The sequence below is a fragment of the Gracilinema caldarium genome, from assembly GCF_029265695.1.
Lineage (GTDB): Bacteria > Spirochaetota > Spirochaetia > Treponematales > Breznakiellaceae > Gracilinema > Gracilinema caldarium_A.
Map to the genome: position 1 here is coordinate 1 of NZ_JAJUHW010000006.1, position 57671 is coordinate 57671.

51 protein-coding genes and 1 tRNA gene (1 of these 52 running past the window's edge) are annotated in these 57671 nt (G+C 44.7%); 38 read left to right on the forward strand and 14 right to left on the reverse strand.

Annotation, left to right across the window (positions count from 1 at the left end):
• Window positions 1-154 precede the first annotated feature (154 nt).
• Both Q7P68_RS03385 and Q7P68_RS03390 read right to left on the reverse strand, forming a co-directional pair.
• Window positions 155-1033: a carbohydrate ABC transporter permease gene (locus Q7P68_RS03385; RefSeq protein WP_304222811.1), complete on the reverse strand. Its 879-nt coding sequence runs from the start codon at window positions 1031-1033 to the stop codon at window positions 155-157.
• Window positions 1034-1127: 94 nt separating this feature from the next.
• The gene (locus Q7P68_RS03390) at window positions 1128-2411 is read right to left on the reverse strand and encodes an ABC transporter substrate-binding protein (RefSeq protein ID WP_304222813.1); all 1284 of its coding nucleotides are present in this window, start codon (window positions 2409-2411) and stop codon (window positions 1128-1130) included.
• A 119-nt stretch (window positions 2412-2530) separates the two neighbouring features.
• Between Q7P68_RS03390 and Q7P68_RS03395 the strand changes: the two genes are divergently transcribed.
• Genes Q7P68_RS03395 through Q7P68_RS03420 form a run of 6 tightly spaced genes read left to right on the forward strand, consistent with a single transcriptional unit; the run spans window position 2531 to window position 11623 of the window.
• Window positions 2531-3376 carry a MurR/RpiR family transcriptional regulator gene (locus Q7P68_RS03395; protein ID WP_304222815.1) on the forward strand — a complete coding sequence of 282 codons (846 nt, stop codon included), beginning with the start codon at window positions 2531-2533 and terminating at the stop codon, window positions 3374-3376.
• Window positions 3377-3393: 17 nt separating this feature from the next.
• Complete coding sequence (locus tag Q7P68_RS03400; RefSeq protein ID WP_304222817.1) at window positions 3394-4425, forward strand: galactitol-1-phosphate 5-dehydrogenase; 1032 nt, start codon at window positions 3394-3396, stop codon at window positions 4423-4425.
• 1 nt (window position 4426) lies between these two features.
• Window positions 4427-5515, forward strand: coding sequence for a Gfo/Idh/MocA family protein (locus Q7P68_RS03405; RefSeq protein ID WP_304222819.1), 1089 nt, complete (start codon window positions 4427-4429; stop codon window positions 5513-5515).
• Between the two features lie 34 nt (window positions 5516-5549).
• Window positions 5550-6506, forward strand: a complete 957-nt coding sequence (locus Q7P68_RS03410) for an AAA family ATPase (protein WP_304222820.1) — start codon at window positions 5550-5552, stop codon at window positions 6504-6506.
• Window positions 6466-7707, forward strand: a complete 1242-nt coding sequence (locus Q7P68_RS03415; RefSeq protein WP_304222822.1) for a DUF58 domain-containing protein — start codon at window positions 6466-6468, stop codon at window positions 7705-7707. Before Q7P68_RS03410 ends, Q7P68_RS03415 begins: the two co-directional genes overlap by 41 nt.
• Entirely contained in the window at window positions 7664-11623 is a 3960-nt protein-coding gene (locus Q7P68_RS03420; protein ID WP_304222824.1) for a transglutaminase domain-containing protein, read from the forward strand. Before Q7P68_RS03415 ends, Q7P68_RS03420 begins: the two co-directional genes overlap by 44 nt.
• Here the strand turns inward: Q7P68_RS03420 and Q7P68_RS03425 are convergent.
• Together Q7P68_RS03425 and Q7P68_RS03430 are read right to left on the reverse strand one after the other, a co-directional pair.
• A complete protein-coding gene (locus Q7P68_RS03425; protein ID WP_304222826.1) occupies window positions 11577-11966 on the reverse strand; it encodes a YkvA family protein in 390 nt (129 codons plus the stop codon). The two genes, Q7P68_RS03420 and Q7P68_RS03425, sit on opposite strands and share 47 nt — an antisense overlap.
• A gap of 101 nt (window positions 11967-12067) precedes the next feature.
• Window positions 12068-12889, reverse strand: a complete 822-nt coding sequence (locus Q7P68_RS03430; RefSeq protein WP_304222828.1) for an FMN-binding protein — start codon at window positions 12887-12889, stop codon at window positions 12068-12070.
• 178 nt (window positions 12890-13067) lie between these two features.
• On the opposite strand from Q7P68_RS03430, the gene Q7P68_RS03435 reads away from it, so the two are divergent.
• The 4 genes from Q7P68_RS03435 to Q7P68_RS03450 are packed head-to-tail and all read left to right on the forward strand — an operon-like array spanning window position 13068 to window position 17723.
• Window positions 13068-14993 carry an AMP-dependent synthetase/ligase gene (locus Q7P68_RS03435; RefSeq protein WP_304222829.1) on the forward strand — a complete coding sequence of 642 codons (1926 nt, stop codon included), beginning with the start codon at window positions 13068-13070 and terminating at the stop codon, window positions 14991-14993.
• An 11-nt stretch (window positions 14994-15004) separates the two neighbouring features.
• Window positions 15005-16177, forward strand: coding sequence for a methionine adenosyltransferase (metK, locus tag Q7P68_RS03440; protein WP_304222830.1), 1173 nt, complete (start codon window positions 15005-15007; stop codon window positions 16175-16177).
• Window position 16178: 1 nt separating this feature from the next.
• Complete coding sequence (gene arfB, locus Q7P68_RS03445; protein WP_304222832.1) at window positions 16179-16598, forward strand: alternative ribosome rescue aminoacyl-tRNA hydrolase ArfB; 420 nt, start codon at window positions 16179-16181, stop codon at window positions 16596-16598.
• Between the two features lie 9 nt (window positions 16599-16607).
• Window positions 16608-17723 carry an aminopeptidase gene (locus Q7P68_RS03450; RefSeq protein ID WP_304222833.1) on the forward strand — a complete coding sequence of 372 codons (1116 nt, stop codon included), beginning with the start codon at window positions 16608-16610 and terminating at the stop codon, window positions 17721-17723.
• A gap of 213 nt (window positions 17724-17936) precedes the next feature.
• Here the strand turns inward: Q7P68_RS03450 and Q7P68_RS03455 are convergent, their stop codons facing one another.
• Window positions 17937-18554, reverse strand: a complete 618-nt coding sequence (locus Q7P68_RS03455) for a hypothetical protein (protein ID WP_304222836.1) — start codon at window positions 18552-18554, stop codon at window positions 17937-17939.
• 829 nt (window positions 18555-19383) lie between these two features.
• On the opposite strand from Q7P68_RS03455, the gene Q7P68_RS03460 reads away from it, so the two are divergent.
• Complete coding sequence (locus tag Q7P68_RS03460) at window positions 19384-19749, forward strand: iron chaperone (protein ID WP_304222838.1); 366 nt, start codon at window positions 19384-19386, stop codon at window positions 19747-19749.
• Between the two features lie 12 nt (window positions 19750-19761).
• Here the strand turns inward: Q7P68_RS03460 and gyrA are convergent, their stop codons facing one another.
• Window positions 19762-22260: a DNA topoisomerase (ATP-hydrolyzing) subunit A gene (gene gyrA, locus Q7P68_RS03465; protein ID WP_304222840.1), complete on the reverse strand. Its 2499-nt coding sequence runs from the start codon at window positions 22258-22260 to the stop codon at window positions 19762-19764.
• An 11-nt stretch (window positions 22261-22271) separates the two neighbouring features.
• Entirely contained in the window at window positions 22272-24179 is a 1908-nt protein-coding gene (gyrB, locus tag Q7P68_RS03470; RefSeq protein WP_304222842.1) for a DNA topoisomerase (ATP-hydrolyzing) subunit B, read from the reverse strand.
• Between the two features lie 409 nt (window positions 24180-24588).
• Here gyrB and dnaA point away from each other — a divergent pair, with 409 nt between their 5' ends.
• The 10 genes from dnaA to Q7P68_RS03520 all read left to right on the forward strand — a co-directional run bounded on the left by dnaA (window position 24589) and on the right by Q7P68_RS03520 (window position 33096).
• Window positions 24589-26010, forward strand: a complete 1422-nt coding sequence (dnaA, locus tag Q7P68_RS03475) for a chromosomal replication initiator protein DnaA (RefSeq protein ID WP_304222845.1) — start codon at window positions 24589-24591, stop codon at window positions 26008-26010.
• A 198-nt stretch (window positions 26011-26208) separates the two neighbouring features.
• Window positions 26209-27312: a DNA polymerase III subunit beta gene (gene dnaN / locus Q7P68_RS03480; RefSeq protein ID WP_304222849.1), complete on the forward strand. Its 1104-nt coding sequence runs from the start codon at window positions 26209-26211 to the stop codon at window positions 27310-27312.
• Between the two features lie 3 nt (window positions 27313-27315).
• Entirely contained in the window at window positions 27316-28383 is a 1068-nt protein-coding gene (recF, locus tag Q7P68_RS03485; RefSeq protein ID WP_304222852.1) for a DNA replication/repair protein RecF, read from the forward strand.
• Window positions 28380-28847, forward strand: coding sequence for a DciA family protein (locus Q7P68_RS03490; RefSeq protein ID WP_304222854.1), 468 nt, complete (start codon window positions 28380-28382; stop codon window positions 28845-28847). The genes recF and Q7P68_RS03490 overlap by 4 nt, the downstream gene beginning before the upstream one ends.
• Window positions 28848-28912: 65 nt before the next feature.
• Complete coding sequence (gene rpmH / locus Q7P68_RS03495; RefSeq protein ID WP_013967490.1) at window positions 28913-29068, forward strand: 50S ribosomal protein L34; 156 nt, start codon at window positions 28913-28915, stop codon at window positions 29066-29068.
• Window positions 29069-29081: 13 nt separating this feature from the next.
• On the forward strand, window positions 29082-29432 hold the full coding sequence (gene rnpA / locus Q7P68_RS03500; protein ID WP_369695313.1) for a ribonuclease P protein component: 351 nt from the start codon (window positions 29082-29084) through the stop codon (window positions 29430-29432).
• A 20-nt stretch (window positions 29433-29452) separates the two neighbouring features.
• Window positions 29453-29650: a membrane protein insertion efficiency factor YidD gene (gene yidD / locus Q7P68_RS03505; RefSeq protein ID WP_304223023.1), complete on the forward strand. Its 198-nt coding sequence runs from the start codon at window positions 29453-29455 to the stop codon at window positions 29648-29650.
• Window positions 29651-29670: 20 nt separating this feature from the next.
• Entirely contained in the window at window positions 29671-31494 is a 1824-nt protein-coding gene (gene yidC / locus Q7P68_RS03510; protein WP_304222858.1) for a membrane protein insertase YidC, read from the forward strand.
• Between the two features lie 31 nt (window positions 31495-31525).
• The gene (gene jag, locus Q7P68_RS03515; RefSeq protein ID WP_304222860.1) at window positions 31526-32212 is read left to right on the forward strand and encodes an RNA-binding cell elongation regulator Jag/EloR; all 687 of its coding nucleotides are present in this window, start codon (window positions 31526-31528) and stop codon (window positions 32210-32212) included.
• 92 nt (window positions 32213-32304) lie between these two features.
• On the forward strand, window positions 32305-33096 hold the full coding sequence (locus Q7P68_RS03520) for a DUF6675 family protein (protein WP_304222864.1): 792 nt from the start codon (window positions 32305-32307) through the stop codon (window positions 33094-33096).
• Between the two features lie 62 nt (window positions 33097-33158).
• Here the strand turns inward: Q7P68_RS03520 and Q7P68_RS03525 are convergent, their stop codons facing one another.
• On the reverse strand, window positions 33159-34019 hold the full coding sequence (locus Q7P68_RS03525; protein ID WP_304222866.1) for a flagellin N-terminal helical domain-containing protein: 861 nt from the start codon (window positions 34017-34019) through the stop codon (window positions 33159-33161).
• Window positions 34020-34263: 244 nt separating this feature from the next.
• Window positions 34264-34683 carry a hypothetical protein gene (locus Q7P68_RS03530; protein WP_304222868.1) on the reverse strand — a complete coding sequence of 140 codons (420 nt, stop codon included), beginning with the start codon at window positions 34681-34683 and terminating at the stop codon, window positions 34264-34266.
• Between the two features lie 125 nt (window positions 34684-34808).
• Here Q7P68_RS03530 and rsmI point away from each other — a divergent pair, with 125 nt between their 5' ends.
• From rsmI to Q7P68_RS03550, 4 genes are read left to right on the forward strand one after another with little or no spacing between them, the layout of a single operon-like run.
• Window positions 34809-35501 (forward strand): 16S rRNA (cytidine(1402)-2'-O)-methyltransferase, encoded by a 693-nt coding sequence (gene rsmI / locus Q7P68_RS03535; RefSeq protein ID WP_304222871.1) that lies wholly within the window; start codon window positions 34809-34811, stop codon window positions 35499-35501.
• A gap of 42 nt (window positions 35502-35543) precedes the next feature.
• Complete coding sequence (locus tag Q7P68_RS03540) at window positions 35544-35828, forward strand: flagellar biosynthesis anti-sigma factor FlgM (protein ID WP_304222874.1); 285 nt, start codon at window positions 35544-35546, stop codon at window positions 35826-35828.
• Window positions 35829-35831: 3 nt separating this feature from the next.
• Window positions 35832-36977 carry an iron-containing alcohol dehydrogenase gene (locus Q7P68_RS03545; RefSeq protein WP_304222877.1) on the forward strand — a complete coding sequence of 382 codons (1146 nt, stop codon included), beginning with the start codon at window positions 35832-35834 and terminating at the stop codon, window positions 36975-36977.
• A gap of 6 nt (window positions 36978-36983) precedes the next feature.
• Window positions 36984-37799 (forward strand): TrmH family RNA methyltransferase, encoded by an 816-nt coding sequence (locus Q7P68_RS03550; protein ID WP_304222880.1) that lies wholly within the window; start codon window positions 36984-36986, stop codon window positions 37797-37799.
• On the opposite strand, the gene Q7P68_RS03555 is transcribed toward Q7P68_RS03550, so the two are convergent.
• Entirely contained in the window at window positions 37768-39273 is a 1506-nt protein-coding gene (locus Q7P68_RS03555; protein WP_304222883.1) for an HDOD domain-containing protein, read from the reverse strand. The genes Q7P68_RS03550 and Q7P68_RS03555 overlap by 32 nt on opposite strands.
• Before the next feature lie 77 nt (window positions 39274-39350).
• Window positions 39351-41747 carry an ATP-binding protein gene (locus Q7P68_RS03560; protein ID WP_304222885.1) on the reverse strand — a complete coding sequence of 799 codons (2397 nt, stop codon included), beginning with the start codon at window positions 41745-41747 and terminating at the stop codon, window positions 39351-39353.
• A gap of 74 nt (window positions 41748-41821) precedes the next feature.
• Here Q7P68_RS03560 and Q7P68_RS03565 point away from each other — a divergent pair, with 74 nt between their 5' ends.
• From Q7P68_RS03565 to Q7P68_RS03590, 6 genes are read left to right on the forward strand one after another with little or no spacing between them, the layout of a single operon-like run.
• The gene (locus Q7P68_RS03565; RefSeq protein WP_304222888.1) at window positions 41822-42595 is read left to right on the forward strand and encodes an oxygen-binding di-iron domain-containing protein; all 774 of its coding nucleotides are present in this window, start codon (window positions 41822-41824) and stop codon (window positions 42593-42595) included.
• 14 nt (window positions 42596-42609) lie between these two features.
• Window positions 42610-43473 carry a methyl-accepting chemotaxis protein gene (locus Q7P68_RS03570; protein ID WP_304222891.1) on the forward strand — a complete coding sequence of 288 codons (864 nt, stop codon included), beginning with the start codon at window positions 42610-42612 and terminating at the stop codon, window positions 43471-43473.
• The gene (locus Q7P68_RS03575; RefSeq protein ID WP_304222893.1) at window positions 43473-44852 is read left to right on the forward strand and encodes a hypothetical protein; all 1380 of its coding nucleotides are present in this window, start codon (window positions 43473-43475) and stop codon (window positions 44850-44852) included. Before Q7P68_RS03570 ends, Q7P68_RS03575 begins: the two co-directional genes overlap by 1 nt.
• Window positions 44849-45610, forward strand: coding sequence for a Nif3-like dinuclear metal center hexameric protein (locus Q7P68_RS03580; RefSeq protein WP_304222896.1), 762 nt, complete (start codon window positions 44849-44851; stop codon window positions 45608-45610). The genes Q7P68_RS03575 and Q7P68_RS03580 overlap by 4 nt, the downstream gene beginning before the upstream one ends.
• Window positions 45611-45625: 15 nt before the next feature.
• On the forward strand, window positions 45626-46156 hold the full coding sequence (lspA, locus tag Q7P68_RS03585) for a signal peptidase II (RefSeq protein ID WP_304222898.1): 531 nt from the start codon (window positions 45626-45628) through the stop codon (window positions 46154-46156).
• Complete coding sequence (locus Q7P68_RS03590; protein ID WP_304222900.1) at window positions 46153-46440, forward strand: leader peptide processing enzyme; 288 nt, start codon at window positions 46153-46155, stop codon at window positions 46438-46440. Before lspA ends, Q7P68_RS03590 begins: the two co-directional genes overlap by 4 nt.
• Here Q7P68_RS03590 and Q7P68_RS03595 read toward each other — a convergent pair.
• Both Q7P68_RS03595 and Q7P68_RS03600 read right to left on the reverse strand, forming a co-directional pair.
• Complete coding sequence (locus tag Q7P68_RS03595) at window positions 46437-48083, reverse strand: hypothetical protein (RefSeq protein WP_304222903.1); 1647 nt, start codon at window positions 48081-48083, stop codon at window positions 46437-46439. The two genes, Q7P68_RS03590 and Q7P68_RS03595, sit on opposite strands and share 4 nt — an antisense overlap.
• 26 nt (window positions 48084-48109) lie before the next feature.
• Window positions 48110-48183 (reverse strand) — tRNA-Ala (locus Q7P68_RS03600).
• A gap of 138 nt (window positions 48184-48321) precedes the next feature.
• On the opposite strand from Q7P68_RS03600, the gene Q7P68_RS03605 reads away from it, so the two are divergent.
• The 4 genes from Q7P68_RS03605 to hcp all read left to right on the forward strand — a co-directional run bounded on the left by Q7P68_RS03605 (window position 48322) and on the right by hcp (window position 54867).
• Window positions 48322-49140, forward strand: coding sequence for a DUF1848 domain-containing protein (locus tag Q7P68_RS03605; RefSeq protein ID WP_304222905.1), 819 nt, complete (start codon window positions 48322-48324; stop codon window positions 49138-49140).
• Between the two features lie 23 nt (window positions 49141-49163).
• On the forward strand, window positions 49164-50048 hold the full coding sequence (locus Q7P68_RS03610) for an alpha/beta fold hydrolase (RefSeq protein ID WP_304222908.1): 885 nt from the start codon (window positions 49164-49166) through the stop codon (window positions 50046-50048).
• A gap of 98 nt (window positions 50049-50146) precedes the next feature.
• Window positions 50147-53131 carry a Glu/Leu/Phe/Val family dehydrogenase gene (locus Q7P68_RS03615; RefSeq protein WP_304222910.1) on the forward strand — a complete coding sequence of 995 codons (2985 nt, stop codon included), beginning with the start codon at window positions 50147-50149 and terminating at the stop codon, window positions 53129-53131.
• Window positions 53132-53205: 74 nt separating this feature from the next.
• Window positions 53206-54867 (forward strand): hydroxylamine reductase, encoded by a 1662-nt coding sequence (gene hcp / locus Q7P68_RS03620; protein WP_304222933.1) that lies wholly within the window; start codon window positions 53206-53208, stop codon window positions 54865-54867.
• A gap of 10 nt (window positions 54868-54877) precedes the next feature.
• On the opposite strand, the gene Q7P68_RS03625 is transcribed toward hcp, so the two are convergent.
• On the reverse strand, window positions 54878-55276 hold the full coding sequence (locus tag Q7P68_RS03625) for an acyl-CoA thioesterase (RefSeq protein WP_304222936.1): 399 nt from the start codon (window positions 55274-55276) through the stop codon (window positions 54878-54880).
• A 46-nt stretch (window positions 55277-55322) separates the two neighbouring features.
• On the opposite strand from Q7P68_RS03625, the gene Q7P68_RS03630 reads away from it, so the two are divergent.
• The 3 genes in view from Q7P68_RS03630 to Q7P68_RS03640 are tightly spaced (at most 20 nt apart) and all read left to right on the forward strand, a layout consistent with a single transcriptional unit that may run on beyond the window.
• Window positions 55323-55865, forward strand: coding sequence for an NUDIX hydrolase (locus Q7P68_RS03630; RefSeq protein WP_304222939.1), 543 nt, complete (start codon window positions 55323-55325; stop codon window positions 55863-55865).
• Window positions 55866-55885: 20 nt separating this feature from the next.
• Complete coding sequence (locus tag Q7P68_RS03635; RefSeq protein WP_304222942.1) at window positions 55886-56839, forward strand: sugar ABC transporter substrate-binding protein; 954 nt, start codon at window positions 55886-55888, stop codon at window positions 56837-56839.
• Window positions 56836-57671, forward strand: partial view of a sensor histidine kinase gene (locus Q7P68_RS03640; protein ID WP_304222944.1) — the 5' portion only. 655 nt of this gene lie beyond the right edge of the window; the window shows 836 of its 1491 coding nt (coding positions 1-836); it begins with the start codon at window positions 56836-56838; its stop codon lies off the right edge, out of view. Before Q7P68_RS03635 ends, Q7P68_RS03640 begins: the two co-directional genes overlap by 4 nt.

The following is a 57671-nucleotide window of genomic DNA, read 5'->3' on the forward strand; positions in this document are numbered from 1 at the left end:
TAAATATCCATTTCGGCGGATAGGCCGTAATATCAACCTGAGTCTTAAGCGAAGATATAACAATCCATACAAGGGGAAACACGACCGGTACTACAATAAACAACACAAGGAAATAAAAAAACAAACGGGATATTTTGAATCTATGCATATTCTTTCACGCCTCCAGTTTTTGCCTTAGTTTTGCCACGAGATAGCTTAATATCATGACCACCATAAATAAGAAAAACAGTACAACCGAGGCATGACCAAGCCTGAAATAGTTAAAAGACAAATTATAGGCGTATATATTCAAGGTCTCGGAGGCAAAACCGGGACCACCATTGGTCATCGCATATATGATGTCATAAGTTTTTAGGGCATCGATAGAACGAAGTACGACGGCGGTTAAAATAACCGGAGATACCATGGGTAGAGTAATCCGCCAAAATATTTGCCAGGCATTAGCCCCATCAACCCGGGCTGATTCGTAGGGTTCGACTGAAAGACCCGCAAGGCCAGCAAGCATAATGAGGGTCATCATGGGGGTCCATTGCCAGATATCAACTATTACTAGAGAAGGAATGACAAGCTGTTTATCGGCAATCCATTTGAGGGGAGCAAGTCCTGCGGATCTAAGCACCCAGTTTGCAAGCCCTATGGTAGGTTCATAAAAAAGAGTCCAAGCAATACCAATGGCAACCGGAGTAGACACCATGGGGAGCAATAAGCTCATTTTAACCAGGTTTTTCCCCACAAATTCCCTGTTTAAAATGAGTGCCCATATCATACCGAGCACTGTCTCGATGCTGACCGCAAGTAGTGTAAAATAAAAGGTTCTGCCCAGGGCTGCCCAAAAACGTGGTTCCTGTAAAATGGAAAGGTAGGTTTTCAATCCTACAAAGCGGGGCGGTAAACCGGAAGTCAGATTCCAATTGGAAAAACTAATTGTAAAAGTATAGAACACAGGAAAAACCATCATAAGGGCAACAAAGAGTACCGCCGGAAGCGGAAAAAGTACTTTTATATGTCTGTCAACAAAGGAACTCTCAAGCATTGTATCTCCTAGTAAAAAACAGGGCCGATCCACTGGATAAACCTATGGAACAGCCCATTCATAATTATTGTTCTTAATGGTGCAATGGCTTCGCCTACTTGCCCAATTCGCCTGCTGCATCAAGCAATTCGTTTACCTTCTTTGCAGCGGCCTTTGCAGCACCTGCGATATCACCGGTTCCTCCGGTATCAATTGCCAGTACAATAACATCTCCAATGGCATCGCGGGCTTCACCAACCGCCGTCATCAGGGGCCGATCATAGGGCGTACCGATGGGTCCCATTTTAACCGCCGTTGTTGCAAGCTGCTGGTCAAACTTGGCAAGGATATTCGCATCAGTCCAGACCGAATTCCGAGCCATGGTAATGCCCTTATCGATCATCGCTTTAATTGCCAGATCCTTGCTGGTTGCCCACATGAGGAAATCGTAGGCCTGATCCTTGTTTTTCGATTGCCTTGAAACTGCCATACCCCAGGATACGACAATATAAGGCCGATTTCCCTTGGGGCCTGCCGGCATGAGCGCCACACCGACCTTGTCCGCTACCTGGGACTTGGTGGGATCTTTAAGATTGCCCAGGAAAACGCTTGCATCGGTCCACATAGCTACCTGTCCTGCCTGGAACAAAGCTTGCCCCTGGGCCCAGCTCATGTTGGTAACTCCCGGAGGACCGTATTCTTTAAGCATCTTTCCGTAGAATTTAAAGGCCTCTATAGCTTCAGGGGTATCCACCACAGCCTTTCCGTCTTTTAGGAAATCTCCGCCATAATTGTATAGATAGGTGGAGAATTGGGTAACTGCAGCCCCCCGCTGTCCACGGGACACAATTCCGTACACATTTTTATCGGGATTATGAAGTTTTTTTGCCGCCGCTAGCAATTCATCAAAGGTCGTTGGGGGATTTAAACCAGCCTGTTTAAAGAGATCTGTCCGGTAATACAAAACCTGCCATTCCGTAACAAGTGGAATCGTGTATACATTCTTCGCATAGGTTACCGCGTCGACAGAGCTCTTAGAATAGTCGGCGAAGTTATAGTTTGCGGGAGTCTTTTTATTGTTGTTGATATAGGGGGTTAGGTTCTCATACCAGCCATTGCGGTAAAAAAGCTTTCCTTCCTGCAGCGGCCTGGTCATAAATACGTCGACCGTAGAAGATTTTGTGGCAAATTCGGTGGTCAATTTCTGGGTCAGCTGGTTTTCATCATAGCTTTCCACATTTACCTTTACACCGGTTTTCGCTTCATATTCAGCGATGAGGGGTTTGAGGACCTCCGCATAGGGATGGTTCGCCAGCAAGACCCGGATCGATTTGGTCTGAGCTGCGGCACTAAAGACGACTGCAATCGTTAAAAAAGCAACGATAAGTCTTCGTTTCATAAAGCCTCCTTTCAATAGTTAAGCTTCTTTTAATTATTAACCTGTTTTTTTACGCCGTCAATTGTTTTATGAAATATTTTTTTATTGTATGAAATATTTTTTCATGCTATGCTGATAACATGCCAAATACAAGCTGTATGTTAAAAATTCACGAGGTTCGCCATACACTGAGCGCCAAAGAACAAATGATAGCGGACTTTATTTTGCAACACCCCCATTCCTCAGTTCATCCAACCATCGAAGAACTGGCAGAACAGATCGGGGTTTCAGAGGCTACCCTGTTTCGTTTTGTTAAAAAATTAGGTTACGCGGGTTATCAGCAGTTTCGGATTGCCCTGGCAACCGATATTGCAAGCCCCCAACAACGGGTATACGAAACAGCAATAGATAGAGGCCTAGAAACTACGGTCTCCCTTGTTTTCAAGACAAACATCAATGCCATGGAAGAAACCCTGAAACATATCGATCCGGAACTCATACAGCATATTGCCCAACTTTGCATAAAAAGCAGAACCCTTTTTTTCTTTGGCCTTGGCGGTTCATCTATCGTAGCTTTGGATGCCTACCATAAACTGGTCCGAACCGGTCTCTCCTGTTGTGCTCCCATGGATTTTCACATGCAGCTTATGCAGGCTTCCCAGCTATCAGCGGAGGACACGGCCTTTCTTATTTCCCATACCGGAGTAAATCGTGATGCACTTTATTTGGCAGAAACTATTAAACAGCAGGGAGCCAAGCTCATCGTTATTACCGATGCCCGCCGGTCTCCACTTTTAAAGCTAGCCAACCACAGTCTCTTTGCCTACGCACAAGCATCGCCTTTTGTGTCCGAAGCGTTCTCTGCCCGGATAGTACAATTAGCCCTTATAGACTGCCTTTATGTATCTATTATGGAACAGTTGGGACAGTCCGGTTTTGACCACCTTGAACGGATGCGCAGCGTTATTGCCCAACGCAGAATCTGATACCAGAGAGGTAAATCATGAAAGCCCTTATGTTAGATGGGATTAAGCATTTTAGTTATGTTGATGTACCGGTGCCGGTTATTTCTGCCCCCGACCAGGTTTTGATACAGCTCAAGGCCGCCGCTATCTGCGGCAGCGATGTCCACGGTATGGACGGTTCCACGGGAAGACGGATCCCGCCGATAATCATGGGACACGAAGCGGCGGGTGTTATTGCAGCAGTAGGTTCCGCGGTAAAGTATTTTACGCCTGGAGACCGGGTTACCTTTGATTCCACCATTTCCTGCGGCCGGTGTTTTTACTGCCAGCGTGGAGAGGTAAACCTCTGTGACAACCGCAGGGTAGTCGGTGTATCCTGCCAGGAATACAAGCAGGATGGGGCTTTCGCCGAATACATCGTCGTTCCTGAACGGGTCCTCTATAAATTACCAGAACAGGTTGATTTTATTCACGGAGCCCTGGCTGAACCAGTAGCTGTAGCCGCCCATGCCCTCAGCCTTGCCCAGCTTTCTCCCGGAGACTCGGTCCTGATCGTCGGTACCGGGCTTATCGGCCTTATCCTATTGCAGCTTTTACGGCTCCACACTTCCGGTACAATTATAGCGGTCGATATTGATGAAAAGCGTCTCGAACTGGCCAAAGGGCTTGGAGCAGACAGGGTATTGCTTTCCAACAATAACATTGGAGAACAAATAAGATCGCTCACCGGAGGCCGCGGAGCCGACAAGGCATTTGAGGTTGTCGGAACAGAAAAAACAGTGGGGACTGCTATAGAAGGACTCCGAAAAGGCGGCAGACTGACTCTGGTGGGAAACGTAAGCCCCTTTATTAACCTACCCCTCCAGGCAGTAGTAACCCGACAGTTAGATCTCCAAGGCTCCTGCGCGATATCAGGCGAATATCCCCTAGCACTACAGCTTATGGCGGATAAAAAAATCGACCTGTCTCCGATTATCAGTGCCGTGGCACCCCTAAAAGAAGGAGCAGCCTGGTTTGAACGGCTCTATAACCGAGAAGCTGGGCTCCTTAAGGTCGTTCTGGAGATATGATATGAAAAAATTACGATTTGGTATTTTAACCTACGGCAAGGTAGCCCACCTGCATGCACAGGCCCTGCGTTCAGTTCCGGGTATAGAACTCGCCGCAGTATGGGGAAGAAATCCGGAAAAACGTGATCAATTTGCAAAGACCTATGGCATTGAGTCCTATGATGACGTTTCAGCTATGATTCGAGAGGCCCATATAGACGCCGTCGTCGTTGCATCTCCCCACCCCCAGCATACAGAACACAGTTTAGAAGCACTGGAGGCAGGAGCCCATGTCATTATAGAAAAACCAATGGCCCTCCATACAGACGACTGTGACCGGATTATTTATACAGCTACAAAAAACAATAAGAAATTGGGTGTTATCAGCCAGCGCCGCTGGTATCCTGCGGTCAGACGGATCCGGGAGGCTATCGATACAGGAAAACTGGGTAAGCCCATGATTGCCCAGGTAACCATGCTTGGCTGGCGGGACGAGGCTTATTATAAAAGCGATCCTTGGCGGGGAAGCTGGGCAGGTGAAGGGGGCGGAGTTCTCGTAAACCAGGCACCCCATCAGCTGGACCTGCTCCAGTGGTTTATGGGCCCTGTTACAGAAGTCTTCGCCTATTGGGATAACATCAACCATCCCTATATAGAAGTAGAAGATACCGCCCTAGCTCTGCTACGGTTTGCCTCAGGGGGCATGGCAACCATATTGGTAAGCAATTCCCAAAAACCAGGCATTTACGCCAAGGTTCATATACATGGCTCATCCGGTGCATCGGCAGGGGTCCAAACCGACGGAGGGGCCATGTTTGTGGCGGGTATGTCAAAAATTACTGAACCGCCTATTAATGACATATGGACCGTACCAGGCGAAGAGGCATTATGTACCCAATGGGAAGCGGAAGATCGAGCTTTATTTAACCAGATCGATGCGACCACCTATTTTCACGCCCTTCAATTCAAAGACTTTGCCGATGCCATTATCGAAAACAGACAGCCCTTGGTCGATGGGCAAGAGGGCAGAAAAACCATAGCTCTTATTGAAGCTATTTACCAATCAGGGCGGGAGCACCGGCCAATCAATTTAGAAGTACCACAACATTGAAAGTGACCAGCAGTAATGCTATGCTGGTAACATAATGGAAATATCAAAGGTACCCTCAGCACTTCTCGAAGGCGCCGCGAGTGTCATTAAGGGCAAGGAAGAGTTCCTTGAATATCTTATCACGGTTCTGCTCGCCGGGGGCCATGTGCTCCTGGAGGATCTCCCCGGTCTGGGAAAAACCACGGTCGCCAAGACCCTTTCCCATCTTATCGCAGATAACGAAGGCCGCCCCCTTGCCTTTAAACGAATTCAATTTACACCTGACCTTTTACCCTATGACATTACCGGCGTCGACGTGTTTGATCCAGACCTTCGTAACTTTCGTTTTGTCCCGGGGCCAATTTTCGCAAACCTTATCCTGGCAGATGAAATCAATAGAACGACACCTAAAGTGCAGTCGGCACTTTTAGAAGTCATGGCAGAACAACAGGTGACCATAGGTTCCGAAACACGACCTGTTCCCTCGCCTTTTATGGTAATTGCAACCCAAAATCCTGTTGAAAGCGAAGGGACCTTTCCCCTGCCCGCAGCTCAACTCGATCGTTTCATGATGCGGCTTTCCTTAGGCTACCCTCATAAAGAAGCGGAACTGGATATTCTTAATTTTGACCCCTCAGAAAAGATACTCGCAGGGCTCACTCCGGTTGTGACTGCAGCGGACCTATCGGAAGCAAAGGCCGCAGTTGAGCAGGTATACTGTCATCCAGAACTTAAAGAAGCCATTGTAGATCTTGCCCGGGCAAGCCGAAACCACCCGGATATTCGGCTTGGCGCAAGTCCCCGCTCTTCCCTGCACTTGCTCAAGGCGGTACGATCCTATGCCTTTATAAACGGCCGTGATTATGTGGTAGACGAAGATATCATCGCCTTGGGTCCCCTGGTTCTCAGTCACCGGCTCAAATTTGCCGACCCCCGTACCGACGGAGCTCCCCTCGTGAGGAGGCTTGCCATTGAAATCTGCCAAAAACATAAACTCAGCCTCGATCGGTAACAAGACCGTCACCATTATATCCTGGATACTGGCAGTACTCACTTTAGCAGTTGGTCTAGCAACACAGGAAATAATACTCACCCTTGCAGGGTTCATATCAATTTTCTTGTTGATAAGACTTTTTGCTAACATTGTAATTCTTCTGAATTTTTACAAAAAAAAAGCCGGCTTTTTCTCATGCACGATCCATCCCCCAGAGGCAGCTGCTGGAGAATCCTTGCGTTTTGAACTATGGATACAAAATCTGCGGCATATCTTTCCCTTTACTTTTCCTGGAATCCTCACAACCTATGAAGTTCACTTAGTCACCAAGGACCAGAAAAACATCTCTGTATCAATTCCAATACCTCAGAGAAAACTAGTTTCCGCCCCCGATTCAGCATCGCCAGTATCATTACCTTCTATCACCGTTGACACAACAGAGTTTTCACGGGGAGTGTATTACGCTGAAGATGATAACCTTGTTATTGCCGATATGTTTGGATTCCATACCCAAGCAATAAGTCTTCAACATACTTTGACCGAAAGACTTATCATTGGCCCCAAACCGATGGAAAATGGACTCCCTTTCCGTTTTCAGATTGGCGGCTCCTCCAGGCGGGAAGAGCTGGTGTATCAAAAAACCGAAGATCTCACCGAACACCGGCCTTATACTCCCGGAGATGATCCAAGAAGGATAAACTGGAAGCTCTTCGGCCATTCAGGAGACCTGTTCGTCAGACAGGAAGAATTAGAGCCCCCGCCGGTTTCTGAATATACCCTTGTTCTGGACACTTCGGTGGACCACCGTATTTTTTCAGAAGCCGAAGGACGTAAACTAGTTGATATACTTTGCCGCCATGCATTGACCCTTGCGCTTGAATTGATCCATACACATTTTTCTATAAATCTTTGGTTTCCAGGAAGTGAACTAAAATGTCCTGAGGAAACCGCCATTGCGAAAACCTTAGCCTATCCCTACGCGGTAGATATGAGAGATAGTTTTTCTATACCGGACTTTTCACGGGAAATGAGCCTTTTTATCCTTGCCCTACCCCGAACAATTCCATCACCCAATTCGGTCCTTGAAAAAATACTCAATACTGCACCCAATCCCCGGCAGATCTATTTTATCAATCCTGCCATAGTGCTCGCTTCGCAGCTATCTCAAGAAAGCTATGAAAATTGTGTCCGTTATTATGGGAACCACCATGCAACATAGAAGTCCTCCTCTCATGAGCAGTATACTATACAGCATATCAATAGGCATCTTTCTTTTTCATCTACATCTGCTCACCGCTCCTCTTTCGAATATCCAGTTTTTTCTGATAAGTCTTGTGCTCGGTGTTTCTGTTGGATTAGCTGGAGCCAAAGTATATACCTTGAAAAAAAAATGGATGTTGATTGTTCTCTTATCGATTCCATGGATTCTAAAGGTACTGCTGATTTGTACGAGTTTTATTGTACCCCGCCAATCGATTAGCTTCGATCGGTTCCTTCTTTTTTTTGACCGGAATTTTATAATTTCCCTTTTTCCTTTTTACTGGATAGGCTTGAGCACCTTTATGGCAAAGCTTTCTTTTAAAGCCTTGCACTGGAACAGGATCGCAAACGGCATCCTGTTGCTCCTCTTTTTTCTTGTGTTTAAGAGCAAAAACTTTACCTTCTATTTATGGCCTACTCAGATGCTAGCGGTTTTTGCCCTGATTATACTGCTTCAGTTTGCAGCGCTCTTAATAGCCTATCCTTACAAAGTACAGAGCTATCGAAAAAATAAATTCTGGGCCCTTTTTATACTTCTATTAATAGGCCTCTTTTCCATTTTGCTCGTACGAAAACCCGCGGAAGAGCAAGCTGCAGAACAGGGCGGAGGACTCATTAAGCCCGATCTTTTTAGATTCGATTTTTCCCAATTTCTGCGGCTCGAAAGCGAAATATCTCTTAAAGAAGACTTAGTCCTCATTCTTCATAAGGATCCAGAGGACTCCCATATCCTGCTGCGGCGCTACATTCTTTCTGGATACGGCAGCAAAAAGGGCTTTTATCGAGATCCTTCATGGGATGAGGCTGAACATCCCCAGGAACTTCCCCCAGCGGCACTTGTCTTGCAAAGCCCCGCATGGCAAGACCGCAGGGATACTGAACAGGAATACTTTCTCATCAATTTTGATCCTTCGGCCCTTATCGCTCTGAACAGTCCCCGGAGCATCCAGCCCCTCAAAGCATGGGATACCACTTCTTTTTCTTCTGCATACCGGGTCATAAGCGAAACCAGCGAAGCCATGCCGTTCCAGCTGCTGGATTCGGTGCCTGAAAAAGATTATCAAACAGGCAAGCTCGGCCTATCCAGCCAAGAGTACCAATGGTATACCAACTTTGGCGGTGACATCCGTATTAAAACACTGGCAGATTCCATTACCGAAGGATTAGAAACTTACTGGGAAAAAGTACAGGCTATATACGAATACCTTAAATACGGGGATTACCGTTACAGTCTTAAACCGGGAATAGCATCCGACGGAGATCAGCTCGGCCGCTTTCTTTTTGAAACAAAAAAGGGTTACTGTTCCTATTTTGCCTTTTCTATGGCGCTCCTGCTCCGCTCCCAGGGTATACCATCCCGAGTTGCGGTAGGTTTTTTTATTAACCCCGAAACAGGGGCCTTTAATTATTACCCTGTACTTTCCAACATGGCTCATGCATGGGTAGAAGTCTATTATCCTGGTTATGGATGGATAGAATACGATCCAACAAGCACCCAGCTTGCAGAAAATGAACAATTCCGTTTTTCACAAGGAGCTCAGCAAGAAACCTTTGAACGGCTCTTGGGGGAAATTCTTCAGAACCGGAGTAAACTTTCCCCCTTAAACGATGTTATAGATAAAACCAAAACCCAGAACAGAGCCTTAACATTTGAAACAATGCAAAAATGGATCCGTTCTCATTGGATCATACTTGTGGTGGTGTTGTACCTCTTCATCGTAGTTTATTTTGGATATGGTCACTATTGCAGGTATTTGTATCACCTGTTTATTACAAAAAAGAACCGCCCCGCGGCAAAAGCTTTATTTTTATTCAGCATTAAGAAGCTCAGTGTTACCGGAATCTATAAAAAGCCTCAGGGGAACTTACTGTATACCTTACAGGAAGAGATATTTCGGATTGAACATAACTTTTCAGTCAAAATCATCCCCCTCTACAACATGTATCAAAAGGCAATTTTCGCTCCTCCCGCTCAAGATATCTCAGGGGATGAAATCTCTACAGCTTATCGGACATTTGTTGAATCATATAAAAAAGGAATACATCCTATAAAGCGCTTTTTAGCTGTGATTTTTCCCTTTTCTTGTAGTTCTTCCGGAAAACTACTCTCTCTCTTATTTATGGGATCTCTCCTCTTCACCCAGTCAGGACTCCAAGCCCAAAACAATACTTCGAACGTTCAAGATACAGAAATCCAGAACATACTCTTGGAAATTCAACAGCTCCGGCAGGAAGAACGGTGGGAACAGGTTATTACCATTTTACAAAATGCAAAAAAACAGTATCCCGATGATAGCCGTATACTCACCGAATTGGGAGATATATTTGAGAGCCGGGGTCTTTATTCACTTGCCTGGAATGAATATCTGCAGGCAGAAAAACTAGCAGGAGATAATATCCATATCCTGTATCAGTTATCCTCCGTTGCCGGGAGACTCAATAAAAATGATGATTCTATTCGTTACCTGCAAAAAATCCTGCTACTCGATCCGGGCAACAGGGATGCCCTCGCAGACCTGGGTTGGATGTATTTTAAAACCCATCGTCTTGCAGAAGGAGAAAAACTGCTGACCGATGCGCTGGAACGTTATGGCCCCGATCAAGGGCTTGAGATGACATTGGGAACCATATATTCCGATCAATACAGATACACCGATGCAAAACAATATTATCAACGGGCAATAAAACAGGCGGAAAAAAGCGGCTATAAACTGTTCCTTTCAGTAGCCTATTACAATCTTTCCATATTAGAAACCCGTTTTTATCATTTTGCCGATGCCTTTAACTGTACCCACCTTTCTTTGCAATACGCAGAACGGGCATCCGGTCACCTTGCCCGAGGAGAACTGTACCAGCACCGCCTCGATTTTACAAAAGCCTATGCCGAATATAACGCCGCTTATGAGATGGATACATCTCCGCTATCAAAAATAAACCTATCCCAACTGTACCAGCAAACCGGAAATTTGGAAAATGCCCGCTCTTATGCTGAAAACACCCTGAGTCAGAGTGATCTTTCATGGATGGTCAATTACGGGACCGATTATGAGCGCTATAAAATGGACCTCCACACCATTTTGGTAAAAACCTATCAGGGACTCGCAGACTTCCAGCGGTTTACCTATAATGCAACACTTAAACAAGCCTTGGTACATTCTATTAATTGGATTCATTATAAAACACTAGCCCTCTGGCACCAATTATTACTCACCTATTATACTATCCAAACCGCCGATGCATACGGAACAGGAAATCAGCAACTGAATGCACTCATTCATTATTTTCTCGCATTAAAACAGTATCCATGGAGGGCAGAATCGTATCTATTAGAAGCAATGCATTTCGAGACCAGTATTATTGAAGCTTCACGTCCTACCTATCTCTATGAATTGGGAACACTGAAACAGGATCCAGAACTTCTGGAAAATGCCATTGCCCAATTTGATCCGGTCTGGGAACGAGACATGATTGCCGATGCCTATATGGAACTTGCAAAGATCTATAAAAAACAGGGGAGGCAAAAAGAAGCACAGGTCTGCATCGAAGGACTCTATGCATTGAACCGGGGAGCCCTTTTGCAGCAGGGCATCAAACTCCCCATCAACTTAGAAATACAGGGCCAATTACCCGAAGCTGCCACCATCATCAAAGTTCTTAAGCAATCGGGTCTGCAGATTCTCAATAACCCAAGCGGACGCTATACCTTAAAAATTAAGCGTCAAAACAATTCGGTACAGTGGGCCCTCTTTGATAACCATACAGGAGCAACCCGAGCTCAGGATCACCCCATAGAGCTTTCAAACCTGGATAATGCGGATCTTTTACGGTTTAGCCGCCAAATCCAGCGAGTATTGTTTTCAGAATTAACCCAATAATGACTAGCCAAAAGAGAATAATAAATACAGTAGCCCCCCACTGTTTTTTTAAAGATACTGGATGCTCCCGTGCTTCAGCTTCACAAACCTGAAATAGTTTTTGGGGCACCAGCTTTATCGCGAGACCAACTAAAAGGGGCAGAATAACAAGATCATCCAAATACCCAAGAATAGGAATAAAGTCCGGTACGAGATCGATGGGTGAAAGGGCATAAGCAAGCGCTATAATAGCTACAACTTTAGCAAGTTTTGGGGTTTCAGGATGTATCGTCAGATAATAAAGGGTTCCGATAGTTCTTTTTGCCCAAAGGCCCAGAGCTTCAAGGCGTTGTTTTATTTTCATATCTGTATGTCTATTGATAAAAAATGAGGGACCTGAGAATCCTCAGGCCCCTCGCTTACCATTTTAAACCAATTTCATAAATGCCTGGTGCAGCGCGGCAATTACCGTGCAGCATTGAGTGCATTCGCAGCAAGCTGCAGGAAGGGTGCTACTGCAATCGAAACACCGCTAATTGCATCAGTCTTACCGTCCGCTTTAACAGCGATTTTAGCTGGATCCTGGGCGGTAAGCAGCGCAGCTTGAGCTTTTACAGCCTGTTCGTGCCACTCAGCCTGGGCTTTGCCGAATTTTACCATGTTATAGTTTCCGCTTACGGATTCAACAATTTTAGATTTTTTTGCCTTGTCGTTCGATATTCCGTTCCATACAACATCGACGATCCGGCCATTCACCACCGTCAGTAGGACCGTATCTTTCCAGCCAGAATTTTTATCAAAATCCACCTGTTCAGCATAGAACCAGCCATCCTTTGCATAGGAACCCTTTGCGACAGGACCTGCGGCAATTGCCTTCTGGGCCAGATCAAAAAACTCTTTTACATGAATAGAAGCTCCGGAGATTGCATCCGTGCGTCCTTCCGCATCGGTATATTTATTGAACTTATAATCCTGGGTTTTAATAAGATACTGTTCTACCTTTTCTGCCTGTTGGTACCATTCAGCCTGGGCTTTGCCAAATTTTACCATGTTGTAGTTGCCAGCCTTGTCATAAGCCTTCTTGTCCACCGCGCCGGCGATATTGCTCACCCCGTTCCAATTGGCGGCGGTAATTTTACCGCCCTTTACTTCAAGTACTACCTGGCTTTTCCAGCCCGAAGAACCAAAACCGTCTTGCTGGGCAAAATATTTTCCATCCTTTAGCGTCTGGGCACTGAGCCCCATGGCGAACGCGCAGAACATAAGAACTACGCCGATTCGTTTCATAACAACCTCCATAGAATTGTTAATATATAATACAATTCTTATCTATAAATTATAAACCAATTATTACTAACTGTCAATACTGACTATTTTACTCTCCCGTAAGTGCTCAGTCAGACGTGTACAAATATTAAATAAATTGTTATATTGTAAAGCTCATAAATATGTATAAGGAGGCACCATGCGGCAAACCCTGTTTGATATGGTGAATCAAGCCTGTACGCGTTTTGGAGATAAACCATTCACATTTAAAAAGACCGACTCCGGATGGGTATCCAAAACCTTTAATCAGAGTTTTGATGAAAGCCGTCGTTTTGCGTCTTTTCTATTGGAACGGGGATATCAAGCACAAGACCGGGTCGCCATTTACGCCGAAGGCGGACCCAATTGGATAGTCGGCGAATACGGGATAATAATGGCTGGCCTTATCGCTGTCCCTCTTTCATTTAAGCTTTTACCTGAAGAGATATATTACCGCCTCGATCATTCAGAAGCACGTATGATCCTGACCAATGCCAATCATATTGATAAAATTTGCCGGGTCGCCCAGGACATACAGGCTAAAACAGGCCGCACCATTGATATTGTCGCAATCGATGAAGATCAGGATCTTTCATCCTGTACGTATCCGAAAAATCAATTATTCAGAATCGATGAAGCCCTTGCACTGGGCAATGCAGCCCTGGATAAGAACAGGGAAAAGCTCGATACCATTGAAAAGGAATGCAGCGAAGATACGGTAGTAACCATTTCTTATACCTCCGGTACTACCGGCAATCCTAAGGGTATCATGCTGACCCATAAAAACTATTATATCAACAGCCTCGACTCGGTAAACATATTTAAGGTTCCAGAAACAGGCTACCGGAACTTCGTAATTCTTCCGGTTGACCATTCCTTTGCCCAAACCGTTGGTATTCACGCAGCAATTCAGCGGGGCATTGAACTATGGTTCGTTGACTCCCGCGGCGGCGGCATGGCAATTCTGCGGAATATACCAATCAACATGAAAGAAGCTGAACCGGTATTTCTTATGACCGTCCCGGCCCTTTCCAGCAACTTTATGAAAAAAATGCAGGCAGAAATTGACCGGCGGGGCGGCATTGTCAAATTGTTGTTTGATACGGGCATAAAAGCCGGTATTGCCTATTGGGGTGATAACTCCTACCCCCAGCCATCCTTGGCAACCTTTATAAACGGCCTCATCTACTTCCCTCTTAAAAAACTGGTACTGGACAAAGTAAAAACTGAAGTTTTCGGAAAACGGGCTCAGTTTTTTACCGGAGGCGGAGCCAGCTTTGACATTGGACAGCAGCGATTTTATCGAGCCCTCGGCATGCCCCTCTATCAGGGTTACGGCATGACCGAAGCCGCTCCAGTCATTTCCACCAACATAGAAGGACACACCAAACTGGGTACCTCCGGCATACCTTTAGACCATGTAGAAATCCGCATCCTCAAGGATGACGGCACTGTTGCAGCTCCCGGTGAAAAGGGAGAAATCTGTGTCCGCGGCCCCAATGTAATGAAGGGCTATTTTAAAAATCCTGAGGCAACCAAGGAAACCTTGGTGGACGGATGGCTCCATACGGGAGACCTGGGCTGGCTCGATCAGGACGGATATCTTACCGTCGCCGGCCGTGCAAAGGCGCTGCTCATTTCCGCAGACGGAGAAAAATACAGCCCAGAAGGCATCGAAGACGCCATTGTTAACTCAGCAAAGGTGGTAAACCAGGTCATGGTTTGGAACGACCACAAACGTTTTACCTGCGCCCTTATCACATTAGATGACGATCAGGTACGGAAACTTATCAAAGAGCATCATCCTAAAACCAGGGAAGAGCTGCTTGAACTGATCAAAGATTCATTCTATAGCTTCAGATCCGACGCCTCATACCGCAACATGGTTCCCCTCAACTGGACCCCAGCCACTTTCCAGATAGTCCCTGAAACATTTAATGAAAAGGACGGACTTATCAATTCCACCATGAAATTAGTTCGGTACAAGGTTGTCGAAAAATACCAGGAGCTTATCGACTATATTTATAATGAGGGCTCTAGCTACAAGAATGATAAAAACTTGGAAGCCCTGTCAAAATACCTGTAAGGAGCGTATTTATGGAAAATAGACAATACCTGTTTACATCCGAATCGGTCGGAGAGGGGCATCCCGATAAACTCTGCGATCAAATTTCCGACGCCATTCTCGATGCCTGTATTGAAAAAGACCCAGAAAGCCGTGTTGCCTGCGAGACCTTCGCATCCACCGCCATGGTGCTGGTAGGCGGTGAAATCACCACCAACACCTTTGTAGACATCCAGCAAGTTGCTCGAGACGTTGTTAAAGAAGTAGGATACACCAACCCCGCCTATGGACTCGACTTCGAATCGATGGCGGTCCTCGACATGATACACAACCAATCAGAAGATATCAGCCAGGGGGTATCGGGTAAGGGACTCGAAGAATTTAAGGGACAGCAGGGCGCAGGTGACCAGGGCATGATGTTCGGATTTGCCTGCACCGAAACCCCGAACCTGATGCCAGCGCCGATAACCTTAGCTCATCAAATTCTTGAAAAGGCAACCCTCTTGCGAAAAGCCAAAATCATTCCCTGGCTCAGACCGGACGCTAAAAGCCAAGTTACCGTACAATATGAAGGTCACAAACCTATCAGGATTGATACGGTTGTGGTTTCCCACCAGCATGATGACGGAATTGCCTACGAGAACATTAAAGAAGCAATTATCGAAGAAATTGTAAAACCCGTTTTAGCCCCAACGGGACTGCTGGACGCAAAAACCCGGTATTTTATCAATCCCACAGGACGCTTCGTTATTGGCGGCCCCTTTGGCGATACGGGCCTTACGGGAAGAAAAATAATCGTCGATACCTACGGCGGTATGGGCCGCCATGGCGGCGGCGCCTTTTCCGGAAAAGATCCAACCAAGGTAGACCGTTCAGCAGCCTATATGGCCCGCTATGTGGCTAAAAACATCGTTGCCGCAGGTTTTGCAGAACGATGCGAAGTACAGCTCGCCTATGCAATCGGAGTTCCATTCCCGGTCTCCGTCATGGTTGACACCTTCGGCACCAATACGGTGAGCGAACAGGCGATAGAAAAGGCGGTCACCGAAATCTTCGATCTCTCCCCTGCAGGCATTATAGCCACCTTGGACTTAAGAAGACCAATATATAGAAAAACTGCTACATATGGTCATTTTGGCCGGGACGGTTTTACCTGGGAAAAAACCGATAAGGTAGAAGCCCTTCAAAAGGCTATTTCAAAATAACATGGACCTGGTTCGTCTGAGTGCCTCGCTGGCATCTCACGCTACTATGCAGTTCTCCCGCTCAGGCGGACCTGGTGGCCAAAACGTAAACAAAGTCAACAGCCGGGTCGAAATCCGCATCAACCTTGATGAACTCCAAGGGCTCTCAGATGCGGAACGGCAGCGGCTAAAATCTGTTCTTTCCAATAGAATCACTTCCGAAGAGGCCCTGGTTCTCTTTGTCAGCGATGAACGGTCCCAGCTGGATAACAGGGTTCTCGCCTTTAAACGGCTTGAAGGGCTTATTATTCAAGCCGCCCGGTTGCCAAAGGAGCGTAAACCAACCAAGCCGACAAAGGCATCCCGGGAACAGCGGCTATTGCATAAAAAATTGGAAAGCTTAAAAAAATCTCGTCGCAGATTTCATCAACATGAAGACTAAGGAACTATTATGAAAGACCCACGGTTACAAAAATTAGCGGACATCTTGGTAAATTATTCATTAAAATTACAGCCCGGTGAAAAAGTCCTGATACAGGACACTAACTTTGAACTTGATTTTGTAAAAGAATTAGTTAATACCGTTCATGATGCAAGGGCGATTCCCTTTGTGCACCTCAGCGATAAAAATCTTGAACGGACGCTCTATGCACGGGCGACAGAAGAACAATTCAAATGGCAGGCAAAATTTGAACGTGATAGGATGAAAGAAATGGATGCCTTTATAGGCTTTACATCCCCACGGAATGTATATGCCTGGGCTGATATGCCTGCGGACAAACAGGATCTTTACAACCGGTATATAACCAAATTGGTCCATATGGAAGAACGAGTTCCCAATACTCGCTGGGTGGTTTTGCGCTATCCCTCTCCCAGTTTTGCCCAAATGGCATCCATGAGCGAAGACTCCTTTGAGGAATTTTATTTTAACGTCTGCACCCTGGATTACCAAAAAATGTCAAAAGCCATGGATCCCCTGGTTGAACTCATGGAAAAAACAGATCGTGTCCGCATTGTAAGTCCCAGCACGGATCTTAGCTTTTCCATTAAAGGTCTTCCAGCTATTAAATGCGACGGGACCATGAATATTCCCGACGGCGAAGTCTATACAGCCCCCGTAAAGGACTCGGTTAATGGAACCATAGCCTACAACACTCCCAGCGATTATCAAGGTTTTGTCTATGAATCAATAAAATTCGAATTTAAGAATGGTAAAATTGTTTCTGCCTCATCGAACGATACGGATCGGATTAACCGTATTCTAGATATTGATGAAGGGGCCAGGTATGTGGGTGAATTTGCCATTGGTGTAAACCCCTATATCACAAAGCCAATGAAAGAAACCCTTTTTGATGAAAAAATTGCTGGCTCTATTCATTTCACCCCAGGGAATTCCTATGACGATTGCGATAACGGCAACAAATCAGCCTTGCACTGGGATTTGGTACTCATTCAACGGCCTGAATGGGGCGGCGGCGAGATTTGGTTCGATGATCGGCTTATACGCAAAGATGGCCGCTTTGTCATACCAGAGATGGAAGGCCTGAACCCAGAAAATTTATTATAAATGTGCAAAATACAAAAGTCTGTTACTTTCACAATTTGCTTTGCGATTGCTTGCGGTTGCATGCTTTTTGATTAAAACCCGCATGCAACCGTCGCTTCAAATCGCGGATTTCAGGGGAGCTCTTTCAAAACTCTTTGAGTTTTGAAAGAACCTTAATATTGTTGCGCTGCGCTTGATTAACAGGCGCAGCACATTTAACTAAAAATAATGAATCTAATCTTCAGGCCTTTCAGTTATCCTTTCAGATTGGGCATATTGTTTATATTCTGTTTCAGCTGGACTTTCTATAAACAATGGTACCAAGCCGCCACAAACGAGCACCGTTCCTGCTAAAGGGCTGCCCCATAGAAAGTTTCCTACACCGACACCGGTTAATATGCCGGCTGCTAAGAGCCGTCTCATCCGACACGATGCAGCCAAATCTTCGATAGTCTTATCAAGATATTTGTATCGTTCAAATTCACTTTCCGGCTTATACGCTTCTGCAGTCTTTACTTTTTGCTCCTGATATGAAGGAATAAGAAAAATAGGTATTGATAAACCAACTAATACGCCGCCACCAGCCATGAGCCCAATACCAAGCATACGGGCCTCATCAGGATTGGAAGAAGGGCTTAATGCAACAAAAGCCCCAGCGGCCACAGAAATTGCTCCAAGGCCTGCCACAATAGATCCGGTTATGGTTCGATTACTTCGGCTTTTTATTGCGATAGTATCAAAACGCAATAAAAGGGAATTGTTTAATTCCTTATAGTCGACCGTCTCATTTTGAGCATACACCAAGGATGAAGATACAATCAGAACCATAATAAAAGTACCTATTCGTTTCATCGGTATACCCCTTATAGATAGCATAAGCTGGTATCGGTAAAATTTCAAAAGCGGCTTTATGTTTCACGTGAAACAGAACCAGGGAATCGAACCAATTTTAAATTTCGAGCCCAACTCTTCGAGTAAATCGGCCTAGAGATTATAATCACAAAGGCAATTTCAAAAGTTACAGACTTATAATATTTTCTCATTTACTTTGATTTATATATGAGCTTCATTTACAGCTCTTTTTTTACAGTTATCTGCAGCAATGTTTAAATCACAGTTCTAAATAGATATAGCAAGGCTGTTTTTCTTAGCTGAGGATCTTTTAAAAGTCAGAGGTTCTTACAAAACTCTTGAGTTTTGTAAGAACTGCCCTCGTGTATTTAAAAGACCTGGGCTACCTACTATATTTTTAAATTTATTACCGAAAGATAAAAGCATTAATTAGGTCATTTATTACTTAAATGAGCTCTTTTCAATAGGGTTTGTTTCACGTGAAACAGTTGTATCTCCAATAAGGCTCTTTCAAAATCACAGAGTATTGAAAGAGCAGCCTTGGAATCAGAGATTTAGCGCGGCGATTACGAATAGTTACTCTGCAGCAACATGTAAACAAAAGCAATCACAAAGCCAATTTCAAAACTCGCAGCGTAGAAAAAACGTTTAAATTGGAACACTTAAATTGTTTCACGTGAAACAAAATTTTAAATCGTTACACATTGTTTTGACACATAACAATAGAACCAATTTCTTGACTTTAAGCCTTGTGCCTTTTTTAAAATTATTACCTCAAATTTTACAAATTAATGTTTAAATAATATGCTTTATAAAGGAGGACCAAAATATGAAAGCAGTATTTGAAAATATTCAAGACTATATTGCTCAGTTTCCTGCAGATATTCAAAACCGATTACAAACTATTAGAACCCTTGGTCATACAATTATTCCGAACGCTCAAGAAGCCATCAAATATAACATGCCAACCCTGATGGTGAACAATAAAAATGTTTTCCATTTTGCGGCGTTTAAGCATCATATTGGTATTTATCCACTGCCCCATACAATAGAAGTTTTACAAAATGAAATTTCTGGATATGTTCAGGGAAAAGGCTCAATTCAATTTCCCAATGAAAAACCTTTACCTATTGAATTGATTAAAACAATAATTACCGTCCGATTCCAGGAACTAAGTTCCAAGAATCAGACATAGTAACTTTTTCCCTTATACTTCAGATTCGGATTCTTCCGCTTGAGACGGGGAATCGGTCTCGCCTGCGGAAAGGTCCTGCTCATCCTTTTCGCGGGCTATACGGTCTACACCGATGACAAAGTCTGGCCGTTCTATATTAAGGATGCGAACCCCTTGTGCAGACCGGCCCATGACTGAAATTTCCTTTACCGCCACTTTAATGGACTTTCCCTGGCTCGTGATGCACATAATGGAGTCATCATCCCCGACAGAAACACAGCCAACCAGTTCGCCGGTTTTTTCGCTCACTGTATAGATCCGCTGACCACCGGTAGCCCTACCATGGGCTGAAAACTCCACATACTCTACCCGCTTCCCGTAGCCAAACTCGGAGAGGATAAGCATTTTTTCCGTATCGTCTATCCGCAACACGCCGGCAAGTTCATCATCAGAATCGAGCCTGATACCGCATACACCACGGGAAGACCTGCCGCTTGCACGGACCTCTTCCTCGGCGGTCCGCAGAGCCTGACCTTTTCGGGTAATCAGGACAATTTCATCATCACCCTTTGTAAGAAGAGCGCTGACCAAGCTATCCCCTTCATCAAGGTTAATCGCGATAATCCCCCGTGTCTTTGCGTTAACAAATTCATCGGTCTGTACTTTCTTAACGACACCACGGGCGGTTCCCATAAAAATATACTGGTCCGCAGAAAAATCCTTAAAGGCAACTACAGTCGTAATATCTTCGTTAGGAGAAACCGCCAGCAGCGATTTGATATGGGCACCCCGGGAAATCCTGGATCCTTCGGGGATTTCGTGGACCTTCATCCAGTAGGCCTTACCCTTACTGGTAATATACATAATGTAGTCATGGGTCGAAGCCACAAAGAGCTGCTTTACAAAATCGTCTTCGGACAATTTTGCGCTATTCATCCCCTTTCCTCCCCGGCCCTGACTTTTGTAGGAGCTTACGGGTACACGCTTGATATACCCCAGGTTGGAAATAAGGATGACCATTTCTTCTTTTTTTATGAGGTCTTCTATATTGATGGACTCCACTTCGTCGGCCACAATTTCCGTACGCCGCGGATCCCCATACTTTTCCGCGATAAGCTTAATTTCATCCTTAATAACTCCCCTCAGTTTTTGGGGATCGTCAAGGAGGGATTGCAGATAGGCAATGAGGGTCTTAAGCTCCTCCAGTTCCTGTTTGAGTTTCTCCACCTCTAAACTGGTGAGGCGGCCAAGGCGCATATCTACGATTGCCTGGGCTTGGACCTCAGAGAGCACAAAACGGTCCATCAAGTTCTTTTTAGCCAGATCCACATCCCGGGAAGCTTTGATAATGGCGATAACTTCATCGATATGAGCCAGGGCTATTACTAGTCCTTCCAGGATATGGGCCCGTTCCTGGGCTTTACGGAGGTCAAATTTGGTTCGCCGGGTAACCACATCAACCCGGTGTTCCACATAATAATAAATCAGTTCCTTGAGATTGAGGCAGCGAGGACGGCCTTCGACCAGGGCAAGATTGATAACACCAAAGGAAGACTGCAGGGCCGTATGGGAAAAGAGCTGATTCAGCACAACCTTAACAATGGCACCCTTTTTTAGCTCGATGACAATACGCAGCCCGTCCCGATCCGATTCGTCTCTAATTTCAGAAATACCGTCGATTACCTTGTCACGAACAAGCTCTGCAATCTTTACCAAAAGATTCGATTTATTAACAGCATAAGGTATTTCATTGAATATTATAGATTCTTTTCCTGTTTTCGACGTTTCTATAACAAATTTACCCCGGGTAATAATCTTACCCCGGCCGGTTTTATAGGCTTCCCGAATGCCTCGACGGCCAAAAATAATGCCCCCCGTAGGATAATCGGGTCCTTTGATATAGTGCATCAGGTCATCGACTGAGAGATCCGGATTGTCGATGAATGCGCAAATAGCATCACACACTTCTTTGAGGTTATGGGGCGGCATATTGGTCGCCATACCAACGGCAATACCGCTAGAACCATTTATGAGCAGGTTTGGAACTGCCGAGGGGAGCACCACCGGTTCCGTTAAGGATTCATCGTAATTGGGAACAAAATCGACGGTTTCTTTCTTAAGATCCGCCAGCATTTCATCGCCAATCCGGGACAGCTTTGCCTCGGTGTAACGGGATGCGGCTGGTGGATCTCCATCAATAGAACCAAAGTTACCCTGCCCTTGCACAAGCGGATAACGGAGTGAAAAATCCTGGGCCATACGCACCAGGGCATCATAGAGTGACATATCTCCATGGGGATGGTATTTACCCATGGCGTCACCGGTTATACGGGCGCTTTTTTTCGTGGCCGCATTCGGGTGTAAGCCAAGCTCGTCCATGGCATACAGAAGCCGCCGATGTACCGGTTTAAGCCCATCGCGAACATCGGGAAGGGCGCGGCTGACAATGACCGACATGGCATAGTTAAGGTATGCGGTCTTAATTTCATCTTCTATTGCAACTGGTATTATTTTTCCGCCCGATTCAGCCATAGTTTCAACCTTTATACATCAAGATAGGAGACAGCCAGGGCGTTTTCTTCTATGAAAATCCGCCTCGGTTCAACCTGTTCTCCCATAAGGGTGGAGAAAATCCGTTCCGCCTCCACTGCGTCGTCCATATGAACCTGGACAATGTTACGCCGCTCCGGATCCATGGTGGTTTCCCAGAGCTGGTCAGGATTCATTTCGCCCAAACCTTTATAGCGCTGAATAGATACCTTTTCCGGATCTTTACCAGATTCGGCAAGAATCCGGTCCTTCTCAGTATCATCATATGCGTAAAAGACCTTTTTCTCATAGGTAATTTTATAAAGCGGCGGCATGGCAAGGTACACATGGCCCCGCTCAATGAGCTCAGTCATATACCGATAAAAGAAGGTTAATAGCAAGGTTCTGATATGAGAACCGTCTACGTCAGCATCGGCCATAATAATGATTTTATGGTATCTGAGTTTTGAGATATCAAATTCTTCCCCAATACCAGCCCCGATACTGGCAATAATAGGCTGCAGCTTATCGTTCGTAATAACCTTTTCTATTCGAGTCTTTTCTACGTTAAGCATTTTTCCCCACAGGGAAAGAATAGCTTGAAAAGCTCTGTTTCGGCCCATTTTAGCTGACCCCCCAGCAGAGTCACCTTCCACGATAAAAAGCTCGCATTTGGCCGGATCCTTTTCCGAACAGTCCGCCAGTTTCCCCGGCAGGCCCGCGCTTTCCATAAGATTTTTCCGCCGCGTTGCATCCCGGGCCTGCCGGGCTGCAATACGGGCCTTGGCGGCCAGCACGGTCTTTTCCAGAATGGCATTAACAATATCCGGATGCTGGTCAAGGAAGAGTTCAAGCTGTTCATTTACCAGGGACTCTACAATGCCTTTTACTTCCGAATTGCCGAGCTTTCCTTTAGTCTGGCCCTCGAATTGGGGGTTAGGAACCTTTACAGATAATACTGCGGTGAGTCCTTCCCGGACATCGTCTCCGGAAAGACTTTCGTCCATTTTTTTTGCCAGTTTAGATTTTTTAAGATATTCGTTCAACGTCCTTGTCAAAGCGGACTTAAAACCAACCAGGTGGGTCCCCCCTTCCCGGGTATTAATGTCGTTGACAAAGGAGAACATATTTTCGTTAAAACCATCGTTATATTGGATAGCACATTCAACTTCCACATCGTCCCTGTTGCCGGCTATATAAATACATTCCTTATGGAGTACCGTTTTGTTCTGGTTAAGATATTCTACAAAACTGACTACACCGCCTTCGAATACAAACTCATGGCTTTTCGGGGTAGTAAGCCGCTCATCACGGATAGAAATTTTAATGCCCTTATTTAAAAAGGCCAGCTCCCGCAGACGGTTGGAAAGAACATCAAAGTTGTAGGTCGTGGTTTCAAAAATAGTAGCATCAGCTAAAAAGCGTACTATAGTTCCCCGCCTATCGGTGGTTCCAATAACTTTTACAGACTCTTCAGGAACTCCGATATGGTATTTCTGGAAGTATATTTTCCCTTCCCGATGAACATAAACTTCACACCAGGTAGAGAGGGCGTTTACAACCGAGACGCCGACGCCATGCAAACCACCGGATACCTTGTAGGAGTTCTTATCGAATTTACCGCCCGCATGGAGTTTGGTCATCACCAACTCCAGGGCGCTTACCTGTTCCGTCGGGTGTATATCAACAGGAATACCGCGGCCGTTATCTTCTACCCGGACCACGTCATTTTTTTCTAGTACAACTAAAATATCGGTACAATGGCCCTGCATGGCCTCATCGACAGAGTTATCGACGACTTCATAAACAAGATGATGTAACCCATCAATTCCGGTCGATCCGATGTACATGCCGGGACGTTTTCGTACCGCCTCCAGGCCTTTAAGGACCTGAATACTCTGCGCTGAATAGCTTGAATCCATCTTGTTTCCTTGTTATAACTAGCAGGCTGTCGAAAAACCGAAGGCTGAAAGAAAAAAACCTACTTCTTTAACAGCTTACTAGAGAAAAATGACAGTTGAGTATAGCCGTTTACCGATAAAAAGTAAAGGCAAACGCTAGTTCAACAAATATGTGTACAACTTGTGGATAATTTGTTAGAATATTATTATAATTCTTGTAACGATTTAGCTTTGATGTCAAAATTGAATATAATTCTTAATTAAATTGATTTATATCTATGTATTATAAATAATTATTTAAAAACTACTATTCATTTTTATGGTGTTTTTTTATAAAAATGATGGCTATATTACAAAAAATCTATTTGAAAATTCTGAAATAATTGTGGATAATTTGTGAAAAACTTGAAGAAACATTGAGGAAGGCAGTATGGCTGTATGGGATTATGAAATTTTCTGGAAAGAAGCAATGAGCCAGATTAAAGAGGAACTGGAAGAACAGGAATTTGTCATGTGGTTTAATATCCAGTACCTCCGATCGGAAGAAAATACCATCGTCATCGGTGTACCCTCTTCTTTTTACCGCGACCAGGTAAAACTGAGATATCAATCTTTTATAGAAGGAAAATTACACGATTTATCGGGGCAGCAGATATCAATCCAATTTGAAGTGGTTCCTAAGAAACAAAATACAGCTGACACAGATACACGGTCCCAGTCTAACGGAACTACCCCTGAGCGAAGAAGCTCTTCTGAACCTTCGAGCAAAAATCAGAATCAAGCATCCCCTGTCCTTACTCCCCAACAAAAGGATCCCCATCCCCTGCTCCGACGGGATTACACATTCGCCAATTATGTTATCGGAGACAACAATAGTTTTGCCGCTAACGCTGCTCTTGCAATCTCTAAGAATCCTGGAACAGCCTACAATCCCTTCCTTGTTTACGGCGGTGTAGGACTTGGAAAGACCCATCTCATGCAGGCTATTGGAAACTACATCTACGAACATTCCAACGCAAAAATTATCTATATTACTGCTGAAACCTTTACTAACGAGTTTGTACAGGCCGTGCAGGCAAACAAAACTACGGCATTTAAAAATAAATACCGTTTTGTCGATGTTCTTTTGGTTGACGACATTCACTTTTTACAGAACAAGACTGAAACACAAGAAGAGCTCTTTCATACCTTTAACGCCCTCTACGACGCTAATAAGCAAATGATTTTTACCTGCGATCGGCCTGTGTCGGAATTAAAACACCTTTCCGATCGGCTCCGTTCACGCTTTGAACGGGGTCTTACCGTAGATTTACAGCCTCCAGATTATGAAACTCGGCTTGCGATATTAAAGAAGAAAGTAGAGGCCCGAAATGGGTCAATTCCCCAGGAAGTATTGGAATTGGTAAGTAAGAACATTACTTCCAATGTTCGTGACCTAGAAGCGGCGTTGACTAAATTGATCGCCTATACCGAACTTGTTCAAAAACCCATCACTATAGAAATTGCCCAACAGCACTTAAAAGATGTATTTGCCTCCCCAAAACATTCAAATATGTCTATTGAGGTAATTCAGCGGGTTGTGGCCGAATATTTTTCTCTTTCCTATAACGATCTTAAAGGCAAAAAGCGAACTCAAAATATTGTTTTTCCCCGACAGCTGGCAATGTACATAGCACGGGAGATCACTGAATATTCAACAACCGAATTAGGGCTGGAATTTGGAGGCCGGGATCACACTACTGTTATGCATGCTTGTCAGAAAATAGAAGAACGAATTCGTTCCGATCCGACTCTGGAAACGGTAATTCAAAACCTGATTCGTCTTATAAAAGATTATAGAACAAAGAACTGAAAACATGTTATTATTATGAGGAAAGACAGTGGAAAACACTAGTAGTTGTGGGAATGTGGAAAAGGCTGTTCTACTTTTCCCATGATTGTGGATACTATAAATTATTGTTTTATAACGATATATCTACAGTATCCACATATCAATGGCCCCTATTACCACTACTACTAATATTTATATATTAAGAAGGAGATAGGAATTATGAAATTTATTTGCGATCGAAGTATCCTATCAAAAGAAATCGGTATTGCTCAGGAAATCATCTCTAGCAAAAACGCTATTTCCATATTGTCAAATGTATATTTGGAAGCTTCAAATAATACGTTACTTATTAAAGCTACGGATATCAAGGTTAATTTCGAAACCCGTCTTCCGGTAACCGTTCTTGAGGAAGGTTCTACTACTGTTTTCTGCGATAAATTTATGGGTATTCTCAACTCTATTCCTGAGGGAGAAATAGAGTTCGAACAAACGGAAAACAAAATAGTTATCAAACCAAGCTTTAAAAAAATAAAATTTCAGCTTAAAAGTATTACGGCGGACAAATTTCCAGAGTTCCCTGCCGCGGGTACCGCAGAGTCCTTTAACATTCCCATAAAAGATTTAAAGGATATGATAACTCAAACTGTCTTTGCCGTTTCGGATGATGAAACCCGCTATTTTATGAACGGCGTCTTTTTTGAACGGCAGGAAAATGACCTTGTTATGGTCGCCACTGATGGCCGGCGATTGGCTTTTATAAAAAAGCAGATTACGTCTCCGGTGCCTGATTTTAACGGTATCATAATACCGCCAAAAATTCTTAATTTAGTAGTAAAACGGGCGGGTGATGAAGGAATGGCAACAATACGGGTGACAGAAAAGAATATTTTCATCACCTTTGGGGCTTATCAGCTTTCGTCTGTTTTGATCGAAGGTCAATTCCCGAATTATCGCCGGGTTATTCCCGAAAGCCAGAGTCATTCATTCACCATTAACCGGCAGGAAATGCTCGATGCTTTAAAGCGTGTTTCAATTTTGGTTGAACAAAAATCCCGTCGGGTCTATTTGAATGTGAATCCCGGTATGCTTTCGGTTGTTTCCGAAGAAAGCGAAATCGGAGGTGCTAAAGAAGATATTCCCTGCCAATATGCGGGAGACGAAGTATCTATAGCCCTTAATTACCGGTATATCGAAGAGCCCTTTAAAGTAATGAATGAAGAATCGGTCAGCATTTTCTTTACTGAGCCGAACAGAGCTATTACGATTAAACCGGTACCGGAAAAGGACTTTTTCCATATTGTCATGCCTATGCAACATGATTAATCCATGTCTTTTTCTCAATTACGGACTGTCGGTTTCCGCAATCTAGCTGATGCTCTGATTGAATTTCCGTCAAACACGGTTTTTCTTGTTGGCGAAAACGGTCAGGGCAAAACAAATCTGCTGGAAGCCATCTATGTATGCGCCTATGGTTCTTCTTTTAGGGGTGTCCGGGATACTCAGCTGGTAAGAGACGGAAATCGAGAAGCCTCCCTTACTGCTGTTTTATCCGGTGACATTGAGCACCAGGTGCGCATCAAGCTGCAGGGGGCTCAAAAAAGCATACAGATTGATGAAAAGCTGGCAAAAAATCGGAAAGAGCTCATATCTTTAAGTCCCACTATCATTTTTTGTCATGAAGATATGGAATTTGTCTCAGGAAGTCCTGAGCGACGGCGATGGTTTTTTGATCAAACCTTAAGTTTGTATGATAGCCTGTATTTGGAGGATCTTCAGCGTTACCGGCATATACTGAAACTCCGTAATGTGATCCTTAAAGACGGATTTATAGATACCCTTGAAAGCCTCGATTACCAGCTTGCAACGGTCGGTTTAGCTCTTATCGAAAAAAGAAAAATGATTTCTGATCAATTTTCCGCTGTATTTTCCCAGTTATACGAAAAAATAACAGGAATCGATGGTGTTATACTTTGTTATAAGCCTTCCTGGACTTCCGCAGACAGGGACACCATTGTAGAACACCTGGTAAAAACAAGGGAACGGGAATTGATTTTAAAAATGAGCCTTTCGGGGCCTCACCGGGACCGCTACCAATTTGTCCGATATGAACGGGAGTTTGAGACCCAGGCTTCTACTGGGCAGCGGCGTCTTCTCGCACTGCTTCTTCGTGTAGCTCAAGCGATGCTCTATACAAGTATAGCAAAGAGGCTTCCTGTATTGCTGCTGGATGATGTTATGCTTGAACTGGATCCAGAAAAGCGGAAAAAATTCTTTTCAGTTCTTCCTGAAAACGAACAGGCCTTTTTTACTTTTTTGCCTGAAGAGCCCTTTGACCGCTATAAACCTGAAGGCACTCTGGTGTATCATGTTAAAAACGGGGAGCTTAGGTTATGAAAAAAGCAGGTGATATTCTTTCCGCATTTTTTGATGAACGGCTTGTAAAAGAGGGAAAGACCTATTCCGAACTTTTTAAATCATGGTTCCAGATTGCGGGAGAACGGCTCGCTGCCCATAGCCGTATAGTTGAGTTGGAACGGAATATACTATTTGTCGAAGCTGATCATCCTGGTTGGATCATGATACTTCAATCGAAAGAAAAGGATATACTTGATCAGGTTCGCCGCTCCTTTCCACACCTGACTATAAATGGTATCAGCATACGACTTGCAAAGTCAGGGATATCTCTGCCCGATACTAAATCAGAATCTACTGAAGCGGTGCAGCGTGATGAACAAAATCCGCAAATTGAGACCTCTCATGAATTTGATGGAGATCCCGATTATGATAAAATTCAGGATCCTCATCTCAAAGAACTTTTACAGCGTTTGGAGCGGGGAATTAAGGCAAAGCATACATAGGTTGACCAAAAACCGGTCTTTGTTCTATACTTCCTTGCCGTTATATTAATCAAGGAGATTCTCCCATGAAACGTACATATCAGCCCAGTAAAGTAAAGCGCAACCGGAAATTTGGTTTCCGCGCGCGGATGAAAACCCGGGGCGGCCGTCTTGTATTAAAGCGGCGTCGGGCAAAGGGTCGGGCAAAGCTTACTGTTTCCGACGAAAAGAAGCCCTATTAAAAAAGGTATTGAACTGTCTTTCCGGTTTCGATCTGCGGAACGACTTAAGGGAAGGGAAGAAATACGAAGAGCTTTTGCCGATGGGAGAAAATTTTCCTGTAATGGCGCAAAGCTCTTTGTGGTTCAGAACGGCTTGCCGGTGAACAGAATCGCCTTTACCTTTGCGCGGAAATATGGAAATGCGGTTCAGCGAAACCGTTCCCGGCGTTTAAGCCGGGAAGTCTATCGACTGTTAAAAGCCCGGCTTTGTATCGGTTATGATCTGGTGCTTCTGGTGTATCCAGGGGCTGATACTTTTGCAGACCGTTTGGAACAGCTTGAGACTCTTTTTCGGAAAGCCGGCTTATTTTTGGATAAAACGTGAAAGGTATCGTAAAAAATCTGATGCTTTTATTCATCAGATTTTATCAAAAGGCTATCTCTCCCCTCTTTCCTCCCTCATGTCGGTATACACCGACGTGTTCACATTATACCTATGAGGCAATTCAAAAATATGGTCCATTAAAAGGACTTTGGCTGGGAATAAAGAGAATACTCCGGTGTCATCCGTTTCATCCCGGCGGATATGATCCGGTACCCTAATATAACATCGAGGAATTTTGATGGACGAAGAAAAACGAATACTTTTAGCCGTAGTGCTTTCTGTGGTGGTTATTTCCGGAAGTTTTATGCTTCAGAGCTATTTTGCTCCTCCTCCAAAGACACCGGTTACCACGACTGAACAACCCCAAAAGCTTGATTCCCAAGGGAATACCAAAATTGCTGAATCCAGCAACGGAACTAATCTTACCAACAGTACTTCTTCAGATCCTCTGGTTTTTGTTCCTGAAACGGCGGTTTCAAATGTTCCTGTAGCGGAAGAAAAAATCACAATTGAAACAAACCTTGTTCGGGTCGTACTTTCAAATAAGGGTGGGGACATTCTTTCTTATAAGCTGAAGGAGCATAAGGACCAGAATGATTTTGTAGAAATGGTGCTTCCTACAGATGAGGAATCCCATGCCTTTACCCTTGCCTTTGGTGGTATTGATGCTAAACCTAGAACTGAGTTTTTTAATATAAATAGGATTTCTGACACGGTGGTGGAATTCTACCGGGACTATACACTGCCAAAAGGTGAATCAAACGGCGGTTCCGGTGAAAATGCTACGTTCCGGCTCATCAAACGGTACGAATTTAAAAACAACGATTATATGTTTGAGCTTTCCGTCACCTTGGACGGCGGTTACTCTGTGCCGAGCCTAAACTTTTCCGGTGTTGCCTACACAATCGAATTTGGCCCCCAGATTGGTCCGAAATTTGAAAAACTGGACCAGCGGTATGATTACCGACACTACTATACCTATACAAACGGTAAACAAAAGACTGAAAAGGTAGACAAAAAAGCGCCTACCCTCATCAATTCAAGAATATCCTGGGCCGCTATTGCCGGAAAATATTTTACGTTTATAGCCGTTCCTGATGCGACTAATTATACCTATGCCTTTTCTTCCATACCGGTTCAAGGTTTGCAGGATACATCGCGGTTCTACATAATTAGGCCTGCTTTGAATGGTTCTCGGACTACCGATGTGCTCCGTTTTTATCTTGGGCCTAAGACCCAGAAAGCTTTGGCCGCCTATGATGTGAGCGACAAGAATGCATTTAAGCTGAGCGGTATGAACATGACCAGCGTGGCCAATACGAGCGGTATTCTTGGCCCGGTAGAAACAGTGTTGAAATGGTTCCTGCTTATCTTTTATAAAATAATTCCCAACTACGGTGTTTCGATTATTCTTTTAACTATCCTCGTTAAGCTTCTGATGTTCCCCTTAACGAAAAAGGGGTCCGAGTCTACTATTCGCATGCAGGAGCTGTCGCCGAAAATTAAGGAAATTCAGGAGAAGTATAAAGATAATCCGAACAAAATGAATGCGGAAATGGCGGAGCTGTATAAAAAGGAAGGCTATAATCCCATGGCGGGATGTCTGCCCATGTTGCTCCAGATTCCGATATTCTTTGCCATGTATAATCTTTTTAACAATCATTTTGATCTGCGGGGCGCACTCTTTATCCCTGGATGGATCCCTGATTTGTCGTTGCCCGAATCTGTGTTTAGTTTCGCACCATATAAAATTCCGATTTTGAACTGGAGCGATATACGCTTATTGCCCTTTATATATCTTGTTTCCCAGCTCTTGTATGGCAAGGTGACCCAGACTCCGGATCAGCAAAATAACTCACAAATGAAGATTATGCTGTATGCAATGCCGATCATGTTCTTCTTCATTCTCTATGATGTTCCGTCGGGTCTCTTGGTGTACTGGATCATGTCGAACCTGCTTACTTTGGTGCAGCAGATGATTATAAACCAGTATCTTGCGAGGCATAAGGCGTCCCGTGCCGCCCCAGAGCCGGTAATAGCACCGAAGCGGAAAAAACGATAAATGAGCATTATCTCTTGCGAGGAGTATTCGTATGACATATGAATTTGAAGGCCGGACCGAAAAGGAGGCCATTGATCGAGCTGCAGAGGAATTAAGACTAGAAAAGGATCAGTTTGATGTAGAGATCCTAGAAACCCAACGATCTACCCTGTTTAAAAAAGGCTTTGTCCGTATTCGGGTGCATACGGATGAACCGGTAACGCTTTCCAAAGAAACCACTGTTTCAAAACCGGTGTATGGAGATCCGGAGCCTAAAAATGATTTTGAAACCAATTTGGTGAACTTTGTTACGGATCTTATTGAAAAAATGGGTTATCCAGGAAAAGTTTCTATTTTATTCCGGGAAGAAAAGAAAATAGGACTTAAAATTGATTCTGAACATTCTTCTATTCTTATTGGGAAAAAGGGAAAAAACCTTGACGCCCTTCAGCTGCTTGCAAATATATATGCAAGCAAATTGGGTTATGATGATATGCGGGTAATTCTGGATGCTGAAAATTACCGTATTCGTCGTGAAGAGTCCCTTGTTCGTCTTGCCTATTCGGTGGCAGACAAGGTGCGGGAGAGCCGCGGTTCTATTTTGCTTGAACCCATGAACCCCTTTGAACGAAGGCTTATTCACACAACCCTGAATGATATTGCGGATGTGGAAACAAAAAGTGAAGGTGAAGGACTGTATAAACAGGTCCGGGTATTTTATAAAGGTACCCGTCATTAAACGGGTTATACAGTTTTAATGATACCAAGGCCGGTTTCATCATGGTTTTGATGAAGTCGGCCTTATCTTTTTAGGAGAAAGGAAATAAAAAAATGAAAAAGATTTTTATTGTTATGTTCTTAGCACTCTCTTTGTTCGGACAATTAGGCGCGGCTAGTATTTCGGATTTTATTTCAAAAGAAACTTTTGTTTTATTGCAGAAGGATCAAAAAATCGTAAATGTTTCGACTAGCAATATGCAGGCTCTGTATGTGCCAAATAATGGACTCCAAAAAAAACTTGTACAGGAAATAATTGAAACTATTCATCCGACCTTATTGGTAGAAAACTTGTATTTGTACCGAAAACCAGCCTCTAAAATAGGAATGGTGTGGCTTCCTGCAGAACAGCTGCGGCTTTTCAATAATATTCGCTCAATTAGCACCCTGACTGGTATTGAATATTATTCGGCTAGCAGGAAAAAAATGCGCACCTTTTATGAGTTTTCAACGGTGATTGATAATCTGGAAAATAAAAAGACCGTCGCTGATCCTGTTGTAAGTTCGCTTCCGAATGAATCTACCCTTTTCGCCCGTCAGAAAGATTTGACCTTTGGGGATAATGTGTACCGGTATGATTATAAAACCACCGAAAACAGCATTGTATTTATACAGACCAACCTCACAACCCTTTCGTACGGAATTATTCCCCTGGTGCAGAAAGAAAATTTAAAATCCCTCATTGGTATCCTTGATTGTGATGAGGGGCTCCTCCTGTATGCGGCAACCTTTGCAAAGGCAAGCATGATCCCCGGTGTGGAAGGTAAAATACGTGATTCCTTTGCGAACAGGACCGAAGCGGTTTATAAATGGTTTGTAGAGAAGGCCGATTCGGTATTTAAATAAAAAAAAGGAGTTTTTCGGGAACTTGGCCCGAAAAACTCCATCCTTCCTTACCGGTTAAAAACCTACTGGAGCAGCTGCAGTACACCCTGGGATTTCTGGTTAGCCTGGGCAAGCATTGCATTGCCAGCCTGACTCAGGATTCTGTCTTTGGTGAACTTGACCATTTCATTAGCCATGTTGGTATCGCGGATACGGGATTCTGCGGCTTGCATGTTTTCTGCTCCGATATCGATACCGCGAATAGCGTGTTCCAGACGGTTCTGGTAGGCTCCCAAATCGGCCCGCTGTTTGTTGACCTTTTTAAGAGCTTCATCAAGGGTTCCGATGGCACGGTTGGCAGTGTCAGGATCGGCGAGAGAAAGAATAGAATTGTCACCGGCATTGCGGACTCCGAGGCCCTTGGATGTCATGGTGCCAATGTACACTCTTTCGCGCTGATCCATGTTGGCTCCAATATGGAACCACATTGAGGCAGTAACAACATTTTCTCCGGTTGCCCGGGCAAACCGTCCGGTGAGCATATTCATTCCGTTGAACTGTGCATGGGAAGCAATCCGGTCGATTTCGTCTACCAGCTGGGAGACTTCTACCTGGATCTGCATCCGGTCTTCTGCGGTATAAATACCGTTTGAAGCCTGGACTGCCAGTTCACGGAGTCGCTGAATGATGTCCTGGGATTCCTGCAGATATCCTTCTGCGGTTTGAATGAAGGAAATACCGTTCGAAGCGTTGGTGGACGCTTGGTTCAAACCGCGGATCTGGCTCCGCATCTTTTCAGATACGGCTAATCCGGAGGCATCATCACCGGCGCGGTTAATTCGCATGCCGCTGGAAAGTTTCTCCATACTTTTGTCCATACTGGTCTGAGTAACACGGAGAGACCTGTCAGCATACATGGCGCTCAGGTTGTGGTTGATAATCATAGACTTCACTCCTTTGGCGTTTTCGACGCAAACCGCTTAAGGCGGGTTAGGCGCCGCGGCATCCTTGCCGTTGCTCTACGAAAAGCTGAAACGTGCCTGGAACCCTCGACCCGCCCGAAAAGGAAGGGTTGAGGATATTGAGGAGCTATTTTACAAATACAGTGGCCCGACGGGCATATATTTGCCTTAGTCACCTCATTAAAAGTATCGGATTTGCATATTGAGGGCTTTACAGAAAAGTATGTTATTTTGAAATGCCTGTTTTTCGGCAGCGGGAGCATCCGAGTACATGTACATGGGAGCGGCCTGGCTTATCAAACAGACGGGCAACAAGCACCTCTTGCGATGAGAGCGTTGCATTACAAACAGGGCAGATACGTTTCCGGTCCCCTGATAAGCAATAAATACACCCAAAGATGTGCATGAGCCGGTCCGTACCATTTACAGTAGGAAAGGCTGAAGATTTTACCCGTTCTCCCTCAGCAAGCTTTGCTCCACAGACTGGACAGGTGCGCGGATCTCCTGGTGTTCCCTCTAGAGGCCCGTTGTAACGGGGGACTGGGTTTTTTGAATTATGAGAAAAACCAAAAAAGAGTGAATATCCGAAATATAGGAGTACCGTAGCTATTATGATCATCACGAGAATTTGAACTATATCAGCCATGATTTTAATGCTGATTATACAGTATTGTGATACAGAAAGAAATGAGCCAATTTTAAAAGTTCGCTGCTTTTCTCTGGCGAATTGCCTGCTAGCCGACCAAGGGTAATACAGATATACTGTAAATTGTGTCTACTTTATATGTAATAGCTACACCGATCGGTAATTTGGGAGATATAAGCTTTCGGGCTGTTGAAATTCTCAAATCGGTTGATGTGGTAGCCTGCGAAGATACTCGTCAAACTTTAAAATTACTCAACCATCTGGGAATATCCGTGCGGCTTATTTCCTGTAGAGCCCACAATGAAGGTATTGCAGCCGAAAAAGTGATTAACCTTTTAAATGAAGGTTTAACGGTTGCTTATGCAAGCGATGCGGGAACCCCTGGAGTGAGCGATCCTGGAGCTGTTCTGGTTCGATTGGTGGCCGAAGCGGGGCATAATGTTATTCCAATTCCTGGTCCTTCTGCTTTTGCATCCCTTGTGAGTGTGGCTGGAGGTCTCGATAAGACGGTAATTTTTGAGGGTTTTCTTTCTCCAAAGCCAGGACGGCGGAGAGCGAGGCTTCAGGAGCTCTTGAATACAGACTCTGCATTTGTTATTTATGAATCACCATTCAGGATACTTAAGTTTTTGGAGGATCTTGCCGATCTTGATAAGGACCGATATCTCTGTGTGGGCCGTGAAATGACCAAGATGCATGAAGAGTACTTGCGTGGATCCGTAGCGGAAATCTTGGGTATTTTGCAGTCCAGGGAGACGCAAAAAGGCGAATTTTCGGTGTATGTATCTGGCAAGAAAAAGGATAAACTATTAGAATAAAAGGGCCGATGTAATATCTATACGGCAAGGCAGGATGAAGTTATGACAGTTGACAGAATTGGTTCCATTGATCCTATTCAAAACAGCAAAAAGACGGGAAAACCCGAAGCGGTTCACAAAAAAGGTTCCGCCGATTCGGTGTCTTTGTCCAATGAAGCTGTCGAGAAGGGGGACTTATATCAGGCTATCGAACTGGTATCATCAGCCTCAGACGTCCGTATGGATAAAATTGCTGAACTGAAACAGAAAATCAACGATCCATCCTATATAAACGATACGGTTATAAACAAAACTGCCGAAAAGATCATGGATCTGTTCGGTTTATGATCTATGCCGGATATCTCCTTTAAACTGGATCCAAAAATAATTATTGGCCCTGAAACGGTTAATAGGCTTGGCGGTATTTGCTCTGAGTATGGAAGCAGGGTTGTTCTGGTAACAGAACAGGTTCTATACGAAAATAAAATAATTGATCGCGTTGTTCAGGTTCTGGAAGATTCTCAGGTAGAAACAATAGTATTTGATGAAATTCCTCCCCAGGCTACTGCTGAGATTGCAGAACAGGTAGCTGAACTTGCCCGCGGCGGACGTTGCAGCGCCATTATTGGCCTTGGGGGATTAAAAACCCAGGCTATTAGCCGGCTTGCTTCCATGCTTAAAGAAGCTGGCGCTTATTTATTTGATTTACTTGACGGTCTTATGGCTGAATGGAACTGCCTGCCCTATATTGCGGTTCCCACAAGCGGCAGGGACCCTTTTTTATTTTCCGATCGTTTTATCGCCGTAGATCCCCGGGATCGGTCGGTTAAGATCGTGCGGACACCTCCAGGCCTCTGTGTTGCTGCTATTATTGACAGTGGTGTTTCTGAACTCTTGTCCGATAAATTTGCTGCTACCGTAGCTTTTGATGGCCTCTGTGTTGCGATAGAATCATATTGTTCTACAAAAGCTAATTTTCTTTCCGATGCTATTCTTGAACAGGCCATTGCATCATACGGTCATATTTTGGATTCCTTTTCGGAGAACCGAACCTTTGATTTGGTCGGTAATTCATCTCATGCAGGTTTTTTAACTGCCCTTGGTTCTGCGGTCAGCGCCCCTGGTATCGGTACCGCATTAGCGTACGCCTTAAACGGCCGTTTCCCTGTAGCAAAATCGTGGTGTTCTACTGTTTTATTGCCCCATATAATGGAACGTCTTGTTCCTGCTCGGCCTGAAAAATTAGCAAAGATTGCCGAATTGCTCGGAGAACCCGTAACGGGGGTGCCGGTAGCAGAGGCTGCAAGCCTTGCTGTTGATGGGGTACGGCGAAGAATGGGTGTTTTATCTGTTCCAGCTCGGCTTAAGGATTTTAATCTGGTTTTAGATCGGCTCGTTCCGGTGGCAGAAACTGCCCGCAGTCTCGATTTTATTGCCTATTCTCCAAGGCCGATCACCAGCGATGAAGCCTACGATATACTGAAACAGGCATTTTAAGCATCTATGATTACAATTGAAAAATTGCGCAAACTTCCCCGGCATCAGCGCTTGCATAAAATTGAAAAGATATTGACCCAATATGAGTATCAACTCGTGGGGAAGCCTCTGAGCTCCGAATTGATACACGGTTCCTATATTATCGACGTCGTCCGATTATTGACTTTTGATAATGATTTTGAAGATGCGACACGGCTCTATATTACTAAATTATTAGATGAAATGAAGGATGAATCTGATCAAAGACCCTTTGTTAATAAAATTCGTCATGTGCTTCTTACCGTATGTGGTACTACGGTAGCTGATTGGGATTTTATAGATGATGAGGGAAAATTAAACTCACAAATCCGTAAGATTTTGCCAGGAGTACAGGTTTTTCTAGAGGATATACGATCACCCTTTAATGTAGGATCTATTTTCAGGACCGCAGAGTGCTTTGGTGCAGAAAAACTCTATTTATCACCCTTTTGTGCAGATCCGCTTCATCCAAGGGCAGAACGAAGCGCTATGGGCTGTGTGCGATCTCTATCCTGGGAACGCAGGTCGCTGGATTCTTTTGAAGGCCCGCTCTTTGCCCTTGAAACCGGGGGCACACCGCTGGATCAGTTTAAATTTCCAGAAAAAGCAACGATGATAATTGGATCTGAAGAGCTGGGGGTCTCATCAGAGGCGTTGCACCGGGCAGATGCCTCCTTAGGAAGGCTATCTATACCCACCATCGGCGCAAAGGGTTCTCTTAATGTAGGCGTTGCTTTTGGAATAGCTATGCAGCGATGGATGGAGTATATTCTTAAACCCGGCTCCGCTGATTCTCCCGTTTAAAACCGACCGAAAATTTTTCCAGCAGAACTTCGAGCTGTTTCTCATTAGAAATTCCGAAGGATGCTAGGGGTTTTTTATCGATCTGATCAAACGTAATGGTTCCTGTCTCGTATTCACAGAGCATGTTGGCAAGGTATACCGTTTCGACCAGATCCTTGAATTCGGTGGGGGCTACATTAGGATCATGATGCAGCCGTATTGCACTGACTAGGTTATCGGGGAAGTTCCATTTTTCTGCTATTAGAGCCCCGATTTCGGCGTGGTTAAGTCCTGCAGCTAAATCTTCAAAGGTAGAGGCTGGAATTCCCTTTTCTATGCAAAAGGTTTTAATTTTATTTAAAAGGTCAGGATGTACATTGGCAAAAATGATTTTGCCCATGTCATGGAGTATACCGCCGACATAGACGTCGTCGAGTAGGTTTCGGTCCTTACGGAAATTTTTTGCTAGATTATAGGCGTAAAAAGCGGTTTTATATGAATGTTCCCAGAGGATGCGTTTGTCTGTAGTATCGTCTCCTAAAATTTTCTGGGTTCCGTAGGAATAGAGAAGGTTTTTTATACCCCTAATTCCCACCATTTTAACCGCTTCTGAAATACTGTCGACCTTTTTAGAAAGCATAAACTGGGCAGAATTGACAATTTTTAAAAGGTCCGCGGTCATAGCAGGGTCCATGGAAATTTGCCGGGCAATATCAGTCATTTCGGACTTGGGATCGTTAATGAGTTTCTGGATCATGACGATATTTTCGGGAAATTGGGGTAAGGAGCTAACCTGGTCTACGATTGCCTGAGACAATATAGAAAGATTTTCTACCCTGGTCTGGTCAAGGGGTATGGTGATTCTAGCAATGGTTTCGGTGTCACTGGCGACTATATCAAAACAATCTTCGTCGAGACCGATTTTTTTAAGCATCAGCACCAAAATAACGAGTCCGAGACCGGCGCCTTCTGAGTCATCCAAAACCTGGGTAAGGGCTTCTTCAAGGGAATTGTATTGGCGGGAGCGGGCGAGCTTATCATGAATACGGATCAGTTCCGTTTTAGTGATGGTTACGTTGTTTCTAATTTCTAGATTGATAATTTGAGCTTTGACATGCAGGATAACCTTAATGTATAGGCCCTTTTCCTTTTGGAGCTGCAGATAATGGCCGATATTATCCATGGTTTCCTGCTTAAAATTGGCCATTCCGATTTTATAGTCCTCCGGGTTATTGAGATCCAATCCCCGTTCTTGGAAATAGACCCGCTTGGTATTTGCTTTTTTAGCGTTTACCGCAAGCTCCCGTAAACAGTAGGATAGATAGTCTTTAAGTTTTTCCTGGCCCAGCTCTTTTAGAAATACCTCTAAAACCTCTTCAATATATACTTCTATTTCATGAGGCAGGGTATAGGTTGTTATGGTGAGGGGTATTCCTGAATTAATGGCTTTTTTAATTCTTGCAACATCAACAATTAGTTCCTGCGATACAGCCATACATTATTCCTTAAAAAAATAAAAAAAAGCTACTGAAAAGTATAACATTACAGACAGTGATTCTGCAAGGATTTGGCTTAAGTTTCATATCGTTTAATAATTGTAGCCATTCGCTTGAGTTCCCGGGAAACAATACCGTTAATAGTATCCGGCGGAAAGACCCCATCTTCGTCTGCAATCCCTGCAGGTTTGCCCATAAAGACCTCTAAAGCTTCATCAATAGTATTAACCGCATAGAGGTGGAATAGTCCTGCTTGAATATCTTTTTGGACCAGAGTGCTCAGAATAAGATTGTTCATGTTTCTCCGAGGTATCAGCACTCCCTGTGTTCCGGTGAGACCCCGTTTAAAGCAGATTGAATGGAAGCCTTCGATTTTTTCAGAGACCCCTCCTACGGGCTGCATATCTCCCAGCTGGTTAACGCTGCCCGTGATTGCCAGGTCTTGTCTGAGTGGGACGCCCGAAATAGCCGATATAATTGCGCAGAGTTGGGCTGCTGTCGCAGAATCGCCGTCTATGGGGGTGTACATCTGTTCGAAACACACACTGGCTGTGATGGAAAGGGGGAATGTTCTGGCATAACGGGAACGGAGATATCCTGAAAGAATGAGCACCGCCTTATCAAAAATCTCACCTGAAAGTCCCGATTCACCTTCGATATTGATAACCCCTCCGTCGCCGGGAGCGACTTGGGCAGAAACAACGACGGGAATCCCGTAAGAATAGTAGCCTCGGTCATGTACAGCGAGTCCGTTTATTTTACCAATAGCAGTCCCGCTGAATTGTATAATAATTTCATCTGCTAATATCATGGATTGAATCGTTTCTTCTGGCAGCCTGTGAAGATAGGAACGCAGTTCAAGAGTTTTTTGGATCACTTCGGCGGAAATCCCTGATAATTGATGTTCCCGGGCATACCAGGTAGCTTCCCTCAGAAGATCTACAACTCGGGAAAAACGGGTGCTGAGTTTTTGCCGGTGTTCCGCATCACGGACACTCCATTCAAGAACCGCTGAAACCCCTGAGGACTCTAGAGGCAAAAGCCCTTCTTCCTGAACAATTTTATGCAGAAATGCCGCGTATCGCTGCTGTGAATGCTCGTTTCTATTCATGGTTGAATCAAACTCGGCACATATTTTGAACAGCTTCTGAAAATCCGGATCTGTTTGGTATAAAATGTCATAGGTGGATTCTTCGCCGATCAAAACAACTTTGACATACAGTTCAATAGGTTCCGGTTTAATAATAAGGGGACTGGCGATCGGGTTTGGAGGACACTGAATTTCGACAATACCTGTTTGCAGTACCCGTTTAAGATATGGCCAGGCTTCCTCGTCTTGAACAATGTCTTCCGCTCTCAGGACAAGAATTCCGCCCGCTGCTTTTATGAGGCTGCCAGCTCTGATTCGCAGGTATGCGGAACGGAGTTCTTCGGTTACTGATCCTGGTGGTTCAATGGTACCAACAAGATTGGTGAGGGTAGGGCGGTTTTCGAAAATGACAGGAGGGCTTGATATTCCCGATCGGTCTACTATGATGTTGGCTCCGTAACGAATAAGGGCTGAAGGGTGGCTATGGCTGCGTTGTGCTTCTTTTTCGAGCCGTTCGGCATAAAATAAAGGGAGATGCCCAATAATGTCCTCTTCTAAAGTATGGAGCCAAGCGGTGATTGCAGGATATGGAAATTCGTCGGACAATTTCTCTATCTGTGAATGAATTTGAGGTTTGAGCATTTCTTTAGAAAGTTCTTGAATTTTTCTATCCAAATCCATACGTTCCCGTTTAAGGGAATCAAAAAGCCCCTTCATGTGGTCGATCAGGGCATAGTAAGTTTCCCGGAGGGCATTCCATTCAGCGGCAGAAAGGGTGCCGCTTGCAACCTGGGCTTGGAGATCTTCAAATGAGATTGGAACTCCATCCCGCAGGGGCACTAGATCAGTACTTTGGGATTCCCCTTCGTTTATCTGCACAATCTGAAAACCAAGAGATGCAGCTTCACTTTCAAAAGCGCTCAGGGTTTTATTTTCCTGTTGTTCCATTAAAGAAACCAGGTTGCTTTTTTTGTTTTTAAACACATCACTTTCTCTATGGAGCTTGACGAGCCGTTTCATTTCTTCGATGAAGTCATGTAATTTTTGTTTAAATAGTCTGCCTGTTCCGGCAGGCAGTTGAATGATATGAGGTTCAGTAGGAACAGCATAGTTAGGCACATATACAAAATCTTGCAGGTTGGCCTGGGATGCAGTATAGTTTGTTAATGCCTTGAGTAGAGCTGTGCGTCTTCCGGTTCCCGGAGAACCCTGGATGTAGATGTTGTATCCCTTCGCATGGATTCCCAATCCAAGCGATAGGGCTTTCATCGCTCTGCTTTGGCCAATGATGGTAGCATCCGAATCTATGGTTTCAGATAATGCTGGAGGAGAAATGGTAAATACTATATCTTCTGGAGATAATTCATACTTGTTTAGGTTCACAACTGATGCTCCTTATAGTAAACTATGAGGTGTTGGTTCATAGATTTCAAGGGCAAGGATGATGGAGGATACATATGATTGCTGCAGATGAGGTAAACGGCAAAATTCTATATCAAGATACGGATCACATGTTTATTTGGCTTGGAGCTGATCCGGAAAGTGCTTCTGGGGTCGTGCAAACCAATCAATATCTTATTATTGATAAAGGCCGCGGAGTCCTTCTTGATCCGGGTGGCATTCACCTCTTTGCCCGGGTTGTAGCGGTTGCTAGCCGCTATATAGCTCTTGATAAAATCGATGCAATATTTTTTTCTCACCAGGATCCGAATGTATCCTCTGGTATTGCCCTGTGGCTTGGGGTGACTTCTGCAAAGATTTATGTCAGCTCCCTTTGGCTTCGGTTTTTGCCCCACTTCGGTATTGTGGATCAGAGCAGAATGGTTGGGATAGAAGAGTTTGGTAACACTTTTAAATTCGGTTCTGGGGCACTTCTGCGTTTTCTGCCTGCCCACTTTTTACATTCTACAGGAAATTACTCGGCCTTTGATGAACGGTCTGGCATTTTGTTCTCCGGTGATATTGGAGCTGCAGTGTTCCCAGCAGGAAAGGAACAGCTTTTTATAGATGATTTCACCGCTGCATTGCCCTTTATTGAGCCCTTCCATAAACGATATATGGCCTCTAATAAAGTAACCTCTTTGTGGGTGCGTCAGGTCCGTGAATTAAAACCCCGCTTGATTGCAGCCCAGCATGGGGGTGTATATCGAGGGGATGCGGTTTCAGCCTTTCTTGATTGGCTGGGTAAGCTTACCTGCGGAATCGATACTATCGAATCCATCTATAAATAGGGACAGGGTATACCATGACGGAAAATACGACTTCTTTCGAAAACAGTTCTCTGGCGATTCGAAAATTTGTACGAGGTTATAATAAAAGCATCGTATTAAATACGGTCACCCTTCGCTCATTAGATATTATTGGTTACAATCTTGAACGTATTGGTTCCAGCCTTTCTTCTATTGTAGCAGCTTTTGAAGAAATTCGGGCTACGAGCCAAACTACTTCAAATAATGCTGACAAAATTGATGCAATGATGGATGGCATTTTAACTAAAAATGCCAGTACGGGTGCTGAAATTACCCAGCGGGTTCAAGATATTAACCAGGCGGTTGAAGGAACTGCACGGCTTTCTGCATTGTTTGCGGATCTGGCGGAGAAGGCAAAAAGTATTGCATCGGTAACTGGTTCAATTCAGGATGTGTCGGACAGGACTAATATTTTGGCCATCAATGCTTCTATCGAAGCTGCCCGGGCGGGCAATGTGGGCAAAGGGTTTCGGATTATTGCTAATGAGGTCCGTACTTTAGCTGGGCAAACCGGTGATTTTGCAAAGACGATTGAGGCGACCATTAGTGATTTTGAATCCGTTGTAGGTGAAATAACAAAGGAATTGCAGGGATTTACCAAGGTTCTAGAGTCTTTTAAACAATCCTTTTCGACTGTTTTGGATAGTTTCCAGACCAATGCGAAATCAATAGACGAAACGGGTGCTTTCCTGAATCAGATTTCAGGATCTATCAGGGAAGAAACAACCGCACTCACCGATGGTTTAAATTCCCTTGAACAGATTTCTACCTCTCTTAAGGACACCAATGTCGTTTTTGCTGCCCTATTGAAGACTTACGGAAATTTGGATACCCTTCTGGACAAAGAAGGAAACCGTTAGTGTCCGATTTGGTTCTACTTATTTGGCTTATCATCGGTCTTGTTGCCCTGGAAATCCTGCGGCCTTTTTTTAAAAGTATCCGGGATGTGGCCGGATTTCTTTTTTTTCCCTTTCTCGCATTACTTCTTATATTTGTTAGCTCTTTTGTTTATGGATTTCGGCCTGAGATTATTCCCTTAGGTATAGTGCTTTTTTTTATTGCTGTTTTTCGTATACCTATGCTTATTTCTTTGATGCAGGGGCTCCGAATCGATGAAGATCGAAACCCCTCGCTGATACGTGTCAGCATTGGGATTCTTTTTTTGGGTCTGGCTGGATTTATAGCTATCCATTTCTCGCCACAGGAAGGGCTTTATACCAGGCCCACTTCTGATGCATTAGCATATGAAACAATGGTTTTAAAAGGGCAAAACGGAAGCCCCGAGTACTTTGTTAGAAAATATGTATCTAAAGAGAATGAACCAAAGGGAACGATACTGCTTATTCCTCCGGTAAATGGATCTGTGGAAGTTGTTGACACCATTTGTGTTGCATTAAAATCTTGCGGATTTTCTGTTCTTACCTTTTCACAACCTGGTATAGATATTCCCGCCTATGATGTATTCAATAAGGCGATTTTTCCATCAATACGAAATACTGGATCCTATGTACTGAGTTTTATTGCAGGGCTCCAGGTTAAGGCAGCCCATCAATATGGAATATATTTTGAAAAGGCCCGGATGGAGGCCCTTGATTTTCTTCTCAAAAATATAGAAGTGGCAGAAAAGCTGTATGTTGTCGGTTATGGGGCTGGAGGGGCTGCAGCTCTTAAGTACACTGCGGAGCATGCTGAGACCAACATTGCTGGTATAATAAATGTGGAGGGCCCGCTGTATTCTGTGCTTGAGTTCCCCGATTCTGGCGGAAAAACTTCAGGCCTGTTTATGCTCTTAGAAACATTGCGGCCCCATCCTGCTGTGCATATCGGAACTATACCGGCAGTACAAAAACCGCTTTTAATACTCGCTTCGGATAAAATAAAACTGACCGATCAAAGGGACAGCCGATATGCAACTCTCGTGAGAACTGTCCATATGGCTCAAGCCCCTGCGGTGATAGCAGCCCTTACCGGCGCTGGCCCTTTTGATTATTCGGATGTTCCTATGCAGTATCCAGTTTATTCAGCCCTTATGGGCGGTGATGGAAACAGGGTGCGCAATTCAGGCTATTATATTGATGCAACGGTGGCGCTTATTTCCAATTTTATTTGCAGTATCGAACGCCAATCGATCGGAAATGCCGAGTCGTCGTGTTCATCAATTCCTGTATCGGGAGATGTCTATATTGAATATAATGATTTTATTAAGAGCTATAATCCACGGGAGGTAGTGGGGAAATGACATCTAAACAGCTTGATGCATATTTTCGCTCATTTTTGGATATCGAAGGTTTTTCCCGTTGCGACGACTCGGTGAATGGATTGCAGGTGGATAATAATGGTAGTGATATAAAAAAGGTTGCCTTTGCAGTAGACGCAAGCCTGGAATCATTTACGTTAGCGGCCCAGCGGGGTGCTGGGATGCTTTTTGTGCATCATGGACTTTTGTGGGGAAAACCTACAGCCTTGACGGGAATTATGAGGACCCGATTGCAGGTTCTCTTTGAAAACAACATTGCCCTCTATGCGGTTCATTTACCGCTAGATCAGCATCCCGAAGTAGGAAACAATGCTGTTCTTGCAGACTTGCTTGGTCTTGAACAGCGGGAACCCTTTGGTCTCTACCATGATCAGAAAATAGGCTACAAGGGAATATTCAAAGAGCCCGTTTCTATAGAAGAAGCGGTGAAACGAATCAGCTTTATGGATCGGCCTCCGATAGGGGTGTTCCCCTTCGGTAAAAAGGAGATTCGTTCCTGTGCAGTTGTTTCTGGCGGAGCGCCGATGGAAGCCTTCCAGGCTGTTGATGAAGGTCTTGATTTGTATATTACCGGGGAAAGTTCCCATAGTGTGTATCACTACGCAATAGAAGGCAAACTTAACATGATCGCCGGAGGCCACTATTCTACCGAGGTTTGGGGTGTCAGGCGGGTTATGGAAAAATTGGCGAATGAAACGTCTCTTGAAGTAGAGTTTTTAGATATTCCTACGGGATTGTAAAAAGGAGCTGTAAGAATGGAATTTAAAAAGCAAAAAATGCTTCCCTTCCTGTTAACCCTGGCGGTGATCCTTGCAGATCAGGTCTCGAAGAGTTTTATTGTGTCCCGGTGGCCCCGGGAGGGTACTTTTATTAAAGATGTGTTTGGCAATGATTTTTTATGGATTATCCATGTTCGTAATAAAGCCATTGCCTTTAGCATTGGTGACGGGCTGCCAGATCAGCTGCGAGCCCTCTTGTTTATTATTTTGCCGCTTATCGTAATCGTGGTTTTACTTGTCTATTATTTTAAATCCGATGAGTTTACCCTGTTACAACGTTGGGTTGTGGCTGGTATTGTTGGCGGAGGCTTTGGCAATTTAATAGACCGAATCTGGCGCCCTGATGGGGTTGTCGATTTTATCAGTGTTAATGTATATGGTTTTCTTGGGTTTGCCCGCTGGCCTACGTTTAATATTGCCGATTCCAGTGTGGTTGTTTGCGGTATTCTGCTGGTGCTTAGTATGCTGTTTATCAATTCTAAATCGGCAAGGAAGGAGTCATTGTGAATAAAAAGGCTAATACGATTGTATTTATGCTGGTGGCCACTGTGTTTAATGTGGTTATTACGGTTGCGTGTTTTGTGGTGCTGCTTATCCTTTATGGACGGCTGCTTGCACCGCTCTTACCCCAGGAAACCGCAGCAATCGGCCTTCCCATTGTTTTTATTGGTGCGATAGTGCTTTCTTTTGTAATTTACCGATATGCGCTTAAAGCGTTTACCAAACGATTTGAGACAGATAAATATTTTGATCCCCTTATAAAGCGCAACAGGCCGCCCAAAAGAGATTAATATCCGTCGGAGAGGGACCGGTTTATATCCCGTTGATACAATTCCTGGTAAATATAACTGCGTCCCTTAAGTTTGTCCTTAATCGGCTGAGAGAAGGGAATATATCTCCAGAAAATAGCCCGTACCTCTTTTTCGAGTTTTTGTATCGCATCGCTTTCTTTGGTCATCCAGATTATATAGTCCTGGATAAAGTATTCTTTCACGTCCCCTTTTAGTTTTTTAGAGGTGAACCACTGGTAATAGTTACCGGTGAGACCCTCTTCCATCCAATAATATGAGGCCTTTTCTTTTGCTACCTGCCAGCGAAGATCTCCTACGGCAGACAGAATAGCCAGGGAAAGGTTTTTGGGGTACATGGGAATCGCGATGCGGCCACGGCTTGTTGCTCGGTTAAATCGGTCAAAGGGTTCCCAGCAGATACCAAATTCTCCATAAGATGGTACCAGGATGACATAGGGAACAATACGGTTCAGTTTATTTTTATAAGAACGGCAGAACGCTTCGGGGTCTATGCTTTCTATCCAGGCAAGCTGTTTGATAACGTTTTCCCGGGTGGCAATTTCATTCGGTCCGCAGCGAAAATATTCACGGGTAAGGATGGGAAAGTGATTTCCCTGGCGGCCGATGGTGAGCTTTACCATTTGGCGAACGCTGTCAAATTCGGTATCGATTGCTTTTATATCAACCGCAACATCAGCGCCTGCTTCCCGCACCTTGTCTTCCAGTGTTTGTACATCGGCCTGGGCCTGTGAAAATTCTTTAAGAAAAGAATCCAGTTCACGGTCGGCCTTTGCCATGTTTTTAAGGAGTTCCTGTATATCGCTGAAAGCCCGTCGCTGAACTTCGGTATAGACCGACTGCAGGTCGGGAAAACCGGGAATTGGTGTATGTTGGGAAAGAATGTTAACTGCGTCAAGAAGTGCCCGTTCATAGCTGGCCCGTTCATCACTTTTTGCTTTTAACAAATTCCGCGCCGCGTCCCGCCGACCTTCTGCTTTTTCGAGGAGCTGTTTTAATCGGGTTGCTTCGTTGTTTTTCGCGACCCGGACCTCGTCGGTGGTAGAATTTTTAATAATCCCGGTGCCGATAGCTTTAAACCATTCATCAAGATAATAGATTGGCTGGTTAAGTTCGTTATCGACAATTAGTTTAGAAAATAGATCTCGGTCTTCGGGGGCAAGAAGGTTCGGATGCAAAATGCCGAACCGAAGGAGAAATTTTTTATAGTCCGATAATTTACCAGGAGTTTTTCGTGCAATACCAAGAAGAAAATCCCAATAGGCGGTGGTAAGCTGCTGACGGTAAACACCGCGGTCTTTAGGATCCTTGGTGGTTAAAAATTTCTGGAGTATGGTGTGTACCCGTTGGGCAATATCGCCTTCTCCTGAAAGGGCTTTTTTATAGTAATCTGGATCAGAAAAGGTGGTAACAGGTATGGTAGCGTATTGTTTTGTGATTTCAGGAAAGGTGTTTTGGGTTAAATCGACTTCAATCTGGTTAGGGGTGTCTATGCTCTCATCACCGAAAAGATCTGAATAATCAGGAGTGTTCGATGCAGAAGCAGACCCGTTTTTAGCGGACGAAACACCGAGCAGAGCCGCAATTTCCGGATCCATCTCGCCATTAAATATTGTGTTACCCATTGGATTTAAATAAGGAAGGAACTTTTTGGAGGTGAGGGGAATTGAACCCCTGACCTTTTGAATGCCATTCAAACGCTCTAGCCAACTGAGCTACACCCCCAAAAGGTTGACTGGAATATAGCCAAAGGAACCAATCCTGTCAAGGGGTGGTTCTGGCTACCGACGGTACACAGGGATGATTCCCTGCGGTATTCTTAGAATAGTATATGCGATATCATGGCTAACGTAAAGGTTCTGTATGATTATCAGTGTTTCAAGACGTACCGATATTCCTCGATTTTATTGGGACTGGTTTCTAAAACAAATTGAATTGGGTGAAACGCTTATCAGTAACCCGTTTAATGCAAAGCAAAAAAAGATTATTTCGCTGAAGCCTCATGATGTGGATGGTTTTGTGTTTTGGACCAGGGATCCCCAACATATTGCTGAATCAGCAGGGCTGCTTAAAGAAAAGGGATATTCCTTTTATGTAATGGTAAGCATCACGGGGTATCCAGACATTTTTGAGCCGATGGCACCCGATCTTGAGCGTGTTGTTGTTGGAATGGGCCGGTTAAGTTCTTTCATTGGCAAAGACAGGGTATTCTGGCGTTACGATCCCATCATAATAAGTTCCCTAACAACCGCAGAATATCATGAACAAATGTTCCGGTATTTAGCAATCCGCCTGGCTTCTTATGTTGATCGGTGCATTATTAGCTTTTATGATCCCTATAAAAAAAGTGAAGTGAGGTTTCGGACCCTTGAGGCAAACGAGAAGCTGACTCGGTTCTCCACTTTTTCTGATACGGGTTATTTGTCTCCCGAAGCAGAAGAGGCGATTGAAAGAATTGCAGCAGCGGCTCATCAATATAAAATTCCTCTCTTTAGCTGTGCGGAACCTCACTGCCTTGAACGATTCGGAATAAAAGCTCATGCTTGTGTGGATGGAAATCTGTTTGGTGCGGTGGCTAAAAAAGATCCAGCCCAACGGCCTTTCTGCCGATGTTACCAAAGTGTTGATATCGGCGCCTATCGCACCTGTCCTGCCCGCTGTGTTTATTGCTATGCCTGGTAGGTATAAAAGCGTATATTAGTACTATGAGAATACCACCCGACTGGAATCCCACAAATAGCGCTTTCCGTGTTTTTTATGGCTGGAATGATACCACAGGCCGGTGGAATTATGACCTCGTGGATACAAAGGTGAACCAAAAAGTAGCCGTTCATACTTTTATTCCTGCCGGCCAACCTAATGTAAAGGGCACCCTGTTTATTATTCACGGATATCTGGAGCATACTGCGCTCCGTTTGCCCCTTATATCTCAGGCGGTAGAGCATGGATGGACTGTCGTTGGTATAGATTTGATTGGGCATGGTTTTTCTACCGGAAGTCCTGCCCATATCGATGATTTTGACGAATATGCAGTTGCTCTGGAAACGGTTCTTCAGTATCGGCCCTGGGCCAAGCCCTGGCGTTTTGCAGGCCATTCTACTGGCTGTGCGGTGGAACTCCTTTATGTTGCAAAGCATGGGAATCCCTTTGAATGGAGCCTTCTTGAAGCGCCCTTGGTACGGACTGTACTGTGGAAACCTTCCATGGTGGCAAAACGGCTTTTTAAGGGAGCCATAAGTACATTGCCTCGACGAAATGCGGGGCTGCCAAAAAGTCATACTTATTATGGTTTGCTTAAGCGGGACCCGCTCTATCTTGATAAGGTTCCGGTAAGCTGGTTTGATGCGCTTGAACGGTATGTTGCAGGGACTGAACTGTGGTCTATGCTCCCCGGTACGTTTTTAATACTGCAAGGCGATATGGATACGGTTGTTGATTGGCCTTATAACATTGCATTTTTAGAGCAGCATCTCGAAAAAAAACGAATAGAAATGATAAAGGGGGGAAAACATCATCTTTTAAGGGATGAGGGGCCTGCGGGAGATCAGGCGCGCCGGGCTGTTTTGCAGCATTGGTATTCGATGATGTAGTCCTTTTTGTTTTTGGACCATAATTGGTATAGTCCAAAAGCGATTTTTCTTGCAAATTCTTTGTTTCAGTCTTAGGATTAACGGTGGGAGGCTATTCTATGGCTGAAGCAAAGGTTCGGTATCTGGCATCATATCTAAAGGGTGTAAAGGCACGGGTTGGTACCATTCTGGAAACCAATTACAAGCTTGATATAAATACCCGGGAAAAAATCCTGGCAGATTATCTGAGTGATGAACAGTTGCCCCATTGGTACTTTTATTCCAATACACCGGAAGAAATAGCCCGGCATTTGTTTATTATTACCCAGCTGCTTTCTTCCAATGTGGGACAGATTTACCATGTAAGCGATGACTCCCGGGTTATCACCTATCTTATCAATATTGGACGCGATTATCCCGGACGGCTTGAACGGGTTATAGAAGAAAATATGAACATGCGGATAGCCTCCTTTGATTCCGAATCGACGGTAAATGGGGTCCGTATAGTCAGTCTGGAAAAGATAAGCCAGGAACCGGCGCACTTTACCCCTGAGCAGGCTGCGGCGGTAGAAAAATTAAAAAATGATCTTGCTTATTATGGAGAAAACCGTGACCTCTCCCATACTAGCCGGTTTATCGAAAGCCTTTCGTCCCGGTATCTTTTGGAAGAAATAGAATCGACCTTGGAACCAAAACGGTCCGAGCGGCATCTTGTTTTTTATAACCGAATTGTAGATGCCCAGGGCCCGGTTATAGATATTTCCGATGTGCAATACGAGGATGATATTGGCCGTATAGAAAAATCAAGCCGTATCATGATTGGCGTATCGAATCCGGGGCACGAGTTTATTCCCCAGGTACTCCGGGTTTTTGAAAAACGGGGCATAAATTTACGGCGGACCTATTTTGATTTATTCCGCCATCTCCAGGGAGATGTGGCCATTTTCTCTACCTATTTTGACCCTGGTTACAATCTTAATGGGCTTGAGGATGCACTCGGGCAAGCCATTGTATCCGGCCAAATAGAAGAATCTACTGTAAGTGCGACGGGGGCTGGAACGGTTCATTCAAGCGCAAAAAGGAACCTGGAAGAAAAAATTGAAACTATACTGCGCAGGCTTCCCAGCAGGTCTAACAGCGATGATGCGATGAAGGCGATAGAGGAACTTAAAGCCCTGTGCAAACAGAACGGAACAGTCGGTGCAGGACCTGAAAGCCGCAGTTTTTACCTTAACAGTGTAACCGATTTTATGGAGGCTGCCCGTTTTGCTGGCTTTGACGAGAGCCCGGAAGTACTTCGTCTCCTTTTAGGTTATGAAGCCTTTGACGAATTCTTTGTTACCGCCCAGGCAAATGGTATTTCCAGCAACCTTCCCGGTTATCGGATTAAACATTCTATTGCCCGGGGACCAGCCAAGGGTGGTTTGCGTATTGACCCCATAGTCAGTTTTGACGAAGTAGCGGCTCTTTCGTTCATGATGACCTGGAAATGTGCCCGCAGCCGTATTCTGTACGGGGGGGCAAAGGGCGGTCTCATGCTGAATCCCCGTACCTTTGAGGGGTCTGCCATTGATTATTTTGATACCCTTTCCAGTTTTGGCCGCAGTCTTTTCTTGGTTTCAGGTCCTATGAGGGATGTTCCCGCAGGAGATGTGGGGTGCGGTCCAAAAGAAATCGGACATATGTTCGAAGGTTTTAAAAGTGCCTTGCGGGATCTGGCGGTTATGTCCTACGGCCTCAAGCCGGGGGTTACCATGATTGGGCCGCGCATTGTATCGGTTCAGGAAGCCCGCAGGATGCTGGCTGAACATTTTGATGTGGACTGGACTGATCCGGTCATCATTGGCGAGCTCGTTCGGAATGAGACCTATTTGGAACTGGTGACGGCGGCCCAAATTACAGGGAAACCTAAACTTGGTATCGAAGCCCGGGGAGCCGCAACGGGTTTGGGCATGGCTTATGCGGTGCTGGCTGCGGTAGGTAACCTGTTCCTTGACGGTGCATGGGAACCAAGTAGGCCCTTGTCCGAAAAAGAAGAACGGGTACTGCGAAAGGCTTGTTCTATCACCGAGGAAATGATTCTTAAGGAAGAATCGGAGGCTGCATACGACAAAACCGAATACAAAGCGGGAGATGCTCCTGTGTATGGCAGGCTCCTTTCTGCGGACGAATGGAAGCTGCTATCAGAACAGGTGTATCCCGCCTTGCTGAACGGTAAAACCCTTTCGGTCCAAGGTTCCGGCAAGGTCGGCGGTTCTCTGCTGACATCCCTTATGCCCTATGGGGTTAAACTCATCGCGATTGCCGATGCGGGAGGAGCCATTTTTGGCGATGACCTTGATATGGCAGAGGTTCTGGCGGCGGTAGAAAACTCCCGAAATCATCCTGATAAGGCGCTCAGGGCATCCTGCGTTCATGCAACAAAAAATGTAAAGGAGCGTGTGTTGGGATTGGAAGGGAGCTCCAAGGTGCTCGAAATAGCCTGCGATATTGTGGCCCCCGCGGCTCTGGAAAACGCGGTGACTGAGGATAATGCACATAAGATCCAGGCAAAACTCGAAGTTTGCGGCGCCAATGGCCCCAACACATCCCGGGCAGAAAAGATACTAGCAGAACGGGGAGTAACTGTTTTATACGATTTTCTGGCTAACGGGGCCGGTGTAACCGCAAGCTATTTTGAATGGCTGAGGAACCTGACGGACCGTTTCCGCTATGAGGCAGAACAGATTCGGCATACAGCCTTTGATATAAGCTGTATGGATAAATATGTTATGCCAGAATTTAAAACCCGGCTTAAGAAAATACTTGCCAACCCTGAGGGTCGGAACACAACCGAATCTTGGAACCTTTTGCTGCGGGATATCATGTTTGCAGCCTTTAACGAGGATTATCGCTTTGCAAAAGAAAACAAGGTATCGATGAAAACAGCGGGCTTTTTAAATGCCCAGCTGCGGGTGCTCGCAGCAACCCTGGCCCGTATGGATGAAGGGAACCGAAAGAACCTTATGGATCGTTTGCCCGATCGGACAAAACAGCTTCTTAAGCCCTTTATGGAACATCCTGAAGTTGCACTTTTTAAGCAGATTGGAAATAAAAATTACTAAAACGGTAACCTATGTTACCGATAAAAACATACTGAATTAGTATCCTTTGCATATAATCATATTTGGAGGATACTATGAGTATGTTTTGCCATCAATGTCAGGAAGCGGCCAAGGGTACCGGCTGTACGATCAAGGGTGTTTGCGGTAAGGATGAAACGGTTTCCAATCTGCAGGATGTTCTATTGTTTTCCCTTAAAGGGCTCGCCTTTGTCGCCCAGGAAGCCCGGAAACAGGGTATTGTGGATCCCCAAGTTGCTACTGCTTTGGTAGAAGGCCTCTTTGCAACTATTACCAATGCAAATTTCGACAAGGCTGTGTTCATCACCCGTATTAGAAATGCGATCTCTCTTCGCGAAGAGTTAAAAAAACAGCTTGCTTTGAAGGGAATAAAGTTTCAAGGAACTAGCAAAACTCCACTGCATCCGAGTATTACTTTTACCGCCGACACAGAAGAGGCCATACTTTCTGTTTGGACTGAAGCAAGTTTTCTTGCCATTGAAGACCCGGATATACGGGCTCTGCGAAGTCTAGTCATTTTCGGGCTAAAGGGTATGGCTGCCTACATGGAGCATGCCATTAATCTGGGGCATACCAATGCGGACGTTATAGCCTTTATAGAACGTGCACTGGCTGCCACTATTGATGATTCTCTGGACGGTGCAAAATTAACGGCTTTGGTACTGGAAACCGGTAAATATGGAGTGGATGCCATGGCCCTCCTCGATACTGCGAACACTACCGCTTACGGCAACCCTGAACCTACTACTGTTCAACTGGGTGTACGGAATAATCCGGGTATTCTTATTTCTGGGCATGATCTTAAGGATTTGGAGGAACTCCTGGAACAGACCAAAGGTACGGGAGTTGATGTGTACACCCATGGAGAAATGCTGCCTGCCCATTATTATCCAGCCTTTAAAAAGTATTCCCATTTTGTAGGTAACTATGGTAATGCATGGTGGAAACAGACTGAAGAATTTGAGGCCTTTAACGGTCCGGTGCTGCTTACCACCAATTGTCTTGTGCCTCCCAAGGAATCTTATAAGCATCGGGTCTTTACCACCGGAGAGGCTGGATTTCCCGGCTGTGTCCATATTGCGGATCGAAAAGAAGGGTGTAAAAAGGATTTTTCTGCCCTCATCGCTCTAGCTAAAACCTGCCAGCCTCCTAAAGCTCTGGAATCGGGAACCCTTGTCGGCGGTTTTGCCCATGCTGCGGTTGAAAAGGTTGCCCCAGCAGTTGTTGATGCGGTGAAGCATGGTGCAATAAAACGGTTCTTTGTCATGGCGGGTTGTGACGGCCGGCAGAAAAGCAGGGAATACTACTCCGAATTTGCCGAAGCGCTGCCAGAAGATACGGTTATTCTTACCGCAGGATGTGCGAAATACCGTTATAACAAGCTTAATCTTGGCGATATCGGCGGCATACCCCGTATCCTCGATGCTGGTCAGTGCAATGACAGCTATTCTCTTGCCCTCACGGCTCTTAAACTGAAAGAAGCCTTTGGGGCCGCCGATGTAAATGAGCTTCCCATTAGCTTTAATATCGCCTGGTATGAACAGAAGGCGGTTATCGTGTTATTGGCCCTCTTGTATCTCGGATTTAAAAACATACATCTGGGGCCGACACTTCCAGCCTTCCTTTCTCCTCATGTGGCAAAGGTACTGGTAGACAATTTTGGAATTGCTGGAATCGGAACAGTGAAGGAGGATGTTAAATTGTTCATGGGCGCCTAAGTGGTGTTGGCTAGCGATCCGGATGTAAGCCTGGGACATCCCATTGGGCGGGCAGCCTTGTGGGGTTTCCCTCGGCATTTACAAAGGCCCAGGTAACCTTAGCCTCTGCAATGAGGTCCGAACCTCGTAGGATTTTTTGTTCCATAACGCCGCTCACCGCACCCCGTTTAATCGGCCACGACTGGATGGTAAGTTCATCGTCTGGAAGGGCCGATTTTTTATAATCAATTTCCACTCGTGCCACATAGAGGCCAAAACCAGCTTTAATCACACCGGGATAATCGAATCCGATAGCCCGCAGATATTCATAACGGGCATATTCCAAATAGTGAAGATATACGGCATTATTGACGTGTCCGTAGGCATCGCATTCATAGGTGCGAACCCGAATAGTACATTCATGAATCATGGTCCCAGTATAAAAAAGGCAGGGTACCAGACGCAAGGGGAGGGGTATGCAGATTGATGGATTAGAGCCGCTTTTTAGCCATTGTCCCCGCTGTGGAAAAGGCAAGCCAGTTATTGAAAATAATCACCGTATCTATTGTACTTCCTGTGGTTTTGAATTGTTTCATAATGTGGCCGCCGCAGTAGGAGCCTTAGTGATGACTCAAGGCGGACTTCTCCTTATAAAACGGGCTAAGGAGCCTGCGAAAGGTAAATACGCCCTGCCCGGCGGATTTGTGGACCCCGAGGAATCATTGGAAACAGCCTTGCTGCGGGAATGTGTGGAAGAAATAGGCTGGACCCCTGAAATGCAGGATGTACACTATTTCTGTTCATTTCCAAATACCTATAGGTATAACGGCATACTGTACCATACCTGTGATACGTTTTTTTTGATTGATGGAAAATCCCCTGCTGTATCCCGCTTGGCAACAAATGAGACTGAAGTCTCAGAAATATGCACTGTTCCTTTGAATAATGTTGTCTTAGAATCTTTAGCCTTTGAATCGACCCGAAAAGCAGTTCAAAAGCTAATGAAGACGGTTAGGTGATTGTGTAGTATACTGGTCCGGTGAAACGAATCGTTTTTTTAGGGTTGGTCGTTTTTGGAATATTAAGTCTTGCAGCCCTTTCGGTATCGCTGTTTCTCCTGGTTAATCTGGACAGTCTGGGGAGAGGCCGCACAGATTCTGCTCCGCCAAAGTACCTCTTTGCGTTCTATATACCAAGAACAGAAAGCAGGTATTTTCAAGATATTATTAAAGGAGCTGAACTTGCGGCAAAGGAATACCAAGCGGTGCTATTATACCACTCGGTAGATCCTCTGGATAACGAAATCCAACAGGCACCATTTCTTGAAGTTAACGGGTATGTCATTTGTCCCAACACCGAAGATCCGGTCATTGTTTCCAAGATAGGACAAATTCAAAATAAAAAAAATCATGTCATTGTCATTAATCATTCGGTGAGAAGCGATAAACCTGCGCCTTTTATTGGTTTTAATAATTATGATGTGGGTAAAAAAATGGCCCACATTGTTAAACAGTCAGAACAGACGATAAGCCATATTGCTATCGTATACAGTCAAAAAAATCCTGGAATATTTGCGGACAGAGAATTGGTTGAACTCGGCATTAGAACCGAGTTGCAGGTACAAGGGCTTGTAGCTCTTGAACGCTTTGAGACGAGTTTGAACCCCCTCGATGCAGAAGCATTGATTGACCGGCTCATCAAAGAATATCCTCAGGTACAACAGGTTATTTTTACCGATTCAAGCGATACCATAGCGGCTGCCCAAGCGTTAATAGATATGAATGCGGTGGGCCGTATCCAGCTCGTCGGGTTTGGAAATGATCAAACAATTCGGGAGTATATTCGTAAAGGGGTTATTGCCGCTTCGGTGGTAATAAATCCAGAAAAAATTGGGTACCAGGCAGTTAAATCTCTTGTAGAACTTGTTACCGTTGGTTTTACCTCTGCTACAGTAGATACGGGGGTGGAATTACTGGAGAAAAGCTCTCTATGAAGAAGAATATTCGTAATTCCTTCTGGATGCAGATGGTTGTCAGTATTTTTGGAGTCTTCGGTTTATTGGTTGTATCGACCGCGTATATTCTGTATTCCACCGTTCAATTGCAAAAATATGCGGACCAGAGCTTTCAGAAGGAGCGGTATCTTAAAAATGTACAAGAGGCCTTTCTCGCATACCAAGAGCCATTATTGGAATATCTTTCTACCCGCTCTTCCAATGCGCTGGCAAAATACCTCATAGAATCTCAAAATTTGCGCAAGGTTCTCCCGGAACCGGCTGCCATAACCTATGATTTAAATTCAATACGTGAACAGACCGTCTACAGTCTTATTCGGCGATATTTAGACATGGCAGATGTGGTTGTGGAACAAAAACGGGGACGAAACATAGAAGGCTATATTGGTTTATATGCAGAAATGACCTCTCTGTTAGTATATATAAACAAAGAAATTGAGCATGTAAGTACAGAACGGTTTAAAAGCCAAATAGACACCTACGGTCATTTTATCCGATATTCCCAGAATATCATCCTTTCAAATCTTTTGTTCATCATCTGTATATCCCTGTTTTCTGTTGTGCTATTAATGTATTCGGTGCAAAAAATGACCGGTCCAATGGTGCATCTTTCTGCTATGGCAACAGAAATCTCAGCGGGGAATTTTACTGTGGAAGATGTCTCCTTAAGTTCTATTTATGAAATTGATCATGTTATAGATGCCTTTAACAAAATGAAAAAGGAAATAAGCCATTACATAGAAGAAATACGGTTGCAGGAAACGATTAAGCAGGAATATATGCAGGAGCGGATGCGGAACCTTAAAATGGA

Bases quoted from the DNA above. Each gene is read 5' to 3' on its own strand.
- Q7P68_RS03385 (WP_304222811.1), bottom strand. From the start codon at position 1,033: ATGCTTGAGAGTTCCTTTGTTGACAGACATATAAAAGTACTTTTTCCG.
- Q7P68_RS03390 (WP_304222813.1), bottom strand. From the start codon at position 2,411: ATGAAACGAAGACTTATCGTTGCTTTTTTAACGATTGCAGTCGTCTTT.
- Q7P68_RS03395 (WP_304222815.1), top strand. From the start codon at position 2,531: ATGCCAAATACAAGCTGTATGTTAAAAATTCACGAGGTTCGCCATACA.
- Q7P68_RS03400 (WP_304222817.1), top strand. From the start codon at position 3,394: ATGAAAGCCCTTATGTTAGATGGGATTAAGCATTTTAGTTATGTTGAT.
- Q7P68_RS03405 (WP_304222819.1), top strand. From the start codon at position 4,427: ATGAAAAAATTACGATTTGGTATTTTAACCTACGGCAAGGTAGCCCAC.
- Q7P68_RS03410 (WP_304222820.1), top strand. From the start codon at position 5,550: ATGGAAATATCAAAGGTACCCTCAGCACTTCTCGAAGGCGCCGCGAGT.
- Q7P68_RS03420 (WP_304222824.1), top strand. From the start codon at position 7,664: ATGAAAATTGTGTCCGTTATTATGGGAACCACCATGCAACATAGAAGT.
- Q7P68_RS03425 (WP_304222826.1), bottom strand. From the start codon at position 11,966: ATGAAAATAAAACAACGCCTTGAAGCTCTGGGCCTTTGGGCAAAAAGA.
- Q7P68_RS03430 (WP_304222828.1), bottom strand. From the start codon at position 12,889: ATGAAACGAATCGGCGTAGTTCTTATGTTCTGCGCGTTCGCCATGGGG.
- Q7P68_RS03435 (WP_304222829.1), top strand. From the start codon at position 13,068: ATGCGGCAAACCCTGTTTGATATGGTGAATCAAGCCTGTACGCGTTTT.
- metK (WP_304222830.1), top strand. From the start codon at position 15,005: ATGGAAAATAGACAATACCTGTTTACATCCGAATCGGTCGGAGAGGGG.
- arfB (WP_304222832.1), top strand. From the start codon at position 16,179: ATGGACCTGGTTCGTCTGAGTGCCTCGCTGGCATCTCACGCTACTATG.
- Q7P68_RS03450 (WP_304222833.1), top strand. From the start codon at position 16,608: ATGAAAGACCCACGGTTACAAAAATTAGCGGACATCTTGGTAAATTAT.
- Q7P68_RS03455 (WP_304222836.1), bottom strand. From the start codon at position 18,554: ATGAAACGAATAGGTACTTTTATTATGGTTCTGATTGTATCTTCATCC.
- Q7P68_RS03460 (WP_304222838.1), top strand. From the start codon at position 19,384: ATGAAAGCAGTATTTGAAAATATTCAAGACTATATTGCTCAGTTTCCT.
- gyrA (WP_304222840.1), bottom strand. From the start codon at position 22,260: ATGGCTGAATCGGGCGGAAAAATAATACCAGTTGCAATAGAAGATGAA.
- gyrB (WP_304222842.1), bottom strand. From the start codon at position 24,179: ATGGATTCAAGCTATTCAGCGCAGAGTATTCAGGTCCTTAAAGGCCTG.
- dnaA (WP_304222845.1), top strand. From the start codon at position 24,589: ATGGCTGTATGGGATTATGAAATTTTCTGGAAAGAAGCAATGAGCCAG.
- dnaN (WP_304222849.1), top strand. From the start codon at position 26,209: ATGAAATTTATTTGCGATCGAAGTATCCTATCAAAAGAAATCGGTATT.
- recF (WP_304222852.1), top strand. From the start codon at position 27,316: ATGTCTTTTTCTCAATTACGGACTGTCGGTTTCCGCAATCTAGCTGAT.
- Q7P68_RS03490 (WP_304222854.1), top strand. From the start codon at position 28,380: ATGAAAAAAGCAGGTGATATTCTTTCCGCATTTTTTGATGAACGGCTT.
- rpmH (WP_013967490.1), top strand. From the start codon at position 28,913: ATGAAACGTACATATCAGCCCAGTAAAGTAAAGCGCAACCGGAAATTT.
- yidD (WP_304223023.1), top strand. From the start codon at position 29,453: ATGCTTTTATTCATCAGATTTTATCAAAAGGCTATCTCTCCCCTCTTT.
- yidC (WP_304222858.1), top strand. From the start codon at position 29,671: ATGGACGAAGAAAAACGAATACTTTTAGCCGTAGTGCTTTCTGTGGTG.
- jag (WP_304222860.1), top strand. From the start codon at position 31,526: ATGACATATGAATTTGAAGGCCGGACCGAAAAGGAGGCCATTGATCGA.
- Q7P68_RS03520 (WP_304222864.1), top strand. From the start codon at position 32,305: ATGAAAAAGATTTTTATTGTTATGTTCTTAGCACTCTCTTTGTTCGGA.
- Q7P68_RS03525 (WP_304222866.1), bottom strand. From the start codon at position 34,019: ATGATTATCAACCACAACCTGAGCGCCATGTATGCTGACAGGTCTCTC.
- Q7P68_RS03530 (WP_304222868.1), bottom strand. From the start codon at position 34,683: ATGGCTGATATAGTTCAAATTCTCGTGATGATCATAATAGCTACGGTA.
- Q7P68_RS03540 (WP_304222874.1), top strand. From the start codon at position 35,544: ATGACAGTTGACAGAATTGGTTCCATTGATCCTATTCAAAACAGCAAA.
- Q7P68_RS03545 (WP_304222877.1), top strand. From the start codon at position 35,832: ATGCCGGATATCTCCTTTAAACTGGATCCAAAAATAATTATTGGCCCT.
- Q7P68_RS03550 (WP_304222880.1), top strand. From the start codon at position 36,984: ATGATTACAATTGAAAAATTGCGCAAACTTCCCCGGCATCAGCGCTTG.
- Q7P68_RS03555 (WP_304222883.1), bottom strand. From the start codon at position 39,273: ATGGCTGTATCGCAGGAACTAATTGTTGATGTTGCAAGAATTAAAAAA.
- Q7P68_RS03565 (WP_304222888.1), top strand. From the start codon at position 41,822: ATGATTGCTGCAGATGAGGTAAACGGCAAAATTCTATATCAAGATACG.
- Q7P68_RS03570 (WP_304222891.1), top strand. From the start codon at position 42,610: ATGACGGAAAATACGACTTCTTTCGAAAACAGTTCTCTGGCGATTCGA.
- Q7P68_RS03580 (WP_304222896.1), top strand. From the start codon at position 44,849: ATGACATCTAAACAGCTTGATGCATATTTTCGCTCATTTTTGGATATC.
- lspA (WP_304222898.1), top strand. From the start codon at position 45,626: ATGGAATTTAAAAAGCAAAAAATGCTTCCCTTCCTGTTAACCCTGGCG.
- Q7P68_RS03595 (WP_304222903.1), bottom strand. From the start codon at position 48,083: ATGGGTAACACAATATTTAATGGCGAGATGGATCCGGAAATTGCGGCT.
- Q7P68_RS03605 (WP_304222905.1), top strand. From the start codon at position 48,322: ATGATTATCAGTGTTTCAAGACGTACCGATATTCCTCGATTTTATTGG.
- Q7P68_RS03610 (WP_304222908.1), top strand. From the start codon at position 49,164: ATGAGAATACCACCCGACTGGAATCCCACAAATAGCGCTTTCCGTGTT.
- Q7P68_RS03615 (WP_304222910.1), top strand. From the start codon at position 50,147: ATGGCTGAAGCAAAGGTTCGGTATCTGGCATCATATCTAAAGGGTGTA.
- hcp (WP_304222933.1), top strand. From the start codon at position 53,206: ATGAGTATGTTTTGCCATCAATGTCAGGAAGCGGCCAAGGGTACCGGC.
- Q7P68_RS03625 (WP_304222936.1), bottom strand. From the start codon at position 55,276: ATGATTCATGAATGTACTATTCGGGTTCGCACCTATGAATGCGATGCC.
- Q7P68_RS03630 (WP_304222939.1), top strand. From the start codon at position 55,323: ATGCAGATTGATGGATTAGAGCCGCTTTTTAGCCATTGTCCCCGCTGT.